The sequence below is a fragment of the Bradyrhizobium sp. AZCC 1678 genome (assembly GCF_036924765.1).
GTDB lineage: Bacteria > Pseudomonadota > Alphaproteobacteria > Rhizobiales > Xanthobacteraceae > Bradyrhizobium > Bradyrhizobium algeriense.
Genome location: NZ_JAZHSE010000001.1, coordinates 4325406 through 4383076 on the forward strand (window position 1 = coordinate 4325406; position 57671 = coordinate 4383076).

The window sequence follows — 57671 nt, forward strand, 5'->3', positions numbered from 1 at the left end:
GGCATCATCGCCTGCCTGATGCTCACGGTCTCGCTGATCACGATGATCTTCTATTATCACCCGTCGACCACGTCGGCGACGTTGTTCTATCGGACCATTCCGATTGTGCCCGAAGTAGCCGGCCGAGTCGCGGAGGTTAACTTCGAACTCAGCGCGCCCGTCAAGCAAGGTGACGTGATTTTCAGGCTTGATAGCGCCAAGCAGGAAGCGTCGCTACTGACAGCCAGGCGCAAGATCGCCGAAGTCGATGCCGCCATGCTGGCAGCGCAAGCTGACATCCTCAAGGCGGAAGGCCAGCTTCAGGAGGCAAAAGGCGCGCTGCAGCAGGCGCAGGACGAACTCGACACCAAAAGCGAACTGCAGAAGCGCAACCCCGGAATCGTGCCGCAACGCGACATCGAAAAGCTCACGGTGGCCGTTGCGGGTCGCCAGGGCAGCCTCGACGCCGCGTCCGCTTCCAAACAGTCCGCGATGACGCGACTGACCGCTCTGCTACCGGCGGAGAAGGCGAGCGCAGAGGCGGCGTTGGCCGAAGCGCAGGTCGATCTGGACAAGACGTTTATTCGCGCCGGTGTCAACGGACGGGTCGAGCAGTTCGGTCTGAGGCGGGGTGATATCGTCAATCCAATGATACGGTCGGCCGGGGTTCTGATTCCCGAGGGTGCAGGACGGCGTGCTCTTATGGCAGGGTTTGGGCAGATCGAGGCTCAGGTCATGAAGGTCGGAATGGTGGCCGAGGCCACCTGCATTTCCAAGCCGTGGACGATCATTCCGATGGTGGTTACCAACGTGCAGGACTACATCGCGGCGGGCCAGTTCAGGGGCGGCGAACAACTGGTTGAGGCGCAGCAGGTCGTGCGTCCGGGTACCATTCTCGTTTTCATGGAACCGATCTACAAGGGCGGGCTGGAGGGCGTGACGCCGGGCAGCAGTTGTATAGCCAACGCCTATACCAGCAACCACGAACTGATCGCTTCAGGCAAAGTCGGTTCGTTCAAGAGCTTCGCGTTGCACGTCGTCGATGCCACCGGACTGGTGCACGCGATGCTGCTGCGCATTCAGGCGCTGCTGTTGCCGGTCAAGACGCTGGTGCTGAGCGGGCATTGAGCCCGCGAAGCTCCGACGTTGATGCAAGTTTGATGAAAGATAGTTGAGTGTCAGAAGCAGAGAATGTTCTCCTCAAAACCAAGCGCATCACGATCGATCGGTCGCAAATGCGTGGCATCGAGGCAGCGGTAACCACAATCCTCAAGGCGTTCAATGATCCGTCTGCCGTCCAGCGGCTTGGGGCGATTCAGATCGGTGAGGATCTCGCACAGGATCGGCACTTTGCGACCGCTCTTTGCCAGCACGCCTTGCATGCCGTCGAAGACCTCAGCCTCGAAACCTTCGACATCGATCTTGATAAGGCCGACGCGATCGAGATCGATTTTCCGCTCGCGTACATAACTATCGAAGGCGATAACCTCAACGGTGATATTTTCCGTGAGCTCGCTGGCGTGGTCGAGGAAGCCGGTAGCAAGTGAACTCGACCCGATATTGATATCGTAATTGTCGAAATTCTCCGCGCGTGGCGCGACGACGGCCATCGTGAAGGCGCCAGGCCGCGCGCCGCAGGCAACCTGATTGGCGATGACCCGATAATCGGGATTGAGCTCGGCGAGCCGTCGGACAAAGGTGAAATATTGCGGCACCGGCTCGAAGGCGTGCACCTCGCCGCTCTGGCCCACGAGCGACAAGCTATAGGCCGACCAGTAGCCGCAATTGGCGCCGATATCGACGAAGATATTGCCAGGAGCCAGGCAGCGCTTGAAGATGCGTTCGAGAAACATTTCGTGAGTATGGAAAAAGTACTTCTTCATCAGCCGATGCAATGACATGTCGATCTCGTGATGCACGCCGTTGAAGCGCGCGGTCGCGAGGCCCGTTGGCGGCGTTCTGAACTGCTCGATCGCGCGGCGGTGTACGATATCGGCAAGCCCGAGCGGATCGCTCGATGCATATTTCAGGAGGAAGCGGGCGGTCTTCCGGGCAATCATGGCGGCCTCGCGAACTTGATGTCGCGAACATGCGGACGATCTGTGGCTCGCAGTTGACCAATCTGTGGCGTCAATCGTTCGAGAGTTTTTTTCTCAGCCGTGAATTTCGCCTACGATGTATGCAATCATTGTCGCGGCCGTTTATTTCTCAACTGGGCCTCACTAGACGCGTCCTCTGAAAGTTCCGCGCGCGCGCAACAGAAGGCGTTCAAGCCATGCCCGAACGCTTGGCGTGCCTAACCCCGCCCGCGATACGGCGCGACGCCCTGGTCGGGCACCCACATGTCCTTGGGCAGTTTGCCGGTCTGCCAGAACACGTCTATCGGGATACCGCCGCGCGGATACCAATAGCCGCCGATGCGCAGCCATTTCGGCTTGATCTCGGCCGCGATCCGCTTGCCGATCATGACCGTGCAATCCTCGTGAAAGGCGCCGTGATTGCGGAAGCTGGCGACATAGAGTTTGAGCGATTTGGACTCCAGGAGCCACTGGCCCGGCACGTAATCGATCATCAGATGCGCGAAATCAGGTTGGCCCGTGACGGGGCAAATCGAGGTGAATTCCGGCGCGGTGAAGCGCACCAGATAATTGGTGTCCGCCTGCGGATTGGGCACGCGATCGAGCTGCGCCTTTTCCGGGCTGTCCGGCCATTCCACGGCGCGGCCGAGCTGCAATGATTTCTGCAATGATTTCTTGGCCATCATGATCGTCCTGTTGCGAGGGCTGACATGGACGCAAGCGCCGTGGCCGTCAACTGTTAGCGCGATGCAGGATCTTCGAGAAACCGCACCAGCGCCTGCCGTTCGGCCGCGTCCTCGATCCCACGCATCGACATCCACAATCCCGGAAACATCGCGGCGGGATCGGTGAGGAAGGCTTCGAGGCGCTTTGCGTCCCAGCGCACGCCCTCGTCGCGCGCCTTGCGCAGCACCGGCGAATAGTCGAATTCCGCGGCTCCGCCGACGGCGCGGCCGATCACGCCCGAGAGATTGGGGCCGGGCAGGTTGCGCTCAGCCGGATCGAGGCTGTGGCAGGCGCGGCAGGGCGCGAACGCCCGCGCGCCGTTTTCCTCCGCGGCGGCGGAAGCGGGCAGGAGAAGCGGCAACAGCAGCAGGATTGCAAACAATCTCACGCAGGCGCGACCGTCTGTATCATGACGAGGCGGTCATTGCCGGATTCGCCGCCCCAGGTTTCGCCGGGCCGGCCGTCGAGCTGGCGCACATTCGCGCCCGATTTGTCGCTCGGGAACGCATTGAACTTTTCCGTCACGGGATCGAAGCGCACAATCGCATTGGCGCCGAAATCGGTGAGCCAGACCTTGTCCTTGTTGTCGACGTAAACCGCATAGGCACGCGGACTTGTGCCGGGCAATTTCCACGCTTTCCAGGAGCCGTCGGCAGGATCGTGCACCGATACGTTGCCGCTGTTCCATTCGCTGACCCAGATGCGGCCCTTCGAATCCGACCATACCCGGCGTGCGCCCTGGTTGGGGGTCGGCGGCTCGACCACGGTCGCGCTGCCGGTCGCCAGGTCGATTTTGGCAATGTGGTTGCCGGCGAGCGAGGCGTACCAGATGTCGCCCCTCGGCGTGACCGTCATGCCGTAGGTGCCGCGCCCGCGCGGCGACTTGAACACGGTCATGTCGCCCGATTTCGGGTCGAGCCGGCCATAGATGCCGGACTGGCCGGTGAACCAGTAGATGCCGTTCTTGTCGAACACGGCGGTGTTGAGGTTGGCGTAGCTTTCTTTTTCGGGCAGGCGGAACAGGGTCACCTTGTGGTCGCCGGGGTCGACGCGCGCAATCGCGTTCTGGCCGCCCTCGGTTACCCAGGGCGCTCCATCAGGGCCGATGATGACGCCATGGGGAGCTGCCCCTTTGCCGAGGTCGACCAGTTTGTAGGAGCCGTCGCGGGGATCGAGACGTCCCAACGTACCGTTGCGCTGGCCGCAGAACCAGATCGTGCCGTCGGGGGCAGGGGTGGTGTCGCGGGAGCCCATGCCTGATTTGACTGGATAATATTTGACGCGGAACGGGCCTTCCTGGGCGTCGGCGTGGCGCAGGAAGGCGGGCGCAGCGAGGACTCCAGCGGCGGCGGTTCCAAGAAACTGGCGGCGATTCATTGCGTTACCTCGGCTTATCAATGTGAAGGTTTGGACGCTGAGATCTACCTTGAAGCAGTTTATCCTGACGGGTTTCCGCCGTCCGGAAAAGGCGGCCCGTCAAGCGTTCACATTTGCTTGCTTGCCGTGTAAGACGCCCCCGAACCTGACCCACCACTCCCAGGAAAGTTTAAGACATGACCGCCATCGTCGACATCATTGGCCGCGAAATTCTCGATAGCCGGGGCAATCCCACCGTTGAAGTCGATGTGGTGCTGGAAGACGGCTCGATCGGCCGTGCCGCAGTGCCATCCGGCGCCTCCACCGGCGCGCATGAGGCGGTCGAACTGCGCGACGGCGACAAGAAGCGCTATCTCGGCAAGGGCGTGCAGAAGGCCGTCGAGGCCGTCAACGGCGAAATCTTCGAGGCGCTGAGCGATCAGGCCGTCGAGGAACAGGTCCAGATCGACCAGATCATGATCGATCTCGACGGTACCCCGAACAAGAGCCGGCTTGGGGCCAACGCCATCCTCGGCGTCTCGCTGGCCTGCGCCAAGGCGGCGGCCGAATCCTTCGACATGCCGCTCTATCGCTATGTCGGCGGCACCTCGGCGCGGACCCTGCCGGTGCCGATGATGAACATCATCAATGGCGGCGCCCATGCCGACAATCCGATCGATTTCCAGGAATTCATGATCCTCCCCGTGGGGGCTGCGAGCTTCGCCGAAGCGCTGCGCTGCGGCTCGGAAATCTTCCACACGCTGCGTGGCGAGCTGAAAAAGGCCGGCCATAACACCAATGTCGGCGACGAGGGCGGCTTTGCGCCGAATATCCCGTCGGCGGACGCCGCCCTCGAGTTCGTGGTGAGCGCAATTGGAAAGGCCGGCTACAAGGCAGGCAGCGACGTGATGCTTGGGCTGGATTGCGCGGCGACCGAGTTCTTCAAGGACGGCGCTTACGTCTATGGCGGCGAGAACAAGACCCGCTCGCGCTCCGAGCAGGCGAAATATCTCGCCGATCTCGTCTCGCGCTATCCGATCGTCACCATCGAGGACGGCATGTCCGAAGACGACATGGACGGCTGGAAGGAGTTGACCGACCTCATCGGCAACAAGTGCCAGCTCGTCGGCGACGATTTGTTCGTCACCAACGTCACGCGGCTCGCCGACGGCATCAAGAACGGCCGCGCCAATTCGATCCTGATCAAGGTCAACCAGATCGGCACGTTGACGGAAACGCTCGCCGCCGTCGAACTGGCGCACAAGTACGGCTATACCTCCGTGATGTCGCACCGTTCCGGCGAAACGGAAGACTCCACCATCGCCGACCTCGCGGTCGCCACCAATTGCGGCCAGATCAAAACCGGCTCGCTGGCGCGCTCCGACCGTACCGCCAAATACAACCAGCTCCTGCGCATCGAGCAGCAGCTCGGCGAGCAGGCGAAATATGCGGGGAAGGCGGCGTTGAAGGCACTGGCGTAACGCAACGGTCCGCTCTACTTGCCTCCGCTCGGGGCGTCGAGACGAGCGAAGCTCGCTCGTACGTCGGAACGAAATCTTTAGATGCGTTCCGTGAGAGGGGGACTCTCCTGCCGCGTCTGCATGGGCCACATCAAGCAATATTCGCTTTCCGAGATCAGGCCAACCAAGCGCGGCCCTCCGCGAACCTGACTAACCGAATCTATGGAGATTCGGCCGCCGAAATGGATTTCGCTATGTCGTGTTCGATCTTGATCGCCAGCGTATCGCGGTAGTGATTCGTTTCATAGAAATTTGCAGGGTTGCGATTCTCTGAACTGTCGCCAGCCCAGTTTACAATTCGAGCATTCGAATTGTGGTTTACAATTTCGATTGACCGCTGCTTACAAGCATTGTCGTAATCCGCAGCAGGTGAATCCTGCACCGGAATTAACGCGAGATAGCGCGGTGTCCAAAAGAGGATGAACGTGACGCGTGGATTTGACGAGACAAGTTCTTCGAGTTGAATGAGGGGTTCGAAGCGAAAGGGCCGGACGTAGTCCGTTCCCGTTGGACGAACGACCTTGTCCATCGCTGCCTTCACGAAAGCTATGTCGTCGTAGCCATGAGCTACGAATGCAGCATCATAAGGACGGTAGCCATCGACTCGGAAGCCATTGCCCTGAGCAAAGAAGGCGTGATTGAGAAGTTCGAACGACATGTTTGCATAGAGCCAACCAATGTATTCGAGATTTCCGCTGTAGAGCCAGAATGGGAATGGACGTCCCTCGGCCATCGTGCGCTCATTTCGACACCAGGTATCATCCATTGCCACGATGATGGTATTTGCGGCCGGGTGATGGCGTAGGAAAAAACGGGCGACTGTCAACGCTACAGGTGCGCCCGATCCACTTACCGACAGTGAAACGAATTTTCTGCCCGTCAACCCATCAAGGATTTCTGGTTGCATCGGAATGGAGGTCGAATTGCCAACCACGGCGGAATCGAAGAATGGGTTCCGCGCCACCGACACCTTCAGTTCACGTTCCCCAACGTTGGGTACTTGGGAACTGGAACGAATGCCCGCGCGGCCATATGGGTCATAACAATAGACAACCGCGACCACCGCGCTGAAGAGCATCATACACGCCATAGCAACGTGAAGGAGATCCCTGCCTCTGAATAATTGCACTTTCTGCATGTGCTTGCAGATGCCATCAACTATTGCTTGTTGCAACCATAGATATGTAGTATCCGAGTGAAAAGTCGGAAATCTGCGGCGAATGCTGTTCAATTCGTTTTCTTTTATGTTTGTGTTCTTCCCGATCGTACTGATGGGGTATTTTGTTCTTGGTCGGTTTGGCAATTTTCTCCTTGTCCTATGGCTAGCGCTTTCTTCTCTAACCTTCTACGGAATCGAGAATTGGCGGCTTCTCCCGCTGCTCGTAGGTTCAATCGCGTTTAACTACGCGATCGGGTTTCTGTTAATTGGGAAAAGGTACGATTCTCGCTCGCGCTTTCGCATTCTGACCATTGGTGTTGCCGGCGACTTGATCGCCCTCGGCATCTTTAAGTACGCAGGTTTTCTGACGACCAACTTCAATGCGGTGTTCGACACCGGCTTTGTCGTTAGTATCGTCCTGCCGGTAGGTATCTCCTTCTACACGTTTACGCAGATAGCGTTTCTGGTCGATGCGTATCGGGGTGACGTCGCGCGCTACGCGTTGCCGAATTATGCGCTGTTCGTCACTTATTTCCCGCATCTAATCGCGGGTCCCATACTGCACCACAAAGACATTATCCCACAGTTTGAGCGCAAAGAAATCAAGCGCTTAGACTTCCATTTGATCATGTGCGGTCTCGCCATCTTCTCGATTGGGCTCTTTAAGAAGACATGTCTTGCGGATGGTATTCAGCCTTTGGTCGCGAATGCGTTTGGGCCGACGACTTTGTCTTTTGATCGAGCATGGATCGGCTCGCTCGCCTACACATTCCAGCTTTATTTCGATTTCTCCGGTTATTCCGACATGGCGATCGGGATTTCGTTGATGTTTGGAATCTTCCTTCCGGTCAATTTCAACTCGCCCTACAAGGCCCGCAGCATCGTCGATTTTTGGCGGCGCTGGCACATGACGCTATCGCAGTTCTTGCGTGACTACCTCTACATCCCACTCGGCGGCAATCGTCGGGGCCTACGTTATGTAAACCTGATAATAACGATGCTCCTGGGTGGCCTCTGGCATGGAGCGGGCTGGACTTTTGTAGCTTGGGGCGCACTGCACAGCCTCTATCTCTGTGTCAATCACGTCTGGAATCGCTTTGCACCGGTGCTGCCGCAGAGTGCGTCTTTTGTCGTGGGTTTGTTGTCTTTGCCCATGACATTCATCGCGGTGGTGATCGCTTGGGTATTCTTTCGCGCCGACAGTATCAGCTCTGCGCTTGGAATAATTTCGAAGATGATGGCGCCGAGGGACATCATTTTCGGCGAACAGGAGCTCTTTAATCTGAAGGTAATTGCTGCATATACCGCATTGGTTTGGTTGCTCCCGAATACGCAGCGCTTGACCGGATATGATCATGAGAAACGCACGGTGGGAGAGAATTTGGCTGGTTGGCGTTATCGGCCGCTGGTACTGTACTTTGTGGCAGCTCTGTTCGTGTTCGGAGTGATCGGCATCCAGAGCGAATTCATCTATTTCAGGTTCTGATCCATATTTGAACTGCAAACTGCCGCTCTCGGCCCTGACATTCTGCTGCCTCGGGTCAGGCTGAGCCAAAGACAAGGGAAGTCATATGAACAGAGACAGCGTTGGGCAAAAATACCTACGCGAACGTCGTGTTCTTGAAGCGGTCTTTTTGAAATCGGCCGTCGCTGGACATCAGTGCCGACCCGGCCCATATCCCCATGTGCCTGGAGCGACCGTACGATCCCTCGGGGAGCGTCATGGGCCGAGGGCTGCGAAGGGGAAGTCCAGGGAGGATTGCGATGAGTAACGGCAAGAGCGGGCTGCAACTGCGTTCGCTGCTCAAGAAGAGCGGCGAACTCGAACTGTCGCTGGTGGACGTCCCGACGCCTGAGCCGGCCGACGACGAAGTCGTGGTCCGGGTCGAGGCGACGCCGATCAACCCGTCCGATCTCGGGCTCCTGATCGGCCCGGCCGACATGTCGACCGCCAAGGTTTCAGGCAGCGAGGACACGCCTGTGGTCACCGCAAAAATGCCGGAAGCCGCCCTGCGGATGATGGCGGCGCGGCTCGACCAGTCGCTTCCCGTGGGCAATGAAGGCGCCGGCGTGGTGATCAGGACCGGTTCTTCGGATGCCGCCAAGGCGCTGATGGGCAAGAATGTCTCGATGATCGGCGGCGCGATGTACTCGCAGTACCGCACCATGAAGGTGCGGGACGTCATGGAGCTGCCAGCCGGCACCACGCCTGCCGACGGCGCGTCATGGTTCGTCAATCCGCTGACCGCGCTCGGCATGACCGAAACGATGCGGCGCGAAAATCACAAGGCGCTGGTGCACACGGCGGCCGCCTCGAACCTCGGGCAGATGCTCAACAAGATCTGCATCAAGGACGGCATCGGCCTCGTCAACATCGTGCGCAGCAAGGAGCAGGCGGATATACTGCACAAGATCGGCGCCAAGCATGTCGTCGATTCCACCGTAGACAGCTTCATGGACGATCTCACCAATGCGCTGGTGGAAACCGGCGCCACGATTGCGTTCGACGCCATCGGCGGCGGCAAGCTCGCGGGGCAGATCCTCACCTGCATGGAGAGCGCGGCCAACAAGACCGCCAAGGAATACAGCCGCTACGGCTCGAACGTGTACAAGCAGGTCTACATCTACGGCAGCCTCGACAACCGTCCGACCGAACTGAGCCGGGCGTTCGGCCTGACCTGGGGCGTCGGCGGCTGGCTGCTGACACCGTTCCTGCAGAAGATCGGCCCCGCCGAAATCGGTAAGCTGCGCCAGCGCGTCGCTTCCGAACTCAAGACCACCTTCGCCAGCCACTATACGCAGGTGGTGTCGCTGCAGGAGACGCTGCAGCTCTCCAACATCGCGGTCTACAACAAACGCGCCACCGGCGAGAAATTCCTGATCAACCCGAACAAGGGTTGACGACGGCAATAGCCGGCTCATACCGTCTGGCGTCGATTGCCTGGAATCCGATGATCTGACGTTCATGCCCCCAAAGGGCCGCGGCTGCGGCTCTTCGGCGGCCCATTGATCTGGTCGGCAAGAGCGAGGCGGAGTGCTTGTTCTACTCGCGCTGGAAAGCCAGGTTCCTGGAGCCCTTGTGACGTTCCAGTGCATGGCCGATCAGCACATCCATAAGGTCGGATTGTGATAACCCGCTGGCCTCCCATAGCCGCGGGTACATGCTGATATTGGTGAAGCCGGGAAGGGTATTGGCTTCGTTCACGAACACCTGCTCGCCGTTGAGAAAGAAATCGACGCGCGCCATTCCTTCACAGCCCAGCACGCGGAACGTCTTGATTGCGAATTCCCTGATGCGGTCGGCCACCGGAGGGGGCACATCGGCCGGAACCCGGAGAGCGGCGCCATCATCGTCGAGGTACTTCGCATCGTAAGAATAGAAACCGTGCTTGTCGGCAGGTACGATCTCTCCGAGTTGCGACGCACGGATATTGCCATTCGCATCTTCAAGCACGGAGCACTCGATTTCCCGCACCGGGGCGACACATCGCTCAATCAATATCTTCCTGTCGAAGCGAAACGCCAACCCGCAGCAAGCTTCGAACTCTTGCGCGGTTCGAGCCTTCGATACGCCGACCGACGAACCCATGTTGGCCGGCTTGACGAAGACCTCCGGCGAGCCAACGGCGCCGACCGCGTCGTCATACGTGAGCGGTGACATGGCCGACATGGCGACATAGGGCACGACCGGCAAGCCCGCATCGCGCATCAGCCGTTTTGCGACATCCTTGTCCATCGATGCGGCCGATCCCATCACACGCGAGCCTACGTAGGCCACGTCGCACAGTTCGAGTGCGCCCTGAACCGTGCCATCCTCGCCGTTGGGGCCGTGCAAGACCGGGAAGAAGAGATCGAACGCCGGCAATTCCCGAATCCCTGCCGTATTCCGCTCAAGAACCAGTGTACGGCCATGTCCGCCCGGCAACAGGGTCAGCTGCGGTCCATCGTCCGGAATGGCCAGCGCAACAGCGCCGATGCCGGCGCCATTGCCCGCGTCGGCGACAATCCAGCGGCCATCCCGGGCGATGCCGATCAGCGTGACGTCATACCGGTTGGGGTCGAGGAAGCGAAGCACGTTCGCTGCGGACGCCCTGGATACGTCGTGCTCCGCGGAGCGCCCGCCGAACAGGATGGCGACCCTCGTTTTGCGTTCTGCCATCGTTTCGCTTCTCTTTGGTCGGCCGAAGATGCCGCGTTCTGCTTGCATATAGTCAAACGAACACGTCCGCAATTTGGCGCCGAAGCGGACGGGGCCGCGCGTCGGGACATCTCAGCTTCTGGCCCAGCACGGCCTTGTCCGTGTCCGCCCCGGACCCAAATCCCTCGGCGAGTTTCAAAAACGATGCGTTTCCAAAATTGCGCAGTTCATGCGCTTGCATCTATCTGGCGATATCGTTAGGTGAGGGGCAGGCGTCCAGCTTCACAAGGAAAATCCATGTCCCACACCATCGTCACCATCGTCGGCAGCCTCCGCAAGGAGAGTTTTTCGCTCAAGATCGCCAATGCGCTCGCAAAACTGGCGCCGGCATCGCTGAAGCTCGACGTGACGACGCTCGAAGGCATCTCCTTCTTCAACCAGGACCTGGAAGCCAATCCCCCGGCCGACTGGCTGGCGTTCCGCGAAAAGCTGCAGAAGTCGAACGGCGTGCTGTTCATCACGCCCGAATACAACCGCTCGATCCCCGGCGTGTTGAAGAACGCCATCGACGTCGCTTCGCGCCCATATGGCAAGAGCTCGTTCCTCGGCAAGCCGGTCGGCATTGTCAGCAACTCGCCCGGCGCGCTCGGCGGCGTCAGCGCGACCAAGCATTTGCAGAACATCCTGCCCGGCATTGCCGGGCCGATCCTCGGCCAGCCCGAGATCTATCTCAATGGCGTCGGCGACGCCTTTGACGACAAGGGCCAGCTCACCAAGGAAGCCGTGCAGAAAGTGCTGCAGCAATATCTCGCCGCCTTTGCGGCGTTCATCGAGAATCAGAATAAGTAACTGCGCTCTCGGCGTCATTGCGAGCGAAGCGAAGCAATCCATCTTGCCGCGAGCAAGATGGGTTGCTTCGTCGCTTCGCTCCCTTGCGCAAACGCTTCGCGTTTGTCGCAGGCAATGACGGGGCGCCATTCATGCCCACGCTCACGCTCGCCGTCTTAGGATTCCATTAACCCGGCCGTCGCATCTTGGCGCATGGTCTCCCGCACGCGCCTGAAATCCATCCTGACCGGCCTCGCCCTCTACACGATGGCGGCGCTGATGGTCGGCTATTTCGGCGTCAACGCCTATACCGGCAAATACGGGCTGAACGCGCGCCAGGAACTCGATCAGGAGATCATCGCGCTGACCTCGGAACTGGCGCGGCTGAAGCGGGAGCGGGCGCAGGGCGAGCAGCGGGTGTCGCTGCTGCGGTCCGACCGGGTCGACCCTGATATGCTGGACGAGCGCGCACGCTTCCAGCTCGACTACGCCAACCCGCGCGATCTGGTCCGGACCATCAAGCCGAACTGATTTTCAAACCGCTTCACGAACGCGGTCTCATGCCGGCGCGTGTCCGCAAATTTCAAAAAATCGCCAAATCGATTTCGAAAATGTCTCGCTGCGCTGCAGTGCGGTATAGCAATATTTTCTCCAGCGCAGGCAATCCTTTCACGCCGGTTTGAGTTGGGTTAGAGAGGGCTGATCCGTCTCTCTCACCCGGAATTGCCATGGCTGCACCCAAGAAAAGCGTCGTCGCGAAGGAAACAGAGCAGGAGAAGGCAAACGGGTCCCCACCGGAATTCACCAAGGCGCAGGAGCTGGCCGCGCTGCGGGACATGCTCCTGATCCGCCGCTTCGAGGAAAAGGCCGGCCAGCTCTACGGCATGGGTGCGATCGGCGGCTTCTGCCATCTCTATATCGGCCAGGAAGCGGTCGTGGTCGGCATGCAGATGGCCCTGAAGCAGGGCGACCAGGTCATAACCGGGTACCGTGACCATGGCCACATGCTGGCCTGCGGGATGGACGCCAATGGCGTAATGGCCGAACTCACCGGACGTCGCGGCGGCTATTCCAAGGGCAAGGGCGGCTCCATGCACATGTTCAGCATGGAGAAGAATTTCTTCGGCGGCCACGGCATCGTCGGCGCCCAGGTTTCGCTCGGGACGGGTCTCGCCTTTGCCAACCGCTACCGCGGCAATGATTTCGTCAGCATCGCCTATTTCGGCGACGGCGCGTCCAATCAGGGCCAGGTCTACGAGAGCTTCAACATGGCGGAGCTGTGGAAGCTTCCGGTGATCTACGTGATCGAGAACAACCGCTACGCCATGGGCACGTCGGTGACGCGCTCCTCGGCCCTGACCGATTTTTCCAAGCGCGGTGCCTCCTTCAACATTCCGGGCCAGCAGGTCGACGGCATGGACGTCCGCGCCGTCAAGGCGGCGGGCGACGAGGCGGTCGCCTGGTGCCGCGCCGGCAAGGGGCCGTTCATCCTGGAAATGCAGACCTACCGCTACCGCGGCCACTCGATGTCCGATCCGGCCAAATACCGGACCCGCGAAGAGGTCGAGAAGATCCGCACCGATCAGGATCCGATCGAGCAGGTTCGCAATCGTCTCCTGGCCGCCAAGGTCAGCGAGCAGGAATTGAAGGCCATCGACGCCGAGGTGCGCGAGATCGTCAACGCCGCGGCGGATTTCGCCCAGCGCGATCCCGAGCCCGATCCTTCCGAGCTCTGGACCGACATCTACAGGTAGTTCAACCAATATTCCGCAAAAGTGGGACCGGTTCTGCGACTCTGGCGACGTGCAAACCAAACCAGCGCAGAACCAACTGACGAGTGATTTCGGGAGCCGATATGCCCATTCAAGTGCTGATGCCTGCGCTGTCGCCCACCATGGAAAAGGGCAACCTTGCGAAGTGGCTGAAGAAGGAAGGCGAGACGATCAAGTCGGGCGATGTCATCGCCGAGATCGAAACCGACAAGGCGACGATGGAAGTCGAGGCGACCGATGAGGGCACGCTCGGCAGGATATTGATCCCCGAAGGCACCGCCGACGTCGCAGTCAATACGCCGATCGCGACTATTCTGTCCGACGGCGAGAGCGCCGCCGATCTCGGCAAGGCGGCCGCACCCGCGCCAGCGGCCAAGGCCGCGGAATCAGCACCATCAGCCGAAGCGAAGGCGGAGGCGCCCCAGCCGAAGGCCGAGGCAAAGGCGCCGCCGGCCGCCGTCGCCGAACCCGATCCGGAAGTCCCTGCCGGCACCGAGATGATCACCCAGACCATCCGCGAAGCGCTGCGCGATGCGATGGCCGAGGAGATGCGGCGCGACGCCGATGTGTTCGTGATGGGCGAAGAGGTCGCGGAATATCAGGGCGCCTACAAGGTCACGCAGGGCCTGCTGCAGGAGTTCGGCGCGCGGCGCGTCATCGATACCCCGATCACCGAGCACGGCTTTGCCGGCGTCGGCGTCGGTGCTGCGATGTCGGGGCTGAAGCCGATCGTCGAATTCATGACCTTCAACTTCGCCATGCAGGCGATCGACCAGATTATCAACTCCGCGGCCAAGACGCTGTACATGTCGGGCGGCCAGATGGGCTGTTCGATCGTGTTCCGCGGCCCGAACGGCGCCGCCGCCCGCGTCGCCGCCCAGCACAGCCAGGATTACTCGGCCTGGTACTCACAGATTCCGGGGTTGAAGGTGATCGCGCCGTTCTCGGCCGCCGACTACAAGGGCCTCTTGAAAGCCGCGATCCGCGATCCCAACCCGGTCATCTTCCTTGAGAACGAGGTTTTGTACGGCCACACCGGCGAGGTACCGAAGCTCGACGATTACGTGATCCCGATCGGCAAGGCGCGGATCGTGCGGTCCGGCAAGGACGTGACGCTGATCTCGTGGTCGAACGGCATGACCTACGCGCTGAAGGCCGCCGACGAACTCGCCAAGGAAGGCATCGAGGCCGAGGTGATCGACCTGCGGACGCTGCGCCCGATGGATACCGAGACCATCGTTGCATCCGTGAAGAAGACCGGCCGCGCGGTGACGGTGGAAGAAGGCTGGCAGCAGTCCGGCGTCGGCGCCGAGATCGCCGCCCGCATCATGGAGCACGCCTTCGACTATCTCGACGCGCCGGTGGCGCGCGTATCCGGCAAGGACGTGCCGATGCCTTATGCGGCCAACCTCGAGAAGCTCGCATTGCCCAACGTGGCCGAGGTGGTCGCGGCCGCCAAAGCCGTTGCCTATCGGTAGGTCGATATGGCCGGTCCCAACGAACAGCCGTTGCCGCCCGACGTCATCGGTCGCGAGGATGCCGTCGAAGTGCTGCGCGCCTTCGTGGTCGACGGCGGGCTCTCGATCGCGTTCCAGCGCGCATTCGAGGAGCCTGACATGTGGGGCATGCTTCTGGTCGATATCGCGCGCCACGCTGCCCGCGCCTATGCCCGCGAGAGCGGCTACACCGAAGACGAGGCGCTGACGCGTATCGTCGACATGTTCGAAGCCGAAATCAACCGGCCGACCGATATGGGCTCAACCATGCCCCGGTCGCAACAGGGTCACTGACAATGCCGATCAACATTTTGATGCCCGCGCTGTCGCCCACGATGGAAAAGGGCAACCTTGCCAAGTGGCTCAAGAAAGAGGGCGACAAGGTCAAGTCCGGCGACGTGATCGCGGAGATCGAGACCGACAAGGCGACGATGGAAGTCGAGGCGGTCGACGAGGGTACGATTGCGAAGATCCTGGTGCCTGAAGGTACCCAGGACGTTCCGGTCAACGATATCATCGCGGTCCTGGCCGGTGACGGCGAGGACGTGAAGGCGGCAAGCGCCGGAGCAGGGGCCGCGCCGGCACCAAAGGCCGCCGAAGCGCCCGCCGCAAAACCGGCGCCGGCAGCTGCCGCCGCGCCCGCGCCAAAACCCGCGGCAACCGGGCCGACGCAGGCTGCGGCGCCGCAGGCGGCGGCCTCCGCTTCGCAAGGCAATGGTCACGCGCGCATCTTCTCGTCGCCGCTCGCCCGCCGTCTCGCCAAGGACGCCGGCATTGACCTTTCGCGCATCAACGGCTCCGGCCCGCATGGCCGCGTCGTCGCCCGCGACGTCGAGGGCGCGAAATCGGGCAAGGGCCTGAAGGCCCCGGCCGCCGCGCCTGCGGCGGGTCCGGGCCTCGCGCCCGGGATGTCGGACAAGCAGATCCTGGCTTTGTTCGAGGAAGGCTCCTACGAGGTGGTGCCGCATGACGGCATGCGCCGCACCATCGCGCAGCGCCTCACCGCCTCGGTGCAGACCGTGCCGGTGTTCTACCTGACGATGGACTGCGACATCGGCAAGCTCCTGGTCGCGCGCGAGGAGATCAACGCCGCCGCACCCAAGGACAAGGAAAAGAAGCCGCTCTACAAGCTCTCGGTCAACGATTTCGTCATCAAGGCGATGGCGGTCGCGCTGCAAAAAATTCCGAACTGCAATGTGAGCTGGACCGAAGGCGGCATGCTCAAGCACAAGCATTCCGACATCGGCGTGGCGGTCGCCATGCCGGGCGGCCTGATCACGCCGATCATCCGCAAGGCCGAAACCAAGACGCTGTCGGCGATTTCGGCCGAGATGAAGGATTATGCGGCGCGCGCGCGGGCGCGCAAGCTGAAGCCGGAAGAATATCAGGGCGGCACCACGGCGGTGTCGAACCTCGGCATGTACGGCATCAACCACTTCACCGCCGTGATCAACCCGCCGCATGCGACGATCCTCGCCGTCGGCACCAGCGAGGAGCGTCCCGTGGTGCGCGATGGCAAGATCGAGATCGCGCAGATGATGAGCGTCACGCTGTCCTGCGATCACCGCGCCATCGACGGCGCGCTCGGGGCGGAGCTGATCGGCGCCTTCAAGCAGCTGATCGAAAATCCCGTGATGATGATGGTGTGATAGCCGTCATTGCGAGTGCAGCGAAGCAATCCATCTTACTCGCGACAATGTGGATTGCTTCGTCGCAAGGGCTCCTCGCAATGACTGGAGAAACGTGATGGTCGCACGATGAAAACGAGCGAGTAGCCAATGGCCGACACATCCTTCGACGTCATCATCATCGGCTCCGGTCCCGGCGGCTACGTCACCGCGATCCGCGCGGCGCAGCTCGGCTTCAAGACCGCGATCATCGAGAAATCCTATCTCGGCGGCATCTGCCTGAACTGGGGCTGCATTCCGACCAAGGCGCTCTTACGCTCGGCCGAGATCTACCACTACATGCAGCACGCCAAGGATTACGGGCTGTCCGCCGAAAAAGTCTCGTTCGATCCGAAGGCCGTCGTGGCGCGCTCGCGGGGCGTTTCAAAACGCCTCAATGACGGCGTCGGCTTCCTGATGAAGAAGAACAAGGTCACGGTGATCTGGGGCGATGCGTCGATCGATGCGCCGGGCAAGGTCACGGTAAAGAAATCGGCCGTCGAGGCGCCGAAGGGCGCGCTGGGCGAGGGCGCCTATCAGGCCAAGCACATCATCCTTGCCACCGGCGCGCGGCCGCGCGTGCTGCCCGGGCTCGAGCCCGACAAGAAGCTGGTCTGGACCTATTTCGAGGCGATGGTGCCGGAGCGGATGCCGAAATCGCTGCTGGTGGTCGGCTCCGGCGCGATCGGCATCGAGTTCGCCTCGTTCTTCCACACCATGGGCGCCGACGTCACCGTGGTCGAGGTGCTGCCGCAGATCCTCCCCGTCGAGGACGACGAGATCGCCGGCCTCGCCCGCAAACGGTTTGAGAAGCAGGGGATCAAAATCCTCAGCAACACCAAGGTCACAAAACTGGAGAAGAAGGCCGACAGTGTCGTCGCCACCATCGACGACGGCAAGAAGCCCCAAACGGTCGAGTTCGAGCGCGTGATTTCTGCGGTCGGCGTGGTCGGCAACATCGAAGGCCTTGGGCTGGAGAAGCTCGGCGTCAAGACCGATCGCGGCTGCGTCGCGATCGACGGCTACGGCAAGACCAACGTGCCCGGCATTTACGCCATCGGCGACGTCGCGGGGCCGCCGATGCTGGCGCACAAGGCCGAGCATGAAGGCGTGGTCTGCGTCGAGGCGATCAAGGGCCTTCATCCGCATGCCATGGACAAGAACCTCATTCCGGGCTGCACCTATTGCCACCCGCAGATTGCTTCCGTCGGCCTGACTGAAGAGAGAGCGAAAGAGGGCGGCCGCGAAATCCGCGTCGGCCGCTTCCCCTTCGTCGGCAACGGCAAGGCAATCGCGCTCGGTGAGGATCAGGGCCTGATCAAGGTGATCTTCGACAAGAAGACCGGGCAACTGCTCGGCGCGCACATGATCGGCGCCGAAGTGACCGAGCTTATCCAGGGCTACGTGGTCGCCATGAACCTGGAGACGACGGAAGAAGAGCTGATGCACACGGTATTCCCGCATCCGACGCTGTCGGAGATGATGAAGGAAGCCGTGCTGGACGCTTATGGACGCGTGCTGAACATGTAAGGCGTGATCCCACCGGTCGCGCCCAACAAGAAACGAAAGAGCAATCCGTGAAAGACAATGACAATCTGACCATCGAACGTCCGACGTTCGTGACCCATCTCGAATGCGCGATGGAGGGCGATCACTATGCCGCCGACCAGATTCATAACCTGTCCAAGGCCGGCAAGCCGCTCCTGGTGCGCTATGACCTTGCGGGCGTGAAGACGGCGCTGAGCAAGGACGCGCTTGCAGAGCGCCCCGCCGATATGTGGCGCTACCGCGAGCTGCTGCCGGTCCGAAAAGTTTCTGACATCGTCAGCCTCGGCGAAGTCATGACGCCGCTCATTCGTCTGCCGAAGCTTGCAAAGAAGCTCGGTGGCTGCGAGATCATCGTCAAGGATGAGGGGCGCCTTCCCACCGGCTCGTTCAAGGCCCGCGGCCTGGTGATGGCGGTGTCGATGGGCAAGGCGCTCGGCATCAGGCACATGGCGATGCCGACCAACGGCAATGCCGGCGCGGCGCTGGCGGCCTATGCGACCTCCTGCGGCATCAAGACCACGATCTTCTGCCCGGCCGATACGCCGGAAGTGAACGTCAGCGAGATCGAGCTGCAGGGCGCCACCGTCTACCGTGTCAACGGCCTGATCGATGATTGCGGCAAGATCGTCGGCGAGGGCAAAGCAAAGGCCGGCTGGTTCGATACCTCGACGCTGAAGGAGCCGTACCGGATCGAAGGCAAGAAGACGATGGGTCTGGAGCTCGCCGAACAGCTCGGCTGGGAGGTGCCCGACGTGATCTTCTATCCGACCGGCGGCGGTACTGGTTTGATCGGCATGTGGAAGGCTTTTGCCGAGCTGGAGGCGATCGGCTTCATCGGCGCGAAGCGGCCGCGGATGGTGGCGGTGCAGGCGTCGGGCTGCGCGCCGATGGTGCGCGCCTTCGAGAACGGCACCGAGCACGCGCCGCGCTGGGAAGATGCCCACACCATTGCATCAGGCATTCGCGTGCCGCAGGCGGTCGGAGATTTTCTTATCCTGCGCGCGGTCCGTGAGAGCAAGGGATTTGCGATTGCGGTCCCGGATGAGAAGATTTCTGCTGCGCTCAACGAAGTGGCGCGCGAGGAAGGCCTGCTGTTGTGTCCGGAAGGGGCGGCGACGTATGCTGCTTACCAGCAAAGCCTTGCCGACGGCCGCGTGACGAAAAACGATCGTGTCATGCTGTTCAATTGCGCGACAGGGCTTAAATATCCGCTGCCGCCGGTCACGCGTACGCTCGATCGACACAAGCCGATCGACTACGCAAAGCTCTGACTGTCGCGCGGCGGGATGTGATGGGAGCATGAGATGCGAAAGATCATTCTGGCCGCGATTGCAGTGTTGGCATTCGGTGGCGCCGCGGCCGCGCAAACCTTTCCATCGCGTCCCATCACCATCATTGTGCCGTTCTCCGCCGGCGGCCCGTCGGATGCGATGGCGCGGATTCTCGCCGAGCGCATGAAGGCCACGCTCGGCGAGCAGGTCCTGGTCGAGAACGTGACAGGGGCGGGCGGATCGGTTGGGGTCGGCCGTGCGGTACGCTCGCCGCCTGACGGTTACGCGATCAGTTTCGGCCATCTCGGCACCCACGTTGCCAACGGCGCGATCTACAAGCTCGGCTACGATCTCGTCACCGATCTCGAACCGGTCGCGTTGCTGCCGAGCAACCCGATGATCATCGTCAGCAAGAACGCGGTCCCGGCGAAATCGCTGAAGGAATTCATCGCTTGGCTGAAGGCGCAGCCAGCGCCGCCGACGGCCGGTACCGCGGGCGCGGGCTCCGGAAGCCACATCGCCGGGCTCTATTTCGAGAACGTCGCCGGCGTCAAACTGCAATACGTGCCATATCGCGGCACCGGCCCCGCAATGAACGATCTCGTCGCCGGCCAGATCGATTTGATCGTCGACCAGACTTCGAACTCGATCGGGCAGGTGCGCGCCGGCAACATCCGCGCCTATGCGATCACCGACAGCAAGCGCGTGGAATCCGCCTCCGACATTCCGACCGTCGACGAGGCGGGGTTGCCCGGATTCCACATGACGCTGTGGTCCGGCCTTTGGGTGCCCAAGGGCACGCCAAAGGACGTCGTCGCAAAGCTGAATGTCGCGGCAGTTGACGCCCTGAATGATCCGGCCGTGCGCAAGCAGCTCGAAAACCTCGGTCTGCAGATGCCGCCGAAGGACAAGCTCACGCCCGAAGCGCTCGGCGCCTGGCAGAAGACCGAGATCAAAAAATGGTGGCCGATGATCAAGGCCGCCAACGTCAAGGTGGACTAGCCCCGGATGCGCACGCGGACGAATGTGCAAGACCGGGGACCGGGAACCTACCGTTAGCACGGACGTTAGCGCTCTTACACGTATACGGAGCGCACAATGGCTGACAATGACAACCGACGGAAGGGCACAATCGGGCTCATTCTCGGCGGAATCATCGCAGTGGCTGCCGCGGCATTCATTCTCACCGGCGGGCAATTGGGCGGGGTTAAAGAAGTGACCAACGATGCTGACCTTGCGCCGGTCGCGCCCGGAAAGAAATAGCGTGAAGATGGATCGGTGAGTGTGCGGCGACCAATCGTGGTTGCCCCGTCACAACTTCACCGGCCGGCGGCCGGCAGCGGCGCCGCATTCACCTCCTGCGTCACGACGCGCTGGTCGACCTTCGACGTCACCGCGGGGTCGTTGTCAAACCGCACGCGGTAGACCGCCAAATTCTCAATCACGCGCTGGACGTAGTTTCGCGTTTCGGAAAACGGAATCCGCTCGACCCAGTCGACCGCGTCGACCGTGGGGTCACGCGGATCGCCATGGGCCTTGACCCAGTCCCGCACCCGGCCCCGGCCGGCGTTGTAGCCGGCAAAGGTCATGATGTGATTGCCCTTGTATTCGCTCAGCAGCGCGCTCAGTTCGGCGGCGCCCATTTGCGTGTTGTAGACCGGGTCGGAAACCATGCGGTCCCAGTCATAGCTGATGCCAAAGCGCTTGGCGGTATCGCGTCCCGCTTCCGGCGTCACCTGCATCAGGCCGACCGCATCCGCCACAGACTTGTCGCGCTGGTCGAACGCGCTCTCCGTGCGCGCCACCGAATAAATCATGCTGTGCTCGATTTCGGGGGCGAGCTGGCGGTGCGGCGGAATGCCGATGGTGGGAAAGGCATAATGGTCGAGCGGCAGTCCGCGGCCGAGCGAGGGCTTTCCGACCTGCAGCATCGCGCGGGCGTCGTTGCGGCGGCCGGTGAGTTCGCCGAGCGCTTCGAGCAGAGCAACATCAGAGCTTTGTTCGCCGAGATCGGCGGCAAAATAGAGCACGACATCGCGTTCGCCGATCTCGTAGAGCATGTCGGCGGCGCGCACGCGTTCGTCCGTGGCCGAAGCATCGGCGGACGCGAGGAACGGGCGAGGGCGCGCGCAGTTCGATCTGGCCGCGGCCAAGCCTGGCGCGCGCGAGCTGGCCGTAATAGGCGGTCGGGTAGCGGGCGGCCGCTTCATAGCTCGCACGCATCGCATCCGCCTGGCCAAGGGCTTCGGCCGCGCGTCCGCGCCAGTAGTTGGCCCGTGCCAGCACGATCGGATTGGCCTGTCCCTCATCGATGTGGGCGAAATGCCGGGCGGCGGTGGCGGGATCGTCGAGATAGCGCAAGGCGATCCAGCCGCACATGAAGTGGACGTCGGCGCGGTAATATTCATTGGCCGGCTCAGCGGCGGGACGGACCACATCGTAGGCGGTCTGGAACTTGTCCTGATCAAGCAGCTTGCGGGCGAGCATGCGCCGCTCGCGCCACCATTGATCGGTGTCCTGCAGCGCCATGGTCTCGGGTGCCGCGGCCAGCATCAGGCGGGCCGCATCGTCAATGCGGTTTTGAGCGAGCATCCACTGGATGCGGCAAAGGGTGTAGCCGAGATCCTGCCGTGCCTCGGCTGGGACATCGTCGAGCGCATCCAGCGCCTTGTCCGCTTTTCCCCTGACCGCGGCACAGGCCTTCACAATCGCAAGCTCGTCGTCGCCGAGGCGCTTCGCGGCGCGCTTCGCGCCGGCGAGGTCCTTGGCGCCGATGCGCCTGTCCATGCGCGCACGGTGGTCGTCGCGATCGAGAAAATCGCGGAACGTCTCGAACACTGCGGCCTCCAGGGGCTCCGACAATTCGTCCGATCGCCATGCGTCGCGGGCCAGCCGAGCCGCGCCGTCCCGATCACCCTCTGCGAGCAGCACGCGCGCCAGCGCCAACTTGCCCTTGGCACTTGTGGGTCGATCGCCAATGAAGCCGCGGACCGTCGCCGCATCGCTGCGCTGCTCCCACAGCCGCGCCTCTGCGCGCCGGCGCAGCAACGCGGTGCTCGGCCATTCCGGTTTGGCGGCGATGAACGCCGCGTAGCGGCTGAAAGTCGCGGTCGTCGCCGGGTGGCGCAGGATGAACCACTCGACGAGCTTCTGCGCCGCCGGGTCCGCGATCCTGTTCCTTATGGCCGTCGCCTCTTCGGTCTTTGCCTTGCGCGCGAGATCGATGGCTTCCTTCACCAGCGCAAGATCGCCCGTCAGCGGAGCTATGGCCTCGCTGGGAGCAGGCGAAGCCTTCGACGGCTTCGGCTTGCGTTGTGCGGAAGCGTGTTTGGCGTGCCGGCGTTTCCCGGACGCAGCGCTGCGATGAGGATGAGCCTCCTTCACGTGCGACTTCCTGGTCGCTTCGTGCGCCTTCTGGGTGTGTGGCTTATGGCTGGCCCGCGCGGTCGCATCCGTCGAGAAGAGGGCGAGCCCAGCTACCGTGAAAAAACAAGACAGCGAGCGTAAGCACCGGTTCATTCCATGGTCCCCCTGCGAAACCCACGTCACAAACGCCGTCAAAGCCAAGAGATCGCACGATGCTTGTGGCCTTGACCTGTTCGAAAGATGCCACAACCCAAGATCTGCAATTGTCACTTCAAGGCAACAAACGCGTGCAAAATGAGGCGAATGGGAATGGAACCCAACAGTTCCCGGCGTAACGCCGCGGTGCCAATAAGGAATTCCAAGGCTTACGCCAGATAGCGGCGCGTGGCATCGCTTCGACCGCGGACGAAGCGGCGGATTAGCCGCTATGCGCACGTGGAGAAGCGAATGTCGCTATCGTGCGCCGGACGACGGGTCGCGCGAATGCGCGCCCAGTGACGAGCGCACCTGCGCTCGCACGGTGATGGCAGGCTCCGCGACATCCGGGATTTTCGAAGTTTCCCGCATATCGCTGCGCTCTTGCGGCTACGCGATCGATGCCCAGCGGCGCGCGAGCAGTGGGACCCATCCACGCAGTCCAGCGCCCGGTGATGATTGAACCGACACCGGACGCTGGAGGACAAGGACCGGGAGGCGGCCCTCGTCCGTGATCGTGTCTTGTTGTTTTCGGCTTAACCGTACATGGCCATGTTGGCCATCGCCGTCGCTTCGTTATGGTGGCCGCCGTCGGTGCCGCCACCGGCCAGCACGCCGTCGTCCTCCAGTTCGAAGTGCGCGCCGTTGAGTTCGCCCACCTTCTCGTAGGCGCCATATACCGTCTGAGTAACGTTAATGTCGCTTTGCTTCACCAGGTTGCCGTAGACGGTGATGGTGCCGAGCAGATCCTCGTCATGGGCGCCGGCGTTGCCTTGCTGGCTGATGACGGTGATCACGCTGTAGTCGTTCTTGCCGTCGCCGTTGCTGTCCTTGTGCTCGATCGACTTGACCTCGGCGGTGTGCGCCGAGATTTCGATCTTGTCGCCTTGGGCGCGATTGAAGTCGCGGATCACGTCGTTACCGAAGCCGTCGACCCAGTGATCGTGAGTGGCGCCGTTCTCGCCGGTCACGCCAACCCAGTCGATGGTGCCGTCGGCATTGACGTGCTTTGCGACAATCTCGTCCTTGGCGTTCACCATACCTTCGAAGCGGAAGGTATCGCCGCCGGCGCCGCCGGTGAGGGTGTCGTTGACCGCCTTGAACGCGGCGGTTTCTTCAGCGAAGATCTGCGTCGTGCCGTCCTGTGCCGCGACCATCTCGCCGGCATCCGATCGGCTGAGCAACACGTCGTTGCCGGTGCCGCCATCCATCCGGTCGGCGCCGAAGCCGCCGACCAGAAGATCGGCGCCGGAGCCGCCCGAGAGGTTGTCATTGCCCGAGCCGCCCCACACCTTGTCAGCGCCGGAGCCGCCATTGAGCGTGTCGTTGCCGGCCATGCCTGCGAGCGTGTCTTCCTTGGCACCCCCGGACAAGGTGTTGTTGCCGGTTGTCCCGTTCAGATGATCATGGTCGGAGCTGCCGCCGCCGAACCTAGCGAAGAAATCCTCGAAGCGGCTGTTGTCGAGGAAGCCGTTCAGATTGAAGCGTGCCATTATTCAAACCTCTTACTCAGAGGCCTCACGAACTACAAACGACCACCACGGATTTTGGGAATCGTGAAGTGATGCGCGCGGGCAAGACGTGAGGCGTGACTCCTCACCCGCATCGAAGGAAGAACAGCAAAACGGGCCCGTGACTGGACCTGCACGCGGCGGATTTGCGCAGGGTAGGGGCAATATGGTGACGCGAAAGGCATCCCTGCGATCCGTCTTCAGCGCAGCGGTCGCTTCCGCCAGCAATCAAAACCTCTGCGACAAATCGCGCACGACGTTGTTATGTCTTGCGTCTGAACGATAAGTCCACTGACCGCGCGTGTCATAGGCCGCGTCGTCACGTGGCGAAAGCTGGCGCAAAAAGTGCCGGCCGCACAAAAATGACGCGATCCCCTTCGAACACGATTGATGTCAGGCGTTGTAATTTTCAGTGGGCGCAATCGCGATTCTCACGATCGGCTGCTGCAGGGATGTGATTCGAATCGCATCTTGCGATTCCAAATCGCATCTTGCGATTCTCGGCGGCGCGTGGGTTGTCGCAAATTCGGTTTGGCCGCGCGATGACGTGCGCGAATCTCGCGTTGGAGAAACTTCTCCATCGATCGCCCTCAGGTTGTGACCGGCGCTCGCAATGGAGGCCAGTCGAAGCGGGCGGCGGGGGCGGCTTCGATAAAGCCAAATAAAGGTTGCCGCCGGGCCACGATTGTTGCGTGACCGCAACAGTAAGCGAACATTTGGTTAACCACCCCGCCCGCCTCTTGCTTGCGCCGCTTTTTGGCCACACCCCTCCATGAAACCATTTCTTTCATAGCTGATTGGCCTCAGCACCGGTGAAGGCGACGGGAAATTGCTCCCGAGACCGACACGAGATGGCTGGGGAAAACAGGTTTCGCGGATGGACGCCAAAACCGACATCAAGAAGAGGTTGCCGAGCCGTCACGTGACGGAGGGGCCGGAGCGCGCGCCCCATCGGTCCTATCTCTACGCGATGGGGCTGACCACCCAGCAGATCCACCAGCCTTTCGTCGGCGTCGCGTCCTGCTGGAACGAGGCCGCGCCCTGCAATATCTCGTTGATGCGCCAGGCGCAGGCGGTCAAGAAGGGCGTCGCGGCCGCCGGCGGCACCCCGCGCGAATTCTGCACCATCACCGTGACCGACGGGATCGCCATGGGCCATGACGGCATGCGCTCGTCGCTGCCGTCCCGCGAATGCATCGCAGACTCGGTCGAACTGACCGTCCGCGGCCATGCCTATGACGCCCTGGTCGGGCTTGCCGGCTGCGACAAATCGCTGCCGGGCATGATGATGGCAATGGTCCGGCTCAACGTGCCCTCGATCTTCATTTATGGCGGATCGATTCTGCCGGGCAATTTCCGTGGCCAGCAGGTCACAGTGCAGGACATGTTCGAGGCCGTCGGCAAGCATTCAGTCGGCGAAATGTCGGATGCTGACCTCGACGAAATCGAGCGGGTGGCCTGCCCCTCGGCAGGGGCGTGCGGTGCACAATTCACCGCCAACACCATGGCGACGGTATCCGAGGCGATCGGTCTGGCCCTGCCGTATTCGGCTGGGGCGCCAGCGCCCTACGAAATTCGCGACGCGTTTTGCTCGGCCGCCGGCGAGAAGGTTCTGGAGCTGATCGCAGCCAATATCCGGCCGCGCGACATTGTCACCCGCCGCTCGCTGGAGAATGCCGCCGCCGTGGTTGCGGCCTCCGGCGGATCGACCAATGCTGCGCTGCACCTGCCGGCCATTGCGCATGAGTGCGGCATTAAGTTTGACTTATTCGACGTCGCCGAAATCTTCAAAAAGACACCGTATGTCGCGGATTTGAAGCCAGGGGGCCGTTATGTTGCCAAAGACATGTTCGAGGTTGGCGGCATACCGCTTCTGATGAAAACGCTGCTCGACAATGGCCACCTCCACGGAGATTGCATCACCGTCACAGGCCGTACGATCGCCGAAAACCTCAAAAGCGTGAAGTGGAATCCGCACCAGGATGTGGTGCGGTCCGCCGACAACCCGATCACCGTCACGGGCGGCGTTGTCGGGTTGAAGGGTAATCTCGCGCCGGAGGGTGCGATCGTGAAGGTCGCGGGTATGTCGAAGCTGAAATTTACCGGTCCTGCCCGTTGCTTCGATCGCGAAGAGGACGCCTTCGAGTCGGTCCAGAAGCGGACCTACAAGGAAGGCGAGGTCATCGTGATCCGCTACGAGGGGCCGCGCGGCGGTCCCGGCATGCGGGAGATGCTCTCGACCACGGCGGCGCTGACCGGGCAGGGCATGGGCGGCAAGGTCGCCCTGATCACAGACGGCCGCTTCTCCGGCGCCACCCGCGGGTTCTGCATCGGCCATGTCGGGCCGGAGGCGGCCGTGGGCGGTCCGATCGCCCTGTTGCAAAATGGTGACATTATCGAGATCGACGCCGAGGTCGGAATCCTTAACGTAAAATTGACCGACGCCGAACTCGCCGAACGTAAAACCAAATGGGCGCCTCGACAGACTAACCACACGTCGGGTGCGCTGTGGAAATATGCCCAACAGGTTGGGCCGGCGGTGGATGGGGCTGTGACCCATCCTGGCGGTGCGCACGAGAAACAGTGTTATGCGGACATCTAGGCGTATCATTCTTGCGTTGATGCTGGGGGCCACGCCGGTGGCGGCTCCTGGATTCGCATTTGATGGCGCGCCGGTGAAGCCGGACGCCACGCTGCCCATGGGGAGCCAGCCCGCCGCCGCGCAAGCCGTCACGGCCCAGGCCCTGAAGAAGGTCCCGCCCGCAGCGCCGCCGGCGACTGCGGTTGCCGCGTCCTCGCTGACTTCGCTGCAATACGCGGCCGAGGGTGGCCATCCCGTCGCGCAGTGGAAGCTCGGCCGGATGTATGCCGATGGCAATGGCGTCATCCAGGACGATCTGCGCGCCTTCGAATATTTCAGCCGCATCGCCAACGCGCATGCCGAGGACAGCCCGTCGGCGCCGCAGGCGACGATCGTCGCCAACGCCTTCGTGGCGCTGGGGCGCTACTACCTCAACGGCATCCCGAATTCCAAGGTCAAGCCCGATACCGATCGCGCACGGGAGATGTTCTCCTATGCCGCGTCCTATTTCGGCAACGCCGACGCGCAGTACGATCTGGCGCGGCTTTACCTGAAGACGCCGGACGCCTCGCGGGACGATTTCCGCTACGGCGCGCGCTGGCTTGGTCTGGCCGCCCAGAAGGGCCAGCATCAGGCGCAGGCGATGCTCGGCCAGATGCTGTTCAACGGCGACCGGCTGCCGCGGCAGGCGGCCCGTGGCCTGATGTGGCTGACGCTGGCGCGCGACAATGCGGCCCCCGACGAGAGCTGGATCCGCGAAAGCTACAACCGCGCTTTCGCCAAGGCCTCCGACGACGACCGTGCCACGGCACTGCAGATGCTCGAGCACTGGGTGCAGGGCAAGCGGGACTGAGCGGCGCTAGCCGATTTGTAGGGTGGGCAAAGGCGTTCTTGCGCCGTGCCCACCATCTTCCTTTCCCGATCGATCTGAGTGCTGGGCACGCGGAGCCTGTCATCACTGTGCGAGCGCAGTTGCGCTCGTCACTGGGCCCGCATTCGCGCGACCCGGTGGCTTTGCCCAACCTACAAACTGGCGTGATTTGCCCAGCTACCGCGAAGCGACAATCCGCCTGGACATCGGATAGCCGGCGTTCGTGCCGAATTTGCCTGTCGGCACTCCGTCGTCAACATAACCGGCCGACTGATAGAAGCGATGCGCCGTCTTGGTGCTTGTGAGCGCGCAGCGGCTGGTGCCGCGCTCCACCGCTCTGGCTTCGAGCGCGCTGAGCAAGGCACGGCTGACGCCGCGAAATCGTGCACCGGGCGCCACGTAGTTCAGCGTGATCTCACCTGCGTCCGTCACGGATCCCACCCCGAGGATCGCATCGCCCTCGACGGCGAGCAGGAGCGAGTTTCCAGGTTGTCGTGCCCATGCGGCCACGATATCCGGCGTCTTGTTGGCCAGCCACGCATTCAGGATCGCCGGATCGTTGCGGTGATCGGCAACGCATAAGCGGGAGATCGATTCTCTCAGGACATGGCAGGCCGCGACGGCGTCTACGGGCGCCGCATCCCGAATCGCCACCATTGCCGCGCCTGTCCCGCTCAAGCCGTCTCCAGGTCGAAATCCGCCCACACCGGCACGTGGTCGGACGGCTTCTCCCAGGCGCGCACGTAGCTGTCCACGCCGACATTGGTCAGGCGGTCGCTGGCCTGTGGCGACAGCAGGAGATGGTCGATTCGAAGGCCCCAGTTCTTCTGCCAGGCGCCCGCCTGATAGTCCCAGAAGGTGTAGAGGTTTGGCTCGTCGGTCACCGCGCGCAGCGCGTCCGTCAGCCCGAGGCCGAGGAGGGACTGGAAGGCCTCCCGGGTTTGGGGACGGAACAGCGCATCGTTGCCCCAAGCGGCCGGGTTATAAACGTCGCGAGCGGCCGGAATGACGTTGAAGTCGCCTGCGAGCACCAGCGGTTCTTCCGCCTTAAGCCGCTCCTTCGAGTACTCAAGAAGTCGCGACATCCATTTGAGTTTATAGGGATATTTGTCCGTATCCGGCGGGTTTCCGTTGGGCAGATAGAGGCAGGCGATCCGCATCACGCCGGTCTTCAGCGTCACCACGCCTTCGAGGAACCGGGCATGGGCGTCCTCGTCGTCGCCAGCCAGGCCCGATTTGGTCTCGTCGAACGGCAGCTTCGACAGGAGCGCGACGCCGTTGAAGGTCTTCTGGCCGTGGGTGACGACGTTATAGCCGAGCGACTCGATCTCCAGCCGCGGGAACGCCTCGTCGATGCATTTGATTTCCTGCAGGCAGACGATGTCCGGCGAGGTCTCCCTGAGCCAGGTCAGGAGATGGTCGACCCGCTGCCGGATCGAATTGACGTTCCAGGTTGCAATGCGCATGAAATGGCTCGGGATTGTAACTACACATTTTCTGGCAGTGGCATACCATGTGCATCAAGATACCATGTGCAGCACGGCTGTGGTAACCGTTTAGAAATAAGGCGCAATCATTGCCGTCAAGGGGCAGGAGAGAACCGTCCCGTCCTTTAGGACTGGCGGGCGTGAAAAAATATGAAAAAACGTACCTTGATACTTCTTGCCGGCGCGGTCGGCATCGCTGCCGCGGCGGGTTTCATCACCCGCTCCTCCTGGATGGGCGGCAGCAGCAACGCCCAGGGCCCGCAGCGGCCGCGGATGGTATCCGTCGAGCTGGCTAAGGCGGAGCGCAAAGCCATGCCCGTCGACGTCGACGCGATCGGCATGGTGACACCGATCTCCAGCGTGGCGTTGAAGTCGCGGCTGGAAACCACCATCGTCGCGGTGCACTTCGAGGACGGCGCCAAGGTCAGCGAAGGCGATCTGCTGTTCACGCTCGACAGCCGCCAGATCGACGCCCAGATCGAACAAGCCGAGGGCGTGCTGGCCAGGGACCATGCGCAGCTCGAGGGCGCCCAGCGCGACCTCCGCCGCTTCACCGATCTCGTCGGCAAGGGCGCGACTACGCAGGTCAATGTCGACAACGCTAAAACGCAGTCCGACATCCTGGCCGGCTCCATCAAGGCCAATCAGGCTGCGCTCGACAATCTGAAGGTCCAGAAAAGCTACACCACGATCCGCGCGCCGTTCGCGGGGCGCATCAGCGTCGCCAATGTGAAGGTCGGCAATTTCGTGCGCCCGGCCGATACCACTCCGCTTGCGGTCATCAACCAGATGGCGCCGGTTTACGTGACCTTCGCGGTTCCGCAGCGCGTGCTGGTGGATCTGCGCGAGTCCATGGCCAAGGGTGCCTCTGGCGTCACCGCGACCATTCCGGGCCGCCAACACTCCGAGACCGGCAAGGTCGCGATGGTCGAAAACACCGTGGATATGGCCACCGGCATGATCACCGTGCGCGGCATCATGAACAATGAGAACGAGAGTTTGTGGCCGGGGACGTTGGTCGCGGCCAAGCTCATCATCCGAGCTGAGGATTCGATCGTGGTGCCGACGGTTGCCGTGCAGCGCAGCCAGAGCGGCAATTTCGTCTTCGTGGTCAAGGACGGTGCCGCCAAGGTCCAGCCGGTCAAGGTCGACCGCACCGCGCAGGGCATGTCGGTGATCTCGGAAGGGCTCGCCGGCGGCGAAAGCGTCGTCGTCGACGGGCAGCTGCTGCTGTCGGACGGAACGCGGATCGAGCCGCGGGCCAAAAAGGCCGGAGCGTAACCGATGACGCTCTCCGAACTCTGTATCCGCCGGCCGGTCATGACGACGCTGATCACGGCGTCGATCATCGCGTTCGGCATTTTCGGCTTCCGCCTGCTGCCGGTCTCGGCGCTGCCGCGGGTCGATTTCCCGACCATTGCCGTCACCGCGACCCTGCCTGGCGCGAGCGCGGACACCATGGCGGCCTCGGTCGCCGGCGTCATCGAGCGCCAGCTCTCGACGGTTGCCGGCATCTCCTCGATGTCGTCGAACTCGTCGCAGGGCATCAGCACCATCACCATCCAGTTCGATCTCAACCGCAACATCGACGCCGCGGCGCTCGACGTGCAGACTGCGCTGACGATTGCGCAGCGCCGGTTACCGGTCGAGATGATCATCCCGCCGAGCTTCCGCAAAGTGAACCCGGCCGATTTCCCTGTTCTGTTCGTCGTGCTCAATTCGTCGACGCTGCCGCTGTCGGCGGTCCACGAATATGGCGACATCACCATCGGCCAGACGCTCTCGCAGATTCCTGGCGTCGCCCAGGTCAGTGTCTACGGCGCGCAGAAGTTCGCCATTCGCGTCCAGGCCGACCCTGAGGCCGCTGCGGCCCGCGGGTTGTCGCTCGAGGACATCAGGACGGCGGTGTCCCGCGCCAATTCCTCGACGCCCGTTGGCACGCTGAACGGGCCGAAGCAGGACGTGGCGCTGCAGGCCTCGGGCCAGATGGACAAGGCGATTGATTATCGCCAGATCGTAGTGGCCTGGCGCAACGGTTCCCCGGTCAAGCTCGATGAGGTCGCGCGGATCTACGACAGCGTCGAGAACGAGCGGATTGCGAGCTGGCTGAATGACGAGCGCGCCATCGTGCTGGGTATTCAGAAGCAGCCGGACGCCAACACCGTGGCGGTGGTCGATTCCATTCTGGCCAAGTTCCCGGTGCTGCGGGCGCAGATCCCGCCATCGGTGTCGATCAACGTGCTGATGGACCGCTCCATTTCCATCCGCCAGGCCGTGGCCGACGTCGAGGAGACGCTGCTGATCGCGATCGCCCTGGTGATTCTGGTGATCTTCCTGTTCCTGCGCTCGGCGTCGGCGACCTTCATTCCGGCGCTGGCGGTTCCAATTTCGCTGTTCGGCACCTGCGCGGTGATGTATGCGCTCGACTATTCCATCAACAACATGACGCTGCTGGCGCTGACGCTTTCGGTCGGCTTCGTGGTCGACGACGCCATCGTCATGCTGGAGAACATCGTCCGCCACATCGAGCATGGCATGCGGCCGTTCGAGGCCGCGCTGAAGGGCGCCCGCGAGATCGGTTTCACCATCATCTCGATCACGTTCTCGCTGATCGCCGTGTTCATTCCGGTGCTGTTGATGGGCGGTATCGTCGGCCGCGTGTTCCGTGAATTCGCCGTCACCGTATCGGTTGCGATCATCGTGTCTGGCTTCGTGTCGCTGACCCTGACGCCGATGCTGTGCGCGCGTGTGCTGCGGGCCCATGACGCGACCAAGCGGCCGAATGTCGTGCTTCGCGTCTTCGAGGCGATGTTCGAATCCTGGCTGCGCGCCTATGAGTGGACGCTCGACTGGGTGCTGGCCCGGAAATTCCTGATGCTGATGGTGACGCTGGCCACTCTGGGCGGCACCGTCTACCTCTACATGATCGTGCCGAAGGGCTTCTTCCCGCAGGAGGACACCGGCTTCCTGATCGGTGTGACCGAAGCCGCCACCGATACTTCCTTCGAGGCGATGAAGGAGCGGCAGCAAGCGCTGGTCGGCGTGCTGAGATCCGACCCCGCGGTCGAGTATATCAACTCCACCGTCGGCGCCGGCGGCCCCAACGCGACGGCGAATTACGGACGTCTGTTCATCGCGCTGAAGCCGAAGAAGGAGCGCGACAACCTCAACACGATCATCGGCCGGCTGCGACTCAAGGCCCGCGATATCCCGGGCATGCAGGCGTTCTTCCAGCCGATCCAGAACCTCAATATCGGCGGCCGGATTTCCAAGAGCCAGTATCAATACGTGATGCAGAGCGGCGACACCGAGTCGCTGTACCGGCTGGCGCCTGAGATGCGCGAGAAGATCGAGAAGCTGCCCGGTCTGCTCGACGTCACCACCGACCTCTACATCAAGAATCCGCAGATGACGGTCGACATCGACCGCGAAAAGGCCGCGGTCTACGGCATCACCGTCGACCAGGTGCGTAACCAACTCTACAACGCCTATGGCTCGCGCCAGGTCGGCACCATCTACATGCCGTCGAATGACTACCAGATCATCCTGGAAGTGCAGCCGCAGTTCCGGGTCGATCCGTCGGATCTCTCCAAGCTCTACATGAAGACGCAGAACAACCAGACCATACCGCTGTCGGCGGTGGCAAAACTGGTTCCGACGGTCGGTCCGCTGCAGATCAACCACCAGGCCCAACAGCCGGCGGTGACGATCTCCTTCAACCTCGCACCCGGCAATTCGCTGGGGTACGCAGTCGACAAGATCACCGAGCTCGAGCAGACCTCGAACCTCCCGGCGACCATCGCCACCGGCTTCTCCGGCACCGCGCAGGTGTTCCAGGATTCGCTGCGCGGGCAGGGTGTCCTGATCCTCGCCGCTGTTTTCGCCGCCTTCGTCATCCTCGGCATTCTCTACGAGAGCTTCATCCACCCGATCACCATCATCTCGGGCCTGCCGTCGGCCGGCATCGGCGCGATCCTCACCCTGATGCTGTTCGGGATGGAAATGTCTGTCATTGCAATGATCGGCATCGTGATGCTGGTCGGCATCGTCAAGAAGAACGCCATCATGATGGTGGATTTTGCGCTGGAGCGCCGCCGCGTTGGCCTGAGCGCCGAGCACGCCATTCGCGAGGCAGCGCTGCTGCGCTTCCGCCCGATCATGATGACGACATTTGCCGCGATCTTCGGCACATTGCCGATCGCGCTCGGCGCCGGCGCCGGGGCTGAATTGCGGCAGCCGCTCGGCATCGCCGTGGTCGGCGGTCTCTGCCTGTCGCAACTGCTGACGCTCTACATCACGCCGGTCGTCTACATCTATCTCGACCGCATCGACCGCCGCCTGCGGCGCAAGCTCGAACCGCAACTGGAAGAAGCGGGCGACGAGCGCCCGCACGTGGTCGCCGCCGAATGATGACGTTTGGGCGCGTGATACGGTCGGCTGCGCGGGGCGTCGCGATGCTAATCGCGCTGGCGTTCATCGTCGGCCCGGCCCGCGCCGACGAGCCGATCGAAATCTTCGACGCCCATATGCACTACAATTGGGAGCCAAAACCCCATTACAGCGTCGATGAAGTGCTGGCGCTGTTCAAAAAACACCGCGTCACCGGCATCCTCGCGACCAGCCGCCCGAACACCGGCACGCATGCGCTGATGGACGCCAAGCCCCAGGGCCTGCAGGTCGTCCCGTTCATCAGGCCCTACCGCGTGCGCGCGGACATCCAGACCTGGTTCGGCGATCCCTTCATTTTCGACCTCGTGCAGGAGGAATTCAAACGCGGCTATTACCGCGGCATCGGCGAATTCCACATCTCGGGCAAGGCGGCCGAAAACGAGTGGGTGAAGAAGACTGTCGATTTCGCTGTTGAGCACGACCTTTACCTGCACGCCCACGCCGATGATGTCGCCGTGGAAATCCTGATGCGCCACAACCCGCGCGCCCGCATCATCTGGGCCCATACCGGCTTCGGCCTGTCGACCGACCGCGTTTCGGAAATGCTGTCAAAATATCCAAAGCTGTGGGGCGAACTGTCCTACCGCGGCGGCATCGTAGACGGCAGCGGCAAGCTGACGGCGGAATGGCGCGCGCTGTTCGAGCGCTATCCGGACCGTTTCCTGCTCGGCTCCGACACCTGGATCAACGAGCGCTGGGGGAGCTACGGCGACATCATGGCCGGGTACCGGGCGTGGCTTGCGCAGCTAACGCCAAAGATCGCGGTGCAGATTGCGCATGGCAATGCGAAGGCGCTGTTCGGCAGCGAGCGCTGAGCGCAAGGCGCGAAGGTCGCCTCAATCCGCAAACTCGCAGCCAAAAACCCGCATCCGGCGATACCCGTCGAAGCGAAATTCCGAGGTGATCTTACGCACAGCGACGTTCTTTGGGAAGCCGAGGGCGCGGCGGTTCCCACGCTGTGAAGGCGCGTTTCATCGCCGAAAATGGCAGAACACATGAGGTTTCCTGGGGCCCATTGAATTGGCATGGAATTGCTTTTTGGGGCCGCCCCCGGCTGGTGAAGATCACGAGATCATGCGCTGAACCTTTCTTCCGTCGCCAAGACCCATAATTGTGTCCGAGCCTGCATGCTGGACAATCCCAGGAACGTCAGCCGCTGGCGAGGCACGGCAAGCATTCCACATCAGCAAACGCAGGAGGAGCACATGCGCAAGTCTCTCGCCGTTTTCCTTTCCAGCGTAGCTCTGACCATTGCGGCGTCGACCGCTCTAGCCGGAGAGCAGGTGCTAGAGTTCAAGCTCATCGTCAAGCCTATCGATGTCAAGGTAACGGAGGCAGCAAACGTCGAAGGACAGACGGTCTTGTCCGGCAAATTTTTTGGCGTCACCGTCTTCAAGGACGGCCGTATCGGGGTGAAAGATTTCGTTCATTCCGCAGACTTGCTCAAAGGCTCGGGACCCTACTACGGCTACAGCACCTACACGTTCGAGGAGGGCTCGATCACGGCGCGTTACACCGGCGCGGTCAAAGACGGCCGGTCAAACGGCGAATATACGATCCTCTCGGGCACGGGTGCCTATGCGAACGCTAAGGGCACGGGCACCATCGAAGGCGCGCCGAATCCGTTCAAGGACGTCAATCTCTTCAACATAAAACTGGTCGTTAGAACGCCCGGCACGTAGCAGGCCTTACACGCAGACGCGCCGCCGTCACTTTAGTGCCGTGAGGCGCGGCTTTGCTCATGCGCATGAGTGCTCAATCCGCGAACTGGCCCGCCGCCTTGATGATCGGCGCCCAGCGATCGACCTCGCTGATCAATTTCGCCTTCAGGGCTTCGGGCGTCGCTTCGTTCTGCGGCACGGGCTCGGTGTTGATGTCGTTGAACCGCTTCACCAGATCGGGGTCGCGCAGCGCTTCCTGCAGTGTCTTGGATAGTTTTTGGACGATGTCGTCGGGCGTGCCCTTGGGTGCATAGATGCCGTGCCACGCGCCGAGCTCAAAGCCTTTCAGGCCGGACTCGTCGGCAGCCGGAAGGTCGGGCATCGACGCCAGCCGCGTCTTCGTGGTGATGGCATAGGCCTTGATCAGCTTCGAGGCGATCGGGCCCGTGGTGTTGGTGGTCTGGTCGCAGGAGAGGTCGATCTGCTTGGCGATCAGATCGTTCATGATGGGGGCATTGCCCTTGTATGGCACGGTGAGAATTTCTTTGCCGATCGCGTTCATGAACAACAAGCCGCAGAGATGCGATGCGGCGCCGAGGCCGGCGTTGCCAAAGGTCATCTTGTCGCCATTGGCCTTGATGTAGGTGACGAGTTCGGCGAGCGTGTTGGGCGGCAGGTCGGGACGGCCGATGATCGTCATCGGCGCGTTGGTGACGAGGCCGATCGGCGCGAACGCCGTCTTGGTGTCGTAGGCGAGCTTGCGATAGAGCGTCGCCGCCGTGGAGATGCCGATGTGGTGGATCAGGATCGTGTAGCCGTCCGGTTCGGCGCGCGAGGCCCGCGTCGCCGCGATGGTACCGCCGGCGCCTGTGGCGTTCTCGACCACAATCGTCTGTCCGAGCAGTTTCGACATCGACTGCGCGGTCACCCGTGCCACCGTGTCGGTGGCGCCCCCGGCGGCGAACGGGACCAGCAGCGTGATCGGCCGGCTCGGATAGTTCTGCGCCTGGCTTGCAGAACTGACCATGGCGAACGCGAGCGCGATAGCGGCCGTCTTCCTCATTTGCATCTGCACCTCCCAAATTCTTTGTTGTGATTTGTTGCGCGGACATTTTTGCCTCGCGCGCGATCCGCCACGCCGGTGACAGGCCGTCACACGTTGGAGCTATGGATGGCGTCCACGACGGCCTGGGTGACATCCTTTGTCGTCGCGGTGCCGCCGACATCGGGCGTGATAATGCCGGCGCCCGTGACCGTCTCCACCGCGCGCATCAGCCGGGCCGACGCCTCGGCTTCGCCGAGATGATCGAGCATCTGCGATGCCGTCCAGAAGCTCGCAACCGGGTTGGCGATGCCCTTGCCGGTGATGTCGAACGCCGAGCCGTGGATCGGCTCGAACATCGACGGAAAGCGCCGCTCGGGATCGATGTTCGCGGTCGGGGCCACGCCGAGGCTGCCGGCCAGCGCGCCGGCGAGGTCGGAGAGGATGTCGGCGTGGAGATTGGTCGCCACGATGGTATCGAGGCTTTGCGGCTTCAGCGTCATCCGCACCGTCATCGCATCGACCAGCATCTTGTCCCAGGTGACATCAGGGAATTCCTTCGAGACCTCGTCGGCGATCTCGTCCCACATCACCATGCCGTGCCGCTGCGCATTCGATTTTGTAACCACGGTGAGGAATTTTCGCGGGCGCGACTGCGCCAGCTTGAAGGCGTAGCGCATGATGCGCTGGACCCCGACGCGGGTGAAGACGGCGACTTCGGTGCCGACTTCCTCCGGCAGCCCGCGATGCACCCGCCCGCCACAGCCGGCGTATTCGCCTTCGGAATTTTCACGCACGATCACCCAGTCGAGATCGCCGGGGCCGGCATGGCGCAGCGGCGAGGTGATGCCGGGCAGGATCCTGGTCGGCCGGACATTGGCGTATTGGTCAAAGCCCTGGCAGATCGGCAGGCGCAGGCCCCACAGCGTGATGTGATCAGGGACATCGGGTGCGCCGACCGCGCCGAAATAGATCGCGTCGAATTTCTTGAGCGTGGTGAGCGCATCCGCAGGCATCATCACGCCGTGCTTGCGGTAATAGGCGGAACCCCAATCGAAGGTTTCGACGTTGAATTTCACATCGCCCAGGCGCTTCTGCAGGCTTTCGAGCGCGGTGACACCGGCGGCGATGACCTCGGGACCGATCCCGTCGGCCGGAATTGCCGCGATTGAATATTCACGCATCGAAATCTCCCTGAACCAGCTTGCAGCGCGAGAGCTTGCGGCCTCGGACGAGGGGAGGCAATTGCCTCGCGTTTATACAAAAAATTGATATAATCGAAAACGGGAGGACCGATGGACCTGCATCACTTGCGCTGCTTCGTGGCGGCGGCCGAGGAATTGCATTTCGGCAGGGCGGCGCAGCGGCTCGACATGCTGCCGTCGGCGCTCGGCCGCTTCATCCGCTTGCTCGAAGACGATCTCGGCACGCGGCTGATGGCGCGCACGACGCGAAGCGTCGCGCTGACGGACGATGGCGCCGTGCTGCTGAAGGAAGCGCGAACGTTGCTGGCGCAGGCCGATGCGCTGGCCGGCCGTTTTCGCACGCGCGGCCGCAAGCGGGCCGCGATCATTCGCGTCGGCGCCATCGACAGCGCCGCCGCTGGCCTGTTGCCCCGGCTGCTCCATGATTTCCGCAAGCGGCAGCCCGATGTCACCGTGCAACTGGTCGAGGAGAAGACGGTCCGCCTGCTGCCGCGTCTGTTGTCCGGCCGGCTCGACCTCGCCTTCGTGCGCCCGCCGGAGCGGCCCGACAAGCGGCTCGAGTTTCTGTTCCTGCTGCACGAGACCGCCGTCGTCGCGGTCGCCGAGCGTCATCCGCTCGCAACGCGGAGGCGCGTGACCATCGCCGATCTCGAGAACGCGCCGTTGATCGTGCCCGAACGCCGCTCGCGTCCGCACAGCCATGATCTCACCATGAAACTGTTCGCCGAAGCCGGATGCGAGGCGCGCGTCGCCCAGATCGCCGATGAAAAACAGACCATCGTCAATCTGGTTTCCGCAGGATTGGGCGTCGCCATCGTCCCGCGCTGGACCTCGCGCATGGCAACGCGCGGCGTCCGCTTCATCCGCCTCGCAGCCTCCGACATGAACAAGTTGCCACTCGCCGCCGCCTTCGCGCGGGGAACACGCGATCCCGTGCGCGATGATGTGCTGGAGATGCTGAAAGCCGATCTGCCACGCTATGCGCGAGAGGCGTAGACGCAGTTCAGACGTCGAAAGGTAAGAAGCCGAACTACCGTCGGTATGGCATCCAGTTATTCCTGTTTCGAGAACACCTCACCGACGTAGTCGACCAGTTCGCTAAAGGGGGCGTTGTCGGTTCGCAATAGCCATTCGGTCAATCGAACAGAGTGAACGACTTTGTCGTAGAATAATCGCGTCAGCGTAACTTCCTCGAATAGGTTCTTTAGGAGCTTACCGCCATGAACCACACGGAGCCAATCCAAGTCATCGAGACGGCCCTTCCATTCCTTGGATGCTTCGTAACGCGTGTCCCCGCCATTCAGTGTGAGCCAATCGCGTACGGTATCCGTACTGACTGTTTCACCGCTGTATTCGGAAATGACCGCAGACAAGGCGCTTGGTTGTATGAGATAGCTCTCGTACATTTTTCTGGGAAGAAAGCTCACCATCCCACGAGATCGCTTGCGCAAATCGACAATCTGGCCATCTGTTCTGCCTTCACGGTCAAAGCTGAAAGCCAGAGCGGGCGGCAGTAGAGCATTGGACGAACTCAGGCGTTCGTAGATCTTCCAAATCAAATCCGCGTTTTTCTTTTTTCCTTCGAAGTCGCCCGTGTTCAGCATTGCAACGATCGCCGTGCCGGCCGGAACAACAAAGCCTCGTGCGGCAGCTATTAGCGGAAAGCAAAGCCGTTCTGTGTCGCCTTCAACCCATACAATTTGATCCGCACCAAAAACCTCACCAAGACGGACACCAACTTCGCCTAAGGCGCGACGAACCTCTTGTATCTTGTCTGCCTTTAGCGCTTCGACCCTCGAGAAACCATTTTCCCATCGAATGAGGTGGAGCGTAGACGGTTCGGAGATCGCAACAAGTTCGGCTGCGTGAGTGGAGATAATATACTGATGAGCTTCCTGCTTAAGTATTTGAAATAGCGTTCTCACTGCCGACGGGTGTAAGAAGCTATTGGGTTCGTCCACCACGAAGATTCTAGGAAAGTCCGCGCTTACAAGCGCGAAAAGTATTGCGATGGCCTGCCCCACACCGGTGCCACTTTCGGACAGGTCCACGGCCAATTCAGGATACTCCATATTTGGGTCGATATTCCAAATCGATAATACCGCTTCACCGCTGTCGGCCCGCCGAGCACTTACTCCGTGGATGTTCGGAAATACTTTGTTCAACAACTGGTTGAGACGATCATACCTTGCTCTGCGCTCAAGCTGCAGATTGAGAAGAACGGTTGGGAGATTGGCAGCCCGAGGACCTAATACTTTCTCGCTGCTTAGAGAGGACCGACTGAGCGTCAACCTTTCCGCTCGGGAAAAATAAATTGATCGAAGAAACTGTTGGCGAATTGGCTCAGTTGAAAATCCTTGGCCTTGAATAGCCACTACGGTCCAATTGTCTTTCTCTTTGCTGACCTCAATCAAGGCGCTATATGGCAGTGTTGGCTGTCCAGCAAATGTCCAGCCCGATCCGTTCGGCTCACAAGAAAACGGCATCACTAGCTCCTGTTGTGCAAAGAGCCGGGCAACTTCTGTGCGAGCCTCATTCGAGTCGTTTATAGAAACGGGTATGCTGAGCTGTCCGCCGTTCGCGAGATAAATGTCTTTCAGTTCGCCTCCACTTAACGCGACTTCGATATCGACGCGGCTCGCCGGATTCTGTCGTGCAGGCTTGCCGCTTTCCATTCGCTTGCGGGGATGATTCACGAAGTTTGATAGGTCCAATGCCTCCAGCAATGCTGTTTTGCCTGAGTTGTTTTGTCCTACAATTACGTTGAACATAGTCGCGAAATCGATACGGCTGTCATCGTATGATTTGTAGTTACGAATGCGGATTGATTTGATGTGCACCGTCAAGCGCTTTCTATCGAATTGCAGCTTTGGCGTTCTTATCAACGTATGGTCATTTAAGGCGTAAGCGCTGTGTGCAGTCGCGGCGACCAGAGGGGATACACCAAGCACCTTGGTATAACCGACTGGGGCACGTTCATACCTATCGCCGTCATTGGCATTCTTATCGCGAACGAGAAACGCCCGACAGTATCCTGCCTGACTTCTAGTTCATTAGCTCCCAATGATCTATTCTAACAAAAGTTGAGCACGAAGGAGGAATAGAACCGTGCCGAAGGTCGTTGCGCCGAAATGCTAATTTCTGCAGGCGGATCAACGTGATTTGGGGCGTCCAGTCCACGGAGCAAAAATATTCCGCTTCCGTTGTCGGGCAAATCACCCGCATAACTCGCGCGTCTCACGGCGGATGAGGGGCGTCGGCCATCGTCACGAACGCGCGGTGAGATGCGATGGACGCGGAAGCCATGACTGACGAGGCTGGCTAAAGCGTACGGCGAAGTCGTGTGGTTCTGACGCCGCGGTGCTGGCGTTAAGTTCGTGAGAGGCTCGCCTCTCACGGGCGACGGTGGCAAAAGAGCCGTTCACCGGGAAGAGCACGAAATAAGCCGTAAAGCCATTGCGCAGGGAAGGCCGGAGTGTTCCGCCTGTACCTGTATGCTCGTGTGCGCGTTTTCTGTGCGCAATTGCACGCGAGACCGCGGGTGCAGCGTGCACCCGGTCTTCCCTGCGCCCTCCAGTTTTCGAGGAGGGACAAGTTCAATAGCAAGCCTCGGGTGCAATGCGCCGCGAGATCGCGAACCCACACTCCGTCGTCATCGTCCGCCTTATGCGCAATTGCGCACTGGGGCGGACGATCCAGTATTCCAGAGACGTTAGTGATTGAATCGAGAAGCCGCGGCGCACTGGATACCCGCCTTCGCGGGTATGACAACTTCAGACGCTTTCGCGTCGCTTCTCAGACCGAAAAGCTCGTCCCGCAACCACACGACGCGGTCGCATTCGGATTGACCACGCGGAACGACGCGCCGATCAAATCGTCGACGAAATCGACTTCGGAGCCGGCGAGGAATGGCACCGAGGCCGGATCGACCAGCACCACCGCGCCCTCGCGCGCGATCACGAGGTCGTCCTCGGCCTTGGCATGGTCGACGTCGAATTTGTACTGGAAGCCGGAGCAGCCGCCGCCCTCGACGGAGATGCGCAGCATGGCGCCGTCGCCTTCGACTTTAAGGATTTCGCCGATGCGGCGGGCGGCCCGCTCGCTGACGGTGATGGCAGTGGTCATGGCATGCTCTCCGGCCCGTCATACCCAATTCATTTGGTATGGTCGGCCATACTTGGTATGGCCCGTCAGACATAGTTAAGTGCGTAATCTCGCGGAATCAAATGGATAAGGACTAAAAAATCGTGTCGGTCGGAATGGCTGCCCCCCGTGCGCCTTATGGCTGCGACCCCGATTCCAGCCGCGGCCGGCTGTTTGCGGAGCCGCCGAGCCGAACCCGCAGCCCGTTCCGGCGGGATTGCGACCGGGTGATCCATTCCACCGCGTTCCGCCGCCTCAAGCACAAGACCCAGGTGTTTGTGTTCCACGAGGGCGACCATTACCGCACCCGTCTGACCCATTCGCTGGAAGTGGCGCAGATTGCGCGCGCGCTGGCCCGCCAGCTCGGCCTCGACGAGGACCTGACGGAAACCCTGGCGCTGGCCCATGACCTCGGCCATCCCCCGTTCGGCCATGCCGGCGAGCGGGCACTCGACAAATGCCTCGCCGCCCATGGCGGCTTCGACCACAACGCCCAAGCGCTGCGGGTGGTGACCTCGCTGGAGCATCGCTACCCCGAGTTCGACGGGCTGAACCTGACTTGGGAAACGCTGGAGGGCATCGTCAAGCATAACGGCCCGCTGACCGCGCCGGACGGGGCCCCGGCCGGCCCGTACCGCGAAAGCGGGATTCCGGTCGGCATCGCCGATTTCAATCAGAAGTTCGATCTGGAGCTGTGGAGTTACGCCTCGCTGGAGGCACAGGCCGCGGCCTTTGCCGACGATATCGCCTATGACGCCCATGACATCGACGATGGTCTGCGCGCCGGCCTGTTCGGCGTCGATGATTTGAAGGTCATGCCGCTTACGGCCGCGATCATCGCCGAGATCGACCGGCATTATCCCAATCTCGACGACGCCAGGCGCGGCGCGGAACTGGTGCGCGAGCTGATTTCCTACATGATCGGGGCGGTCATGTCGGAGGCGGGCAGGCGGCTTGCGGCGGGGAAGCCGCAATCGGCCCATGACGTCCGTCACCACCATCAGCCGCTGATCGCCTTTCCGCCCGCGGTCGCCGAGGAGGAAGCCGCGATCAAGGCGTTCCTGAAAGTGCATATGTACCGCCACCACCGCGTCATGCGGGTGATGGGCGAGGCGGAAGGGATCCTGTTCGACCTGTTCGCGCGCTACCAGACCTCCCCGGACGACCTGCCGGCGGAATGGGTCGAGGGCACCGAGCGCGAGAGCGAGGGCGAGCGGGCCCGCCGGATCGGCAATTTCATCGCCGGAATGACCGACCGTTTCGCCTTAATCGAGCACCAAAGGCTTTTTGACTCGACCCCGGATTTGCGTTAGGCGGCGGCCATGTCCGACAAGCCAGCTTCACAACATCTGTTTGCCGACGCGCTGGTGCGCGTGCAGGCGATCTGCGCCGCGCTCGCGGCCGAGGGCCAATGGCCCGCCGACATCGATTTCTCCCGCGTCGTGGTCGAGCCGCCGCGCGATGCCAGCCATGGCGACATGGCGACCAATGCCGCAATGGTGCTCGCCAAGGACGCCAAGGCAAAACCGCGCGAACTCGCCGATAAAATCGCGGAAAAATTGCGCGCCGACGATCTGGTGGCTTCCGTCGAGGTCGCCGGGCCCGGCTTCATCAATCTCACTTTGAAGCCCGAGGTCTGGGCGGGCGAACTGCTCACGATGCTGCGCGAAGGCGCGGCTTACGGCAAAAGCGCGGTCGGCCACGGCGCCAAGGTCGATGTCGAATACGTCTCGGCCAATCCGACCGGACCGATGCATGTCGGCCACTGCCGGGGTGCGGTGTTCGGCGACGCGCTGTGCGGTCTGCTTGACTTTGCCGGCTACGACGTCACGCGCGAATATTACATCAACGACGCTGGCGCGCAGGTCGACGTGCTCGCGCGCTCGGCATTCCTGCGCTACCGGGAAGCGCTTGGCGAAATCATCGGCGAGATTCCGGAAGGGCTCTATCCCGGCGATTACCTCGTGCCGGTCGGGCAGGCGCTGGCGGCCGAGCATGGCGACAAGTTGAAGGCGATGCCGGAGGCATCATGGCTGCCAATCGTCCGCAATAAGTCCATCGCCATGATGATGGACATGATCAAGGGTGATCTCGCCGCGCTCAACATCAAGCATGACGTGTTCTTCTCGGAGCGGTCGCTGATCGAGACCGGCAACAACAAGGTCACCGAGACCATCGATTTCCTGCGCGCCAAGGGTGATATCTACGAAGGCCGCCTGCCGCCGCCGAAAGGCAAGCCGGTCGAGGATTACGAGGACCGCATCCAGACGCTGTTCCGCGCCACCGCCTATGGCGATGACGTCGACCGTCCGCTGATCAAGTCGGACGGCTCCTACACCTATTTCGCTGCCGATATCGCCAATCACAGGAACAAGTTCGACCGCGGCTTCCTCGACATGATCGACGTGTTTGGCGCCGATCATGGCGGTTACATCAAGCGGATGCAGGCGGCGGTAAAAGCGGTCAGCTCTGGCAGGGCGACGCTGGACGTCAAGGTCGTGCAATTGGTCCGGCTCTTGCGCAACGGCGAACCGGTGAAGATGTCGAAACGCTCGGGCGATTTCGTCACGCTGCGCGAAGTGGTCGACGAGGTCGGATCCGACGCCGTGCGGTTCATGATGCTGTTCCGCAAGAACGACGCCGTGCTCGATTTCGACCTTGCCAAGGTGCTCGAACAATCGAAGGACAACCCCGTCTTCTACGTCCAGTACGGGCATGCCCGCGGCCATTCGATCTTCAAGAACGCCCGTGAGGTGGTTCCGGAACTGCCGGAGGACGATGCCGCCCGGTCGGCTTGGCTGGGGGACGCCCCGGTGGCCCTGCTGACCGATCCGGCCGAACTGGACCTTTTGAAACGGCTGGCGCTCTATCCCAGAATAATCGAGGCTGCGGCGGTGGCACATGAGCCGCACCGAATCGCGTTTTATCTATATGATTTGGCCAGTGAATTTCATGCGTTATGGACGAAAGGGCGGGATTTGCCCTATTTACGCTTCATTATAACTAATGATGCAGAGATCACGAGGGCGCGACTGGCGATGGTTCAGGGCGTCGTCTCGGTTCTGGCATCGGGCTTAGCCGTTCTCGGCGTCCACGCCCCGACCGAGATGCGGTAGGCAGGGGCGAAGGCCTTCACGAATGGGGGTTCGTGGGGTATCTGGCAGGGGCCACGCTCGTCATGGTTTGTTTGACATGGCGAGTTGGCGCTGTCCCGTAGGGGATGCATCATCACGATGGCTAATCGATATCAGGACCGACCTTTTCCCTCCGCCGACGAAGATCGCGGCGAGAGTGATCCGCTTGCCGAGCTCGCAAGGCTGATCGGGCAGAATGATCCGCTCGGGGCCGCGGCCAAGCCCGCGCCGCGCCCGCTGCAGTCGCGGGCCAACGTGCGCCCACAGCAATATGATCCGCCGGAAGAGCTGCCCGATGCTCCTCCGAGCCCGCCGGCATGGATGCAGCGCGCGCGCCACGAAACCCCGCTGCCTCCGCCGCCGCTGCCGCAGGAATACAATCAGAAATACGATGACGAGCAGAAATACGATGACGAGCCGGAGTACCAGCCGGCGCCGGTGCATCCCTTGCATCGCTACGCAGCCCAGCCGCCACAGGTACCCGCGTATCAAGCGCCGCCCGCGCAGGACTACGACGAGCAGCCTCAGCAATATGCCGACGAGCCGCAGCAGGACCCGTCGCGCTACGACGATGCGCTGTATGGGCGGTTAGAGACCGGCGAGCACGACTATCAGCGCGATCCGGCCTATCCGGACGATCCCTACGCTTACCAGGGCGAATATGAGGAAGAGCCCGCGCCGAAGAAGCGCTCGAGCGGCCTGATGACGGTTGCCGCCGTGCTGGCGCTGGCCGTGGTGGGGACGGGGGCTGCCTTTGCCTATCGCACCTTTGTCGGCTCGCCCCGCTCGGGCGAGCCGCCGATCATCAGGGCCGACAACAGCCCGACCAAGGTGGTGCCGGCGCAGTCCGACGCAAGTGCCGCCAAGAACCCTGACCGCATGCTGTCAGGCGATGGCGGCGAGAGGCTGGTGTCACGCGAAGAGACGCCCGTCGACGTCAATTCCCGCTCGGGGGCACCCCGCGTGGTGTTTCCGCCGTTGAACCAGAACGCCAACCCGCCGCCGGCCTCAAGTGTATCGCCGTCGGCGCCGATGCCTGCCGCCACCGGTACGATGCCGAACAACGAGCCGCGCAGGATCAAGACGCTCGCCGTCAAGGGCGACGCCGCTGACAATGGCGGCATCCCGGCAGGCGCCAGCGCGCCGCCGCCGAAGCCGCCGACGCGCAGCGTCGCTGCCCCGGCCGCGGCTCCCGCTGCCCCGCCGGCGCGTAACCCGGCTTCCGCCAATGCCAGCGCCAACACGCCGATGTCGCTCGCGCCTCAGGCGTCCGAATCGGAGTCGTCAACCCGCGTGGCTGCGACCAACCCCACGCAAACCGCGCCGGCCGCAGCTTCCGAGGGTGGGGGCAGCTTTCTGGTATCGGTGACGTCGCAGGACAGCGAATCCGCGGCCAGGGAGTCGTTCCGCGCGGCGCAGGGCAAGTATGCGTCCGTGCTCGGTTCCCGTTCGCCTGTCATCAGGCGGGTGGATCTGGCTGATGGGAAGACCAAGTATCGCGCCATGGTCGGCCCGTACCGCACGCGGCAGGAGGCCGTGCAGTTCTGCACCGAACTGAAGTCTGCTGGCGGGCAGTGCTTTATCCCGTAGAATTATCTTCGGTTTCCTTGACCGCGGAGCCGTGAGGGGCCTAATCGGCCCCCATGAGCAGCCGCGCATTCATCACAGGCGTATCGGGACTGGAACTCAGCGCCACGGAGCGCGAGTTCATCCGTGCCGAGCGCCCATGGGGCTTCATCCTGTTCAAACGCAATGTCGAGACGCCAAGTCAAGTATCTGACCTCGTTGGCGAATTGCGGGATTGTGTGGGCGAGGCGGATGCCCCGGTGCTGATCGACCAGGAGGGCGGGCGGGTGGCCCGGCTGGGGCCGCCGCATTGGCCGGTCTATCCGCCCGGCGCCGCCTTCGGGGCGCTGTACGACCTCGACAAGGCGCTGGGGCTGAAGGCTGCGCGGCTCAGCTCGCGCCTGATCGCGGCCGACCTGATCGACCTCGGCGTCACCGTCGACTGCCTGCCGCTGGCGGATGTCCCGGTGGCCGGGGCCGACGCCGTGATCGGCAACCGGGCCTATGGAACCGAGCCGGGCAAGGTCGCAGCGATCGCCCGCGCTGTCACCGAGGGGCTGGAGCAGGGCGGCGTCCTGCCCGTCCTGAAGCACATTCCCGGCCATGGAAGGGCCACTGCGGATAGCCATTTGCGGCTCCCGACCGTTGATACGTCGCGAGAAGAGCTGGATCGGACCGATTTCGCCGCCTTTCAACCGCTGGCGGACCTGCCGATGGCCATGACCGCACATGTTGTGTTTAGCGCATTAGACCCCGCCCAACCGGCGACGACTTCTGCGACAATCATCCGGCAGGTGATTCGCGGCGTAATTGGGTTCCAAGGCTTGTTGATGAGTGATGACGTGTCCATGAATGCATTGGCGGGATCAATCGCCGAGCGGACCCGCGCCATCGTCAACGCCGGCTGCGACATGGTCCTGCATTGCAACGGCAAGCTCGACGAGATGCGCGATGTGGCGCGCGAGACGCCTGAGCTGGCTGATGAGGCCTTGAATCGCGCCACTCGGGCGCTGGCCTCGCGAAAACAGCCTGAGCCCTTCGACCGGCAGGCGGCACGGGCTGAACTGGAAGCGTTGACGGATCGGGTAGGAAAGGCATGACCGCGGAAATTCTATCGTTTGAAACCGGACGGCCCGCCGAAATCCCCGACGGCGAGGCGGCGCTGGTTGTCGACGTCGAGGGGTATGAGGGCCCGCTCGACCTGCTACTGACGCTGGCGCGGCAGCAGAAGGTCGATCTCGCCAAGATTTCGATTCTGGCGCTGGCCGATCAGTATCTGACGTTCATCGAGGCCGCGCGAAAGATCCGCCTCGAACTCGCGGCCGATTACCTCGTGATGGCCGCCTGGCTGGCATACCTGAAATCGCGCCTGCTGCTGCCCGAACCGCCGACGCCGGACGGACCGAGCGCGGAGGAAATGGCGACCGCGCTCGCCAACCGGCTGCGGCGGCTCGAGGCCATCCGCGAAGCCGCCAACCGGCTGATGAACCGGCCGCAGTTCCAGCGCGATATCTTTCCGCGCGGTAATCCGGAATCGATCGCCGAAATCAAGCATCCCAAATTCACCGCCACGCTGTTCGACCTGCTCACGGCCTATGCCGTGCAGCGTCAGCAGCGCGTGCTGGCGACGGTGCATCTGGCCAAGCGCACGGTGTGGTCGCTGGCCGAAGCGCGCGCCTCGCTGGAGCGGCTGGTCGGCATGACCGAGGCCGAGGACTGGAGCTGCCTCGACGATTACCTGCTCAGCTACGTGGTCGATCCCTCGCAGCGGGCGACGGTGTTCGCGTCGAGCTTCGCTGCAGCACTCGAACTGGTGCGCGAAGGCGAGATGGAATTGAACCAGAAAGAGGCGTTCGCGCCGCTGTATTTTCGTAAGCGTCCGCCGCAGGCAGCGATGCCCGCGCCGGATATGACGGTCGAGTAGTGGAAGGAGACCTAGCCATGGCAAGCCTGGCGGAAAAACGCATGGAAGATGCCGAGGATCATCCCATCGACCAGAACACCGAAGTTGAGGCGCGGCCCGAGGAATTGCGGCTTCTCGAAGCGCTGCTGTTTGCCTCTGCCGAGCCGATCGATCAGGCGGCGCTTGCCAAGCGCATGCCCGATGGCGTCGACGTCAAGGCAGCGCTGGCGCAACTGCAGGCGGAATATGCCCCGCGCGGCGTCAATCTGGTGCGCGTCGCCAACAAATGGACGTTTCGCACCGCGGGCGATCTGTCGTGGCTGATGACGCGCGAAAGCACGGAGACGCGGCGCCTGTCGCGGGCGGCGATCGAGGTGCTCGCGATCATCGCCTATCACCAGCCGGTGACGCGCGCCGAGATCGAGGATATCCGCGGCGTGATCACATCCAAGGGAACACTCGACGTGCTCCTGGAAACCGGCTGGATCCGCCCCCGTGGCCGCCGCAAGACGCCGGGCCGGCCGCTGACCTTCGGCACAACGGAAGCGTTCCTGTCGCAGTTCAGCCTGGAAGCACTCGGCGACCTGCCGGGCCTGGACGAGCTGAAGGGGACGGGGCTACTGGATTCGCGGCTGCCTTCCGGCTTCAGCGTTCCGACGCCGTCGGACGACGCGGCACTGCGTGAGGACGAGGATCCGCTCGACGCCGGCGATACTCTGGAACTCCTGCTGGCACCGGCCGCCGAGCCCGAAGAGGGCGGTGGAGCTGGTTCTGAAGGCTCAACCGGCTAGCCCCGCAAGCGGGGTTAATGATAGCCATAATCCGTAGCCGCGACAGCGATTTGCCGCGGCAGGGGTCCTTGTTTTTGACACCTCTCGGGCCTACCTTCCGCCAAAGCTTGGCCGGAAACCGGCCGTCTCTTTTGGAGGGTTGCAGGATGGGTTCGCTTAGCATTTGGCACTGGATCGTCGTGATCGCAGTGGTCCTGCTGTTGTTCGGCCGTGGCAAGATTTCCGACCTGATGGGTGATGTTGCAAATGGCATCAAGGCCTTCAAGAAGGGCATGCAGGACGACGAGAAGGCGCCCGAAAAGCCGGCCGAGCCGGTGAAGACCATCGATCACAATGCGACGCCGGCGCCGACGGCGGCACGGACGGATGTCGGCAGCAAGGCTGTCTGAACCCAGGCATCTTGAACCAGGCGTCGGTTGAAAGCCGGTTTGAGAAAAGGCGCGGGCGTCCCCAAATCTTGCTAGATAGGGATTTGGGCGCGGACGTCTCGTGCGAGCGGAAGAATTCATGTTCGACATCGGGTGGAGTGAACTGGTCGTCATCGCGGTTGTCGCGCTGATTGCCATCGGCCCGAAAGAGCTGCCGGGCGTGTTGCGCATGGTCGGGCAATGGATGGGCAAGGCGCGCAAGATGGCGTCCGAATTCCAGGGCCAGTTCCAGGAGGCCATGCGGGAGGCCGAAATGGCCGACCTCAAGAAGAGCTTTGACGAGGTCAAGGACGTGGCGACAGGCCTCTCCCCCGCCAACGTCATGACCTCGCTGCAGAAGGACGTCAGCGACGCCCTGCAGATCGGCGACATCGACAAGCCCGCCACCGCTCCCAACGATGCCCAGGTGGCGTCCGCGATCGGCGAACCCGTTACCCCGACCACGCCGGCCGCACCGACGCCGGAGACCTTCGCCGAAGCCGAGGCGCATGCGGCGGCGTCCGAGCCGCTGGCGATCACGCGTGAAGTTCAGGCGGCGGCGCAGGATATCGCGCCGGCGGCGCCTGACGTTCTCAAGGACGCCAAAGCGTCATGACCATCGAGGACATCGAGGCCAGCAAGGCGCCGTTGATGGATCATTTGATCGAGCTGCGCTCGCGGCTGATCAAGGCGCTGTTGGCCTTCGGCATAGCGTTCATCTTCTGCTTCTTCTTCGCCAAGCAGATCTACAACGTGCTGGTCTGGCCGTTCGTCTGGGTCGCGGGCGCCGAAAATTCGAAATTCATCTACACCGCGCTGTTGGAATATTTCCTGACCCAGTTGAAGCTGGCGATGTTCGGCGCTGCCTTCATCTCGTTCCCGATCGTTGCCGGGCAGATCTACATGTTCGTGGCGCCTGGCCTCTACAAGCACGAGCGCGGCGCGTTCCTGCCTTACCTGGTCGCCACGCCGTTCTTTTTCCTGCTCGGCTCGCTCCTGGTTTACTTCATCGTGCTGCCGATGCTGGTGCGGTTCTCGCTCGGCATGCAACAGATGGGCGGCGACGAAACCGCGCAGATCCAGTTGTTGCCGAAGGTCGGCGAGTATCTGTCGCTAATGATGTCGCTGATCTTCGCCTTCGGCATCGCATTCCAGCTGCCGGTGATCCTGACGCTTTTGGGGAGGATCGGCATCGTCACCTCGCAGATGCTTCGCGAGAAGCGGCGCTATTTCATCGTCATCGCCTTCGTGATCGCCGCCGTCCTGACGCCGCCCGACGTGATCAGCCAGGCCTCGCTCGCGATACCGCTGCTGCTGCTCTACGAGGGCGCCATCGTTGCCGTCCGCATGGTGGAAAAGAAGGCCGCGGCCGCGCAGGCCTCGACCACGCCTCCGCCCACCAGCCCGCCCCCGGAAGCCAATCCGGCCGAGTAGGGGCGCTACAGTCGCGCCGGCTAATAAGCCGTCATTCCCCGCGAAGGCGGGGAATCCAGTACGCCGCGGCCGGGCGGATTTATCACGAACTGCTCTGGAATACTGGATCACCCGCTTTCGCGGGTGATGACGGGTGTGGTAACTGGGGCGCGTAAACAATCAACACTAGCGTTGATTGTTTACGGAAATCGACTTCGGGACCAAATCCTCATGCACGACATCAAATCGATCCGCGACAACCCCCAGGCGTTCGACGCCGGACTGAAGCGCCGCGGGTTGGCGCCGTTGTCGGCTGCGCTGCTGGCGATCGATGAGAAACGCCGTGCGGCGATCCTGGCCTCCGAGCAGGCGCAGGCGCGGCGCAATTCGGCGTCGAAGGAAATCGGCGAGGCCAAGAAGGCCAAGGACGACGCGCGCGCCAACAGACTGATGTCGGAAGTCGCCGAGCTCAAGACTACGATGCCGGAGCTTGAGCTTGCCGCGAAGACCGCGGATGAGGAACTGGCGAAAGAACTGGCCGCGATTCCGAACCTGCCGCTCGACGATGTGCCCGAAGGCGCAGACGAGCACGGCAATGTGCAGCGTCACGTCTACGGCAAGATCCGCAACTACGCCTTTACGACGAAGCCGCATGATGATCTCGGCAGCGCGCTCGGCTACATGGATTTCGAAGCGGCCGCGAAATTATCCGGCGCGCGCTTCGTGGTGCTGAAGAAGGGGCTGGCGCGGCTGGAGCGCGCAATCGGTCAGTTCATGCTCGATCTCCACACCGGCGAGCATGGTTACACCGAGATCAACCCGCCGCTATTGGTGCGCAACGACGTGATGTTCGGCACGGGCCAATTGCCGAAATTCGAGGACGACCAGTTCTGGGCCATCAAGGGCGAATTGCTTGTGGCGCCCGACGAGCGGTTGAAGACCGAGCGTCTCGGGCTCATTCCGACGGCTGAAGTCTCGCTGACCAACCTCGTCCGCGAATCCATTGTCGACGAAAAAGAACTGCCGATGCGGCTGACCGCGCTGACGCCGTGCTTCCGCGCGGAAGCGGGCGCGGCGGGCCGCGATACCCGCGGCATGATTCGGCAGCATCAGTTTACAAAAGTCGAGCTGGTCTCGATCGCGACGCCCGAGACCAGCCGCGACGAGCATGAGCGCATGCTGTCCTGCGCCGAGGAAGTGCTCAAACGGCTCGATCTGCACTACCGCGTGATGACGTTGTGCTCCGGCGACATGGGTTTCTCCGCGCAAAAGACCTACGACATCGAGGTCTGGATGCCCGGGCAGGGCGAGGGCGGCGCTTACCGCGAAATTTCGAGCTGCTCGGTGTGCGGCGACTTCCAGGCGCGCCGCATGGACGCGCGCTCGCGTGGGCCCGACGGCAAGCCGCGTTTCGTTCATACGCTGAACGGCTCCGGCACGGCGGTCGGCCGCGCGCTGATTGCGGTCATGGAAACCTATCAGCAGGAAAACGGCGCGATCGCGGTGCCCGACGTGTTGCAGCCCTATATGGGCGGGCTCAAGACCATCGAGCGGGACAAATAGCGCAAGGCAAAATGGCATTGCATCGCGACATCTTTTGGATCGGGAGGCAATGGGCTGTTACCGGCCACGGGATGCAGTTGATCGACCAGCGGTTGATGGGCGCCTTCGATATCGAAGTGGCGCGCCTGTGGGACGACGATCTGATTGCGCGCACGCGTGCCAAGGAGTGGCTCAACGCTGCGGATTTCGACAAGGGGCTGGCGGTTGCGCGAACGCGACATCCGCAGCTGCAAGCCGCATCGACGTCGGTGGTCGCCCCGCAGGTGCCGGCGACCGAGCCGATCGCGCCGCCGCCGGCTGCGAAGCCGGAAGTGCCGAAGTTTGAAGCGCCGAAGTTTGAACGGCCCGCTCCCGTGCAGCCCTCGCATCCAGCAGAACCGCAAGTGCTTGAGAGCCCGCCGCCCGTTGCCATCGAACCGCCAAAGCAGGAATCGCCGGACCTGCAGATGAAAATCGATGGCGGCGCCAGATTCGCGCGCCCTTGGCGGGTCTGGATGAAGAAAACATGAGGAAATCGGCCGGTTTGCCTCAGCCGCGATAGCCGGATAAGACGACGCCCAAAGGCAAGCGCCTGCCCCGACCTGAACCAGAAGGCATTTTGACGGATGCGAATTCTCTGCACCAACGACGACGGCATTCATGCGCCGGGGTTGAAGATCGTCGAGGAAATCGCCTGCGCGCTGTCCGACGACGTCTGGATCGTGGCGCCGGAGCTCGATCAGTCCGGCGTCTCGCATTCGTTGTCGCTGAACGATCCCTTGCGGCTGCGCGAAGTCGGTCCGCGCCATTTCGCGGTGCGGGGCACGCCGACCGATTGCGTGATCATGGGCTCGCGCCACATCCTCGGCGAGAAGATGCCGGATCTGGTGCTGTCCGGCGTCAACAAGGGCCGCAACGTCGCCGAGGACGTGGTCTATTCCGGCACCATCGCCGGCGCCCTTGAAGGCACGATCCTGGGAATCCCGTCGTTTGCGCTGAGCCAGGAATTTTCCATCGAGACCCGTCACGCGCCGCTGTGGGACACCGCGCTGAAACTCGGCCCCGATATCCTGCGCAAGGTGATCGATGCGGGCGTGCCGAAAAATACTGTGATCAACGTCAATTTTCCCGCCTGCACGCCCGACCAGGTCAAGGGCGTGCGCGTAACGCGTCAGGGCAAGCGCAATCTCGGCTTCCTCAAAGTCGACAAGCGCCACGATGGCCGCGGCAATCCGTATTTCTGGATCGGCTTTGAACGCGCAGCGATGATGGATACGCCGGCCGAAGGCACCGATCTGGCCGCACTTGCGGCGCGCTACGTATCGGTCACGCCGCTGCGGCTCGATCGGACCGATGAGGTGTTCTCGGAAGAATTGACGACGACGTTGAAGTAGTAGCCGCAGCCAAACTCGTCATACCCGCGAAAGCGGGTATCCAGTACGCCGCGGCTTCCCGGTTCAATCACAGGTCTCTGGGATACTGGATCATCCGCCTACGCGGATGATGACGGCTGAGCGCGCGGAGACGCCTAAACCGGCGCGCTCTTCATCGTAGCGGCGATCACCTGCGCCAGCGTTTCCAGCTGGAACGGCTTCTGCAGTGCGGGGCGGTCGCGATATTCCTGGGGCAGGCCGGAGGAGCCGTAGCCTGTCGCAAAGATAAACGGGAGGTTGCGCGCCGTGATAAGCTCGGCGACCGGCGTGATCACCTTGCCGTTGACGTTGACGTCGAGAATGGCGAGATCGAATTCGGTCGATTGCACCAGCTTGACCGCTTCGCCGATTTCGCCGGCCTCGGCAGCTACGCTGTGGCCCAGCTCTTCCAGCATGTCAGCGACCATCATCCGGATCATCACCTCGTCTTCGACGAGGAAAACAGAACAGCCCACCGGCCGTGTCGCTATCATGAGGGGAATCCTTGCCCTTCCAAGGCTTTGAGGTTCGCAAAAAACACCCCTTGGCGCAACGTCGACATGAACCGGCACGCATTTAAGCAAAGACTCCGGCTGTGGATTTGCCGTGCCCTAACGCCGGGGGCGCAACAACAGTTCCGGTAGCCGGAACCGAAATCTTGAGGAAATTCTTCCTTAAGTGCGCCGACGCTATTACATCTCGGCAGGGCCTGAGCCCGCCGCGAGACCGCAATGTCGCAAGAACCGCCCGAGAAGATGATGTTTCAGCTCACCCTGCGGCGGCGGGGGATCAGCGACCAGGCGGTACTGCGCGCCATGGAAGAGGTGCCGCGGGAGGTTTTCGTGGCGGCTGGCGACCGCGGTCACGCCTATCGCGACAGCGCGCTCGGCATCGCCTGCGGGCAGACCATCAGCCAGCCCTTCGTGGTGGCCTACATGACCGAGCAGTTGCAGCTGCGGAAGGACCACAAGGTGCTCGAGATCGGTACCGGCTCCGGCTATCAGGCCGCGGTGCTGTCGCGGCTGTGCGCGCATGTCCTGACCATCGAGCGCTATCGGACGCTGGCGGACACGGCCCGCGACCGGCTCGAAGCGCTCGGCTATTTCAATATCGAGGTGATGTATGGCGACGGCTTCGACATTCCGCCGGGCGCCGGCGATTTCGATCGCATCATCGTCACCGCCGCGATGGAGCAAATCCCCGATACCCTGCAGCGGCGGCTTGAGCCCGGCGGCATCCTGATCGCACCGGTCGGCCCGCATCACGGCACCCAGACGCTGGTCAGGGTGACCAGGAAAGATAGCGGTTTCGAGCGCAAGGAATTGGTCGATGTCCGCTTCGTCCCGGCGCTGCCGGGAATTGCGCGCGAGCTGTAAAATCCCGGATTGGCGGTTCCCGCCAACATCTTATTCCAAGGGTTAAGCGGTTATTTACTCGGTCGGTGTTTACTCAAAACAATATTTTGTTGCGTACGAGTGAGTAACCATGTCCCGTGTCGCCGAGTTGCTTCGCTCGCGTCGGATGCCGCAGGTCGCGGTGCTGACGCTGATGTCGGTCGGCTTTGCCGGCTGCAGCGCCGATATGCAGACGCGCTTTTCCGATAGCTCGTTCTCCAATCCCTTTGCCTCGCAGCCCGAAGCCACCGGTTCGGTGCGCCCGCCCGCCGCTGAACGCCGCGAGCTGCCGCAATACGACCGGCCGCAGGCGTCTGCGCCGCAATTCCAGTCCCAGGCTCTGCCGCCGCCCGCCGTCGTTGCACCGCACGCTTATCCGGCCAGCTCTAGCGGGGTGTCGGGAGGAGGGCGCGGGGTTTCGTCCTATGCGCCGCCATCCCAGCCGCCGATCGAGACCACCGCCACGGTACCGCCGCGCTCGGTCGCGGCCGCGCGCCCGGCTGCGCCGAATGGCACCTCGATCATCGTCGGCACCAGCGACACGCTCGACATTCTGGCCAAGCGCTACAACGTTTCAGCTGCCGCGATCCTGCAGGCCAACGGCTACAAGGGCCCGCGGGTGCTGTCGCCCGGCCAGCAACTGATCATTCCGCGGCAGACGGCGGTGGCTGCGGCCGCGCCGGCGCTTGCGCCGGCGGCCAGCAAGCCGGTTGCCGCCGCGGCTGCGCCGTCGAGCGTCCATATCGTCAATCGCGGCGATACGCTGATGAGCATCGCGCGCCGCAATCACGTCCCGGTTGCCGAACTCGCCAAGGCCAACAATCTCGATCAGTCCGCCAAGCTCAGCCTCGGCATGAAGCTCACCGTGCCCGGTTCGAAGTCCGCGGCCGTCGCGCCAGTGGCGCAGCCCGTCGTCGCCGCAGTACCTGCCCAGCCGGTCGCCCCGGTTGCGGCGCCTGCCACCAAGATGGCCGCAGCCGGCGGTCCGCCGCAGGCCGCGCGGCTGGCACAGGCGACCACCAACGTTGCCGAAGAAAAGCCCGTCGTCGAAGCCGCGTCGGTCAAATCAAGCGAAGCCACCGGCGCGCTGCCGACCTTCCGCTGGCCGGTGCGCGGCAAGGTGATCACGAGCTACGGCGCCAAGACCAACGGCAAGTCGAATGACGGTATCAACCTGGCGGTGCCGGAAGGCACGCCGGTGAAAGCCGCGGAAGATGGCGTGGTTGCCTATTCCGGCAACGAGCTCAAGGGTTACGGCAATCTGGTTCTGGTGCGGCACTCCAACGGGTACGTCACCGCATATGCCCATGCGAGTGAACTGATGGTGAAGCGCGGGGATACGATCAAGCGCGGCCAGATCATTGCCAAATCGGGTCAATCGGGCGAGGTGGGGTCGCCGCAGCTCCACTTCGAGATCCGCAAGGGATCTTCTCCGGTTGACCCGCTTCAATTCCTGAACGGGGCGTGAGGCGAGCGTACCCCGGATGGAGCCAACGGGCTACGGGCTCTACTTCCCGGAAAGCCGCACGCCCAGCCGTCCCGCCAGTTCCTGCGTGAACTGCCAGGCCACGCGGCCCGAGCGAGAGCCGCGCGTGGTCGACCATTCCAGCGCTTCGCGCTCCAGCTCTTCGTCGGCCATCGCGATGCCGAAATGGCCGCAATAGCCCCGCACCATCGCCAGATATTCATCCTGGCTGCAGCGGTGGAAGCCGAGCCAAAGCCCGAAGCGATCCGACAGCGAGACTTTCTCCTCGACCGCTTCACCCGGGTTGATCGCGGTTGAGCGTTCGTTCTCGATCATCTCGCGCGCCAGCAGGTGCCGCCGGTTCGAGGTCGCGTAGAGGATGACGTTGTCGGGGCGTCCCTCGATACCGCCTTCCAGCACCGCCTTCAGCGATTTGTAGGAGGCGTCGTTGCCGTCGAAGGAGAGGTCGTCGCAGAACACGATGAAGCGGAAATCGGAGCTGCGCAGGAGATCCATCAGGCCGGGCAGGCTCTCGATATCCTCGCGGTGGATCTCGATCAGCTTCAGCCGGTCGGCCGGCTTGCGGTCTATGTTG

General features: G+C 62.4%; 50 protein-coding genes and 1 pseudogene (2 of these 51 cut by a window edge). 35 read left to right on the forward strand and 16 right to left on the reverse strand.

The features are described from left to right. Positions 1-1107 carry the 3' portion of an HlyD family secretion protein gene (locus V1294_RS20380; RefSeq protein WP_334481038.1) on the forward strand. It extends 126 nt beyond the left edge of the window, so only the last 1107 of its 1233 coding nucleotides appear in the window; its start codon lies off the left edge, out of view; it ends in the stop codon at positions 1105-1107. Between the two features lie 50 nt (positions 1108-1157). On the opposite strand, the gene V1294_RS20385 is transcribed toward V1294_RS20380, so the two are convergent. The 4 genes from V1294_RS20385 to V1294_RS20400 form a co-directional block, all read right to left on the reverse strand. Beyond that, positions 1158-2039, reverse strand: a complete 882-nt coding sequence (locus V1294_RS20385) for an FkbM family methyltransferase (protein ID WP_334499643.1) — start codon at positions 2037-2039, stop codon at positions 1158-1160. Between the two features lie 236 nt (positions 2040-2275). After that, positions 2276-2740 carry a preQ(1) synthase gene (gene queF / locus V1294_RS20390; protein ID WP_334481034.1) on the reverse strand — a complete coding sequence of 155 codons (465 nt, stop codon included), beginning with the start codon at positions 2738-2740 and terminating at the stop codon, positions 2276-2278. 56 nt (positions 2741-2796) lie between these two features. After that, positions 2797-3171, reverse strand: a complete 375-nt coding sequence (locus V1294_RS20395; RefSeq protein ID WP_334499644.1) for a c-type cytochrome — start codon at positions 3169-3171, stop codon at positions 2797-2799. Next, positions 3168-4160: a Vgb family protein gene (locus V1294_RS20400; protein ID WP_334499646.1), complete on the reverse strand. Its 993-nt coding sequence runs from the start codon at positions 4158-4160 to the stop codon at positions 3168-3170. The genes V1294_RS20395 and V1294_RS20400 overlap by 4 nt, the downstream gene beginning before the upstream one ends. Positions 4161-4336: 176 nt before the next feature. On the opposite strand from V1294_RS20400, the gene eno reads away from it, so the two are divergent. After that, the gene (gene eno / locus V1294_RS20405) at positions 4337-5620 is read left to right on the forward strand and encodes a phosphopyruvate hydratase (protein ID WP_334499648.1); all 1284 of its coding nucleotides are present in this window, start codon (positions 4337-4339) and stop codon (positions 5618-5620) included. Positions 5621-5819: 199 nt separating this feature from the next. Here the strand turns inward: eno and V1294_RS20410 are convergent, their stop codons facing one another. After that, the gene (locus V1294_RS20410) at positions 5820-6737 is read right to left on the reverse strand and encodes a hypothetical protein (RefSeq protein ID WP_334499651.1); all 918 of its coding nucleotides are present in this window, start codon (positions 6735-6737) and stop codon (positions 5820-5822) included. Positions 6738-6879: 142 nt separating this feature from the next. Between V1294_RS20410 and V1294_RS20415 the strand changes: the two genes are divergently transcribed. Then, positions 6880-8304 carry an MBOAT family O-acyltransferase gene (locus tag V1294_RS20415; protein WP_334499653.1) on the forward strand — a complete coding sequence of 475 codons (1425 nt, stop codon included), beginning with the start codon at positions 6880-6882 and terminating at the stop codon, positions 8302-8304. 278 nt (positions 8305-8582) lie between these two features. After that, on the forward strand, positions 8583-9719 hold the full coding sequence (locus V1294_RS20420) for a zinc-binding dehydrogenase (protein WP_334481029.1): 1137 nt from the start codon (positions 8583-8585) through the stop codon (positions 9717-9719). Between the two features lie 142 nt (positions 9720-9861). Here the strand turns inward: V1294_RS20420 and V1294_RS20425 are convergent, their stop codons facing one another. Further along, positions 9862-10977 (reverse strand): D-alanine--D-alanine ligase family protein, encoded by a 1116-nt coding sequence (locus V1294_RS20425; RefSeq protein ID WP_334504737.1) that lies wholly within the window; start codon positions 10975-10977, stop codon positions 9862-9864. Between the two features lie 276 nt (positions 10978-11253). Here V1294_RS20425 and V1294_RS20430 point away from each other — a divergent pair, with 276 nt between their 5' ends. From V1294_RS20430 to V1294_RS20475, 10 genes are all read left to right on the forward strand, one after another. Continuing rightward, positions 11254-11805, forward strand: a complete 552-nt coding sequence (locus V1294_RS20430; protein ID WP_334499655.1) for an NADPH-dependent FMN reductase — start codon at positions 11254-11256, stop codon at positions 11803-11805. A gap of 192 nt (positions 11806-11997) precedes the next feature. After that, on the forward strand, positions 11998-12315 hold the full coding sequence (locus V1294_RS20435) for an FtsB family cell division protein (RefSeq protein WP_108516042.1): 318 nt from the start codon (positions 11998-12000) through the stop codon (positions 12313-12315). A 197-nt stretch (positions 12316-12512) separates the two neighbouring features. After that, on the forward strand, positions 12513-13538 hold the full coding sequence (gene pdhA / locus V1294_RS20440) for a pyruvate dehydrogenase (acetyl-transferring) E1 component subunit alpha (RefSeq protein WP_334499657.1): 1026 nt from the start codon (positions 12513-12515) through the stop codon (positions 13536-13538). 101 nt (positions 13539-13639) lie between these two features. Continuing rightward, complete coding sequence (locus V1294_RS20445) at positions 13640-15034, forward strand: pyruvate dehydrogenase complex E1 component subunit beta (protein ID WP_334481023.1); 1395 nt, start codon at positions 13640-13642, stop codon at positions 15032-15034. Between the two features lie 6 nt (positions 15035-15040). Then, positions 15041-15346: a DUF5076 domain-containing protein gene (locus tag V1294_RS20450; RefSeq protein WP_108516035.1), complete on the forward strand. Its 306-nt coding sequence runs from the start codon at positions 15041-15043 to the stop codon at positions 15344-15346. 2 nt (positions 15347-15348) lie between these two features. Beyond that, positions 15349-16701 (forward strand): pyruvate dehydrogenase complex dihydrolipoamide acetyltransferase, encoded by a 1353-nt coding sequence (locus V1294_RS20455; RefSeq protein ID WP_334499659.1) that lies wholly within the window; start codon positions 15349-15351, stop codon positions 16699-16701. A 129-nt stretch (positions 16702-16830) separates the two neighbouring features. After that, positions 16831-18249, forward strand: coding sequence for a dihydrolipoyl dehydrogenase (gene lpdA / locus V1294_RS20460; RefSeq protein WP_334499661.1), 1419 nt, complete (start codon positions 16831-16833; stop codon positions 18247-18249). Positions 18250-18296: 47 nt separating this feature from the next. Continuing rightward, positions 18297-19538 (forward strand): threonine synthase, encoded by a 1242-nt coding sequence (locus V1294_RS20465; RefSeq protein WP_334499663.1) that lies wholly within the window; start codon positions 18297-18299, stop codon positions 19536-19538. A 33-nt stretch (positions 19539-19571) separates the two neighbouring features. Continuing rightward, entirely contained in the window at positions 19572-20540 is a 969-nt protein-coding gene (locus tag V1294_RS20470; RefSeq protein WP_334499665.1) for a tripartite tricarboxylate transporter substrate binding protein BugD, read from the forward strand. 96 nt (positions 20541-20636) lie between these two features. Next, entirely contained in the window at positions 20637-20801 is a 165-nt protein-coding gene (locus V1294_RS20475; protein WP_247786312.1) for a hypothetical protein, read from the forward strand. A 56-nt stretch (positions 20802-20857) separates the two neighbouring features. Here the strand turns inward: V1294_RS20475 and V1294_RS20480 are convergent. Next, positions 20858-23057 (reverse strand): annotated as a pseudogene (locus V1294_RS20480) (transglycosylase SLT domain-containing protein). A gap of 578 nt (positions 23058-23635) precedes the next feature. After that, positions 23636-24592 (reverse strand): calcium-binding protein, encoded by a 957-nt coding sequence (locus V1294_RS20485; protein WP_334499668.1) that lies wholly within the window; start codon positions 24590-24592, stop codon positions 23636-23638. A gap of 895 nt (positions 24593-25487) precedes the next feature. On the opposite strand from V1294_RS20485, the gene ilvD reads away from it, so the two are divergent. Both ilvD and V1294_RS20495 read left to right on the forward strand, forming a co-directional pair. Continuing rightward, the gene (gene ilvD, locus V1294_RS20490) at positions 25488-27212 is read left to right on the forward strand and encodes a dihydroxy-acid dehydratase (protein ID WP_108516012.1); all 1725 of its coding nucleotides are present in this window, start codon (positions 25488-25490) and stop codon (positions 27210-27212) included. After that, on the forward strand, positions 27199-28044 hold the full coding sequence (locus tag V1294_RS20495) for a tetratricopeptide repeat protein (RefSeq protein ID WP_334499670.1): 846 nt from the start codon (positions 27199-27201) through the stop codon (positions 28042-28044). The genes ilvD and V1294_RS20495 overlap by 14 nt, the downstream gene beginning before the upstream one ends. A gap of 195 nt (positions 28045-28239) precedes the next feature. On the opposite strand, the gene V1294_RS20500 is transcribed toward V1294_RS20495, so the two are convergent. Next, positions 28240-28740: a GNAT family N-acetyltransferase gene (locus V1294_RS20500; protein ID WP_334499672.1), complete on the reverse strand. Its 501-nt coding sequence runs from the start codon at positions 28738-28740 to the stop codon at positions 28240-28242. Further along, the gene (xth, locus tag V1294_RS20505; RefSeq protein WP_334499674.1) at positions 28737-29528 is read right to left on the reverse strand and encodes an exodeoxyribonuclease III; all 792 of its coding nucleotides are present in this window, start codon (positions 29526-29528) and stop codon (positions 28737-28739) included. The genes V1294_RS20500 and xth overlap by 4 nt, the downstream gene beginning before the upstream one ends. A gap of 171 nt (positions 29529-29699) precedes the next feature. On the opposite strand from xth, the gene V1294_RS20510 reads away from it, so the two are divergent. The 4 genes from V1294_RS20510 (at position 29700) to V1294_RS20525 (ending at position 35680) form a co-directional block, all read left to right on the forward strand. Then, positions 29700-30830: an efflux RND transporter periplasmic adaptor subunit gene (locus V1294_RS20510; protein WP_334499677.1), complete on the forward strand. Its 1131-nt coding sequence runs from the start codon at positions 29700-29702 to the stop codon at positions 30828-30830. 3 nt (positions 30831-30833) lie between these two features. Continuing rightward, positions 30834-33959, forward strand: a complete 3126-nt coding sequence (locus V1294_RS20515) for an efflux RND transporter permease subunit (RefSeq protein WP_334481005.1) — start codon at positions 30834-30836, stop codon at positions 33957-33959. Between the two features lie 44 nt (positions 33960-34003). Beyond that, positions 34004-34813: an amidohydrolase family protein gene (locus V1294_RS20520; RefSeq protein ID WP_334499678.1), complete on the forward strand. Its 810-nt coding sequence runs from the start codon at positions 34004-34006 to the stop codon at positions 34811-34813. Positions 34814-35125: 312 nt separating this feature from the next. Next, positions 35126-35680: a hypothetical protein gene (locus V1294_RS20525; RefSeq protein ID WP_334481001.1), complete on the forward strand. Its 555-nt coding sequence runs from the start codon at positions 35126-35128 to the stop codon at positions 35678-35680. Positions 35681-35753: 73 nt separating this feature from the next. Here the strand turns inward: V1294_RS20525 and V1294_RS20530 are convergent, their stop codons facing one another. Both V1294_RS20530 and V1294_RS20535 read right to left on the reverse strand, forming a co-directional pair. Beyond that, positions 35754-36722 (reverse strand): tripartite tricarboxylate transporter substrate binding protein BugD, encoded by a 969-nt coding sequence (locus V1294_RS20530; RefSeq protein WP_334504739.1) that lies wholly within the window; start codon positions 36720-36722, stop codon positions 35754-35756. Between the two features lie 89 nt (positions 36723-36811). Then, a complete protein-coding gene (locus V1294_RS20535; RefSeq protein ID WP_334499679.1) occupies positions 36812-37885 on the reverse strand; it encodes a tartrate dehydrogenase in 1074 nt (357 codons plus the stop codon). A 111-nt stretch (positions 37886-37996) separates the two neighbouring features. Between V1294_RS20535 and V1294_RS20540 the strand changes: the two genes are divergently transcribed. Then, on the forward strand, positions 37997-38902 hold the full coding sequence (locus tag V1294_RS20540) for a LysR family transcriptional regulator (RefSeq protein ID WP_334499680.1): 906 nt from the start codon (positions 37997-37999) through the stop codon (positions 38900-38902). A gap of 56 nt (positions 38903-38958) precedes the next feature. Here the strand turns inward: V1294_RS20540 and V1294_RS20545 are convergent, their stop codons facing one another. Beyond that, positions 38959-40746, reverse strand: coding sequence for an AAA family ATPase (locus tag V1294_RS20545; protein ID WP_334504741.1), 1788 nt, complete (start codon positions 40744-40746; stop codon positions 38959-38961). 955 nt (positions 40747-41701) lie between these two features. Continuing rightward, positions 41702-42031, reverse strand: coding sequence for an iron-sulfur cluster insertion protein ErpA (gene erpA / locus V1294_RS20550; protein WP_108515995.1), 330 nt, complete (start codon positions 42029-42031; stop codon positions 41702-41704). A gap of 122 nt (positions 42032-42153) precedes the next feature. Between erpA and V1294_RS20555 the strand changes: the two genes are divergently transcribed. From V1294_RS20555 to surE, 12 genes are all read left to right on the forward strand, one after another. Next, positions 42154-43362 (forward strand): deoxyguanosinetriphosphate triphosphohydrolase, encoded by a 1209-nt coding sequence (locus V1294_RS20555; protein WP_334480997.1) that lies wholly within the window; start codon positions 42154-42156, stop codon positions 43360-43362. Between the two features lie 9 nt (positions 43363-43371). Further along, complete coding sequence (gene argS, locus V1294_RS20560) at positions 43372-45165, forward strand: arginine--tRNA ligase (protein WP_334499681.1); 1794 nt, start codon at positions 43372-43374, stop codon at positions 45163-45165. A 117-nt stretch (positions 45166-45282) separates the two neighbouring features. Continuing rightward, positions 45283-46773, forward strand: coding sequence for an SPOR domain-containing protein (locus tag V1294_RS20565; RefSeq protein WP_334499683.1), 1491 nt, complete (start codon positions 45283-45285; stop codon positions 46771-46773). 53 nt (positions 46774-46826) lie between these two features. After that, the gene (nagZ, locus tag V1294_RS20570) at positions 46827-47849 is read left to right on the forward strand and encodes a beta-N-acetylhexosaminidase (protein WP_334499684.1); all 1023 of its coding nucleotides are present in this window, start codon (positions 46827-46829) and stop codon (positions 47847-47849) included. Then, complete coding sequence (locus V1294_RS20575) at positions 47846-48673, forward strand: segregation and condensation protein A (protein ID WP_334480990.1); 828 nt, start codon at positions 47846-47848, stop codon at positions 48671-48673. The genes nagZ and V1294_RS20575 overlap by 4 nt, the downstream gene beginning before the upstream one ends. 17 nt (positions 48674-48690) lie before the next feature. Further along, the gene (gene scpB, locus V1294_RS20580) at positions 48691-49443 is read left to right on the forward strand and encodes an SMC-Scp complex subunit ScpB (protein WP_334499685.1); all 753 of its coding nucleotides are present in this window, start codon (positions 48691-48693) and stop codon (positions 49441-49443) included. Between the two features lie 146 nt (positions 49444-49589). Beyond that, on the forward strand, positions 49590-49832 hold the full coding sequence (locus tag V1294_RS20585) for a twin-arginine translocase TatA/TatE family subunit (RefSeq protein WP_057854630.1): 243 nt from the start codon (positions 49590-49592) through the stop codon (positions 49830-49832). A gap of 118 nt (positions 49833-49950) precedes the next feature. Further along, complete coding sequence (tatB, locus tag V1294_RS20590) at positions 49951-50466, forward strand: Sec-independent protein translocase protein TatB (protein ID WP_334480985.1); 516 nt, start codon at positions 49951-49953, stop codon at positions 50464-50466. Further along, entirely contained in the window at positions 50463-51284 is an 822-nt protein-coding gene (gene tatC, locus V1294_RS20595; RefSeq protein ID WP_334499687.1) for a twin-arginine translocase subunit TatC, read from the forward strand. Before tatB ends, tatC begins: the two co-directional genes overlap by 4 nt. A 210-nt stretch (positions 51285-51494) precedes the next feature. Next, entirely contained in the window at positions 51495-52826 is a 1332-nt protein-coding gene (serS, locus tag V1294_RS20600; RefSeq protein ID WP_334499688.1) for a serine--tRNA ligase, read from the forward strand. A gap of 11 nt (positions 52827-52837) precedes the next feature. Next, positions 52838-53335, forward strand: coding sequence for a hypothetical protein (locus V1294_RS38045; protein ID WP_442895361.1), 498 nt, complete (start codon positions 52838-52840; stop codon positions 53333-53335). Between the two features lie 96 nt (positions 53336-53431). Continuing rightward, positions 53432-54199 (forward strand): 5'/3'-nucleotidase SurE, encoded by a 768-nt coding sequence (surE, locus tag V1294_RS20610; RefSeq protein ID WP_334499690.1) that lies wholly within the window; start codon positions 53432-53434, stop codon positions 54197-54199. A 134-nt stretch (positions 54200-54333) separates the two neighbouring features. Here the strand turns inward: surE and V1294_RS20615 are convergent, their stop codons facing one another. Next, a complete protein-coding gene (locus V1294_RS20615) occupies positions 54334-54711 on the reverse strand; it encodes a response regulator (RefSeq protein WP_334480979.1) in 378 nt (125 codons plus the stop codon). Positions 54712-54948: 237 nt separating this feature from the next. Here V1294_RS20615 and V1294_RS20620 point away from each other — a divergent pair, with 237 nt between their 5' ends. Next, the gene (locus V1294_RS20620; RefSeq protein WP_417021148.1) at positions 54949-55593 is read left to right on the forward strand and encodes a protein-L-isoaspartate(D-aspartate) O-methyltransferase; all 645 of its coding nucleotides are present in this window, start codon (positions 54949-54951) and stop codon (positions 55591-55593) included. 109 nt (positions 55594-55702) lie between these two features. Then, complete coding sequence (locus V1294_RS20625; RefSeq protein ID WP_334499692.1) at positions 55703-57079, forward strand: peptidoglycan DD-metalloendopeptidase family protein; 1377 nt, start codon at positions 55703-55705, stop codon at positions 57077-57079. Between the two features lie 39 nt (positions 57080-57118). On the opposite strand, the gene V1294_RS20630 is transcribed toward V1294_RS20625, so the two are convergent. Next, on the reverse strand, positions 57119-57671 hold the 3' portion of the coding sequence (locus V1294_RS20630) for an ATP-binding protein (protein ID WP_334499693.1). It continues 431 nt past the right edge of the window; only the last 553 of its 984 coding nucleotides appear in the window; its start codon lies off the right edge, out of view — the gene reads right to left on this strand; the stop codon is at positions 57119-57121.

Excerpts from the sequence above, each read along its gene's own strand:
- ilvD (WP_108516012.1), top strand. The coding sequence starts at position 25,488 with ATGGACGCCAAAACCGACATCAAGAAGAGGTTGCCGAGCCGTCACGTG.
- V1294_RS20485 (WP_334499668.1), bottom strand. The coding sequence starts at position 24,592 with ATGGCACGCTTCAATCTGAACGGCTTCCTCGACAACAGCCGCTTCGAG.
- V1294_RS20615 (WP_334480979.1), bottom strand. The coding sequence starts at position 54,711 with ATGATAGCGACACGGCCGGTGGGCTGTTCTGTTTTCCTCGTCGAAGAC.
- queF (WP_334481034.1), bottom strand. The coding sequence starts at position 2,740 with ATGGCCAAGAAATCATTGCAGAAATCATTGCAGCTCGGCCGCGCCGTG.
- V1294_RS20410 (WP_334499651.1), bottom strand. The coding sequence starts at position 6,737 with ATGCTCTTCAGCGCGGTGGTCGCGGTTGTCTATTGTTATGACCCATAT.
- V1294_RS20425 (WP_334504737.1), bottom strand. The coding sequence starts at position 10,977 with ATGGCAGAACGCAAAACGAGGGTCGCCATCCTGTTCGGCGGGCGCTCC.
- V1294_RS20525 (WP_334481001.1), top strand. The coding sequence starts at position 35,126 with ATGCTGGACAATCCCAGGAACGTCAGCCGCTGGCGAGGCACGGCAAGC.
- V1294_RS20585 (WP_057854630.1), top strand. The coding sequence starts at position 49,590 with ATGGGTTCGCTTAGCATTTGGCACTGGATCGTCGTGATCGCAGTGGTC.
- argS (WP_334499681.1), top strand. The coding sequence starts at position 43,372 with ATGTCCGACAAGCCAGCTTCACAACATCTGTTTGCCGACGCGCTGGTG.
- V1294_RS20455 (WP_334499659.1), top strand. The coding sequence starts at position 15,349 with ATGCCGATCAACATTTTGATGCCCGCGCTGTCGCCCACGATGGAAAAG.
- serS (WP_334499688.1), top strand. The coding sequence starts at position 51,495 with ATGCACGACATCAAATCGATCCGCGACAACCCCCAGGCGTTCGACGCC.
- pdhA (WP_334499657.1), top strand. The coding sequence starts at position 12,513 with ATGGCTGCACCCAAGAAAAGCGTCGTCGCGAAGGAAACAGAGCAGGAG.
- tatB (WP_334480985.1), top strand. The coding sequence starts at position 49,951 with ATGTTCGACATCGGGTGGAGTGAACTGGTCGTCATCGCGGTTGTCGCG.
- nagZ (WP_334499684.1), top strand. The coding sequence starts at position 46,827 with ATGAGCAGCCGCGCATTCATCACAGGCGTATCGGGACTGGAACTCAGC.
- V1294_RS20515 (WP_334481005.1), top strand. The coding sequence starts at position 30,834 with ATGACGCTCTCCGAACTCTGTATCCGCCGGCCGGTCATGACGACGCTG.
- V1294_RS20620 (WP_417021148.1), top strand. The coding sequence starts at position 54,949 with ATGTCGCAAGAACCGCCCGAGAAGATGATGTTTCAGCTCACCCTGCGG.
- V1294_RS20450 (WP_108516035.1), top strand. The coding sequence starts at position 15,041 with ATGGCCGGTCCCAACGAACAGCCGTTGCCGCCCGACGTCATCGGTCGC.
- V1294_RS20475 (WP_247786312.1), top strand. The coding sequence starts at position 20,637 with ATGGCTGACAATGACAACCGACGGAAGGGCACAATCGGGCTCATTCTC.
- lpdA (WP_334499661.1), top strand. The coding sequence starts at position 16,831 with ATGGCCGACACATCCTTCGACGTCATCATCATCGGCTCCGGTCCCGGC.
- V1294_RS38045 (WP_442895361.1), top strand. The coding sequence starts at position 52,838 with ATGGCATTGCATCGCGACATCTTTTGGATCGGGAGGCAATGGGCTGTT.
- scpB (WP_334499685.1), top strand. The coding sequence starts at position 48,691 with ATGGCAAGCCTGGCGGAAAAACGCATGGAAGATGCCGAGGATCATCCC.
- V1294_RS20510 (WP_334499677.1), top strand. The coding sequence starts at position 29,700 with ATGAAAAAACGTACCTTGATACTTCTTGCCGGCGCGGTCGGCATCGCT.
- V1294_RS20435 (WP_108516042.1), top strand. The coding sequence starts at position 11,998 with ATGGTCTCCCGCACGCGCCTGAAATCCATCCTGACCGGCCTCGCCCTC.
- eno (WP_334499648.1), top strand. The coding sequence starts at position 4,337 with ATGACCGCCATCGTCGACATCATTGGCCGCGAAATTCTCGATAGCCGG.
- V1294_RS20400 (WP_334499646.1), bottom strand. The coding sequence starts at position 4,160 with ATGAATCGCCGCCAGTTTCTTGGAACCGCCGCCGCTGGAGTCCTCGCT.
- V1294_RS20385 (WP_334499643.1), bottom strand. The coding sequence starts at position 2,039 with ATGATTGCCCGGAAGACCGCCCGCTTCCTCCTGAAATATGCATCGAGC.
- V1294_RS20470 (WP_334499665.1), top strand. The coding sequence starts at position 19,572 with ATGCGAAAGATCATTCTGGCCGCGATTGCAGTGTTGGCATTCGGTGGC.
- V1294_RS20625 (WP_334499692.1), top strand. The coding sequence starts at position 55,703 with ATGTCCCGTGTCGCCGAGTTGCTTCGCTCGCGTCGGATGCCGCAGGTC.
- V1294_RS20535 (WP_334499679.1), bottom strand. The coding sequence starts at position 37,885 with ATGCGTGAATATTCAATCGCGGCAATTCCGGCCGACGGGATCGGTCCC.
- tatC (WP_334499687.1), top strand. The coding sequence starts at position 50,463 with ATGACCATCGAGGACATCGAGGCCAGCAAGGCGCCGTTGATGGATCAT.
- V1294_RS20575 (WP_334480990.1), top strand. The coding sequence starts at position 47,846 with ATGACCGCGGAAATTCTATCGTTTGAAACCGGACGGCCCGCCGAAATC.
- V1294_RS20565 (WP_334499683.1), top strand. The coding sequence starts at position 45,283 with ATGGCTAATCGATATCAGGACCGACCTTTTCCCTCCGCCGACGAAGAT.
- V1294_RS20420 (WP_334481029.1), top strand. The coding sequence starts at position 8,583 with ATGAGTAACGGCAAGAGCGGGCTGCAACTGCGTTCGCTGCTCAAGAAG.
- surE (WP_334499690.1), top strand. The coding sequence starts at position 53,432 with ATGCGAATTCTCTGCACCAACGACGACGGCATTCATGCGCCGGGGTTG.
- V1294_RS20530 (WP_334504739.1), bottom strand. The coding sequence starts at position 36,722 with ATGAGGAAGACGGCCGCTATCGCGCTCGCGTTCGCCATGGTCAGTTCT.
- V1294_RS20495 (WP_334499670.1), top strand. The coding sequence starts at position 27,199 with ATGCGGACATCTAGGCGTATCATTCTTGCGTTGATGCTGGGGGCCACG.
- V1294_RS20415 (WP_334499653.1), top strand. The coding sequence starts at position 6,880 with ATGCTGTTCAATTCGTTTTCTTTTATGTTTGTGTTCTTCCCGATCGTA.
- V1294_RS20430 (WP_334499655.1), top strand. The coding sequence starts at position 11,254 with ATGTCCCACACCATCGTCACCATCGTCGGCAGCCTCCGCAAGGAGAGT.
- V1294_RS20445 (WP_334481023.1), top strand. The coding sequence starts at position 13,640 with ATGCCCATTCAAGTGCTGATGCCTGCGCTGTCGCCCACCATGGAAAAG.
- V1294_RS20540 (WP_334499680.1), top strand. The coding sequence starts at position 37,997 with ATGGACCTGCATCACTTGCGCTGCTTCGTGGCGGCGGCCGAGGAATTG.
- V1294_RS20520 (WP_334499678.1), top strand. The coding sequence starts at position 34,004 with ATGCTAATCGCGCTGGCGTTCATCGTCGGCCCGGCCCGCGCCGACGAG.
- xth (WP_334499674.1), bottom strand. The coding sequence starts at position 29,528 with ATGCGCATTGCAACCTGGAACGTCAATTCGATCCGGCAGCGGGTCGAC.
- erpA (WP_108515995.1), bottom strand. The coding sequence starts at position 42,031 with ATGACCACTGCCATCACCGTCAGCGAGCGGGCCGCCCGCCGCATCGGC.